This is a genomic window from Bosea sp. F3-2 (assembly GCF_008253865.1).
Classification (GTDB): domain Bacteria; phylum Pseudomonadota; class Alphaproteobacteria; order Rhizobiales; family Beijerinckiaceae; genus Allobosea.
The window spans coordinates 4,760,860-4,816,919 of sequence record NZ_CP042331.1; the positions used below are offsets into that span (position 1 = coordinate 4,760,860).

At 66.3% G+C, this 56,060-nt stretch carries 52 protein-coding genes and 1 pseudogene (2 of these 53 only partly in view); 19 read left to right on the forward strand and 34 right to left on the reverse strand.

The window, feature by feature from the left end; all coding sequences use genetic code 11:
• The 3 genes from FQV39_RS21975 to FQV39_RS21985 form a co-directional block, all read left to right on the forward strand.
• Nucleotides 1–872, forward strand: partial view of an ABC transporter ATP-binding protein gene (locus tag FQV39_RS21975; protein WP_149132233.1) — the 3' portion only. Its footprint begins 166 nt before the window's first position; 872 of the gene's 1,038 nt are visible here — the last part of the coding sequence; the start codon falls outside the window, past its left edge; its stop codon occupies nt 870–872.
• Between the two features lie 27 nt (nt 873–899).
• Entirely contained in the window at nt 900–1,979 is a 1,080-nt protein-coding gene (locus FQV39_RS21980) for an extracellular solute-binding protein (protein WP_149132234.1), read from the forward strand.
• A 67-nt stretch (nt 1,980–2,046) separates the two neighbouring features.
• Nucleotides 2,047–2,877, forward strand: coding sequence for an ABC transporter permease (locus tag FQV39_RS21985; protein ID WP_149132235.1), 831 nt, complete (start codon nt 2,047–2,049; stop codon nt 2,875–2,877).
• Between the two features lie 261 nt (nt 2,878–3,138).
• Here FQV39_RS21985 and ctlX read toward each other — a convergent pair.
• A pseudogene (gene ctlX, locus FQV39_RS21990) lies at nt 3,139–4,103 on the reverse strand (citrulline utilization hydrolase CtlX).
• Between the two features lie 2 nt (nt 4,104–4,105).
• A complete protein-coding gene (locus tag FQV39_RS33270; RefSeq protein ID WP_187640015.1) occupies nt 4,106–4,267 on the reverse strand; it encodes a hypothetical protein in 162 nt (53 codons plus the stop codon).
• Nucleotides 4,268–4,391: 124 nt separating this feature from the next.
• Between FQV39_RS33270 and FQV39_RS21995 the strand changes: the two genes are divergently transcribed.
• A complete protein-coding gene (locus FQV39_RS21995) occupies nt 4,392–4,817 on the forward strand; it encodes an Lrp/AsnC family transcriptional regulator (RefSeq protein ID WP_149132236.1) in 426 nt (141 codons plus the stop codon).
• Nucleotides 4,818–4,955: 138 nt separating this feature from the next.
• Here the strand turns inward: FQV39_RS21995 and FQV39_RS22000 are convergent, their stop codons facing one another.
• The 13 genes from FQV39_RS22000 to FQV39_RS22060 form a co-directional block, all read right to left on the reverse strand.
• A complete protein-coding gene (locus tag FQV39_RS22000) occupies nt 4,956–6,422 on the reverse strand; it encodes an NAD-dependent succinate-semialdehyde dehydrogenase (RefSeq protein WP_149132237.1) in 1,467 nt (488 codons plus the stop codon).
• Between the two features lie 73 nt (nt 6,423–6,495).
• Nucleotides 6,496–7,527: an L-idonate 5-dehydrogenase gene (locus tag FQV39_RS22005; RefSeq protein ID WP_149132238.1), complete on the reverse strand. Its 1,032-nt coding sequence runs from the start codon at nt 7,525–7,527 to the stop codon at nt 6,496–6,498.
• Nucleotides 7,528–7,543: 16 nt separating this feature from the next.
• Nucleotides 7,544–8,734, reverse strand: coding sequence for an ABC transporter ATP-binding protein (locus FQV39_RS22010; RefSeq protein WP_149132239.1), 1,191 nt, complete (start codon nt 8,732–8,734; stop codon nt 7,544–7,546).
• Nucleotides 8,735–8,749: 15 nt separating this feature from the next.
• On the reverse strand, nt 8,750–9,577 hold the full coding sequence (locus tag FQV39_RS22015) for a carbohydrate ABC transporter permease (RefSeq protein WP_149132240.1): 828 nt from the start codon (nt 9,575–9,577) through the stop codon (nt 8,750–8,752).
• Entirely contained in the window at nt 9,577–10,524 is a 948-nt protein-coding gene (locus FQV39_RS22020) for a carbohydrate ABC transporter permease (RefSeq protein ID WP_149132241.1), read from the reverse strand. Before FQV39_RS22020 ends, FQV39_RS22015 begins: the two co-directional genes overlap by 1 nt.
• 18 nt (nt 10,525–10,542) lie before the next feature.
• Nucleotides 10,543–11,775 (reverse strand): ABC transporter substrate-binding protein, encoded by a 1,233-nt coding sequence (locus tag FQV39_RS22025; protein WP_149132242.1) that lies wholly within the window; start codon nt 11,773–11,775, stop codon nt 10,543–10,545.
• Nucleotides 11,776–11,914: 139 nt separating this feature from the next.
• Nucleotides 11,915–12,127 carry a hypothetical protein gene (locus tag FQV39_RS22030; protein ID WP_149132243.1) on the reverse strand — a complete coding sequence of 71 codons (213 nt, stop codon included), beginning with the start codon at nt 12,125–12,127 and terminating at the stop codon, nt 11,915–11,917.
• 217 nt (nt 12,128–12,344) lie between these two features.
• The gene (locus FQV39_RS22035; protein ID WP_149132244.1) at nt 12,345–13,049 is read right to left on the reverse strand and encodes a GntR family transcriptional regulator; all 705 of its coding nucleotides are present in this window, start codon (nt 13,047–13,049) and stop codon (nt 12,345–12,347) included.
• On the reverse strand, nt 13,042–13,536 hold the full coding sequence (locus FQV39_RS22040) for a VOC family protein (protein WP_149132245.1): 495 nt from the start codon (nt 13,534–13,536) through the stop codon (nt 13,042–13,044). Before FQV39_RS22040 ends, FQV39_RS22035 begins: the two co-directional genes overlap by 8 nt.
• The gene (locus FQV39_RS22045) at nt 13,533–14,681 is read right to left on the reverse strand and encodes a mandelate racemase/muconate lactonizing enzyme family protein (RefSeq protein WP_149132246.1); all 1,149 of its coding nucleotides are present in this window, start codon (nt 14,679–14,681) and stop codon (nt 13,533–13,535) included. Before FQV39_RS22045 ends, FQV39_RS22040 begins: the two co-directional genes overlap by 4 nt.
• Nucleotides 14,678–15,502 (reverse strand): SDR family NAD(P)-dependent oxidoreductase, encoded by an 825-nt coding sequence (locus FQV39_RS22050; protein WP_149132247.1) that lies wholly within the window; start codon nt 15,500–15,502, stop codon nt 14,678–14,680. The genes FQV39_RS22045 and FQV39_RS22050 overlap by 4 nt, the downstream gene beginning before the upstream one ends.
• The gene (locus tag FQV39_RS22055; protein ID WP_149132248.1) at nt 15,499–16,593 is read right to left on the reverse strand and encodes a glycerol dehydrogenase; all 1,095 of its coding nucleotides are present in this window, start codon (nt 16,591–16,593) and stop codon (nt 15,499–15,501) included. Before FQV39_RS22055 ends, FQV39_RS22050 begins: the two co-directional genes overlap by 4 nt.
• A 24-nt stretch (nt 16,594–16,617) precedes the next feature.
• A complete protein-coding gene (locus FQV39_RS22060; RefSeq protein WP_149132249.1) occupies nt 16,618–17,445 on the reverse strand; it encodes a shikimate dehydrogenase family protein in 828 nt (275 codons plus the stop codon).
• Between the two features lie 219 nt (nt 17,446–17,664).
• On the opposite strand from FQV39_RS22060, the gene FQV39_RS22065 reads away from it, so the two are divergent.
• The gene (locus FQV39_RS22065) at nt 17,665–18,549 is read left to right on the forward strand and encodes a transketolase (protein WP_210251129.1); all 885 of its coding nucleotides are present in this window, start codon (nt 17,665–17,667) and stop codon (nt 18,547–18,549) included.
• Nucleotides 18,550–18,551: 2 nt separating this feature from the next.
• Complete coding sequence (locus tag FQV39_RS22070; protein WP_149132250.1) at nt 18,552–19,553, forward strand: transketolase family protein; 1,002 nt, start codon at nt 18,552–18,554, stop codon at nt 19,551–19,553.
• A 52-nt stretch (nt 19,554–19,605) separates the two neighbouring features.
• On the opposite strand, the gene FQV39_RS33275 is transcribed toward FQV39_RS22070, so the two are convergent.
• Nucleotides 19,606–19,821: a hypothetical protein gene (locus FQV39_RS33275; protein WP_187640016.1), complete on the reverse strand. Its 216-nt coding sequence runs from the start codon at nt 19,819–19,821 to the stop codon at nt 19,606–19,608.
• Here FQV39_RS33275 and FQV39_RS34425 point away from each other — a divergent pair.
• The 3 genes from FQV39_RS34425 (at nt 19,805) to FQV39_RS22085 (ending at nt 22,440) form a co-directional block, all read left to right on the forward strand.
• On the forward strand, nt 19,805–20,155 hold the full coding sequence (locus FQV39_RS34425; RefSeq protein ID WP_187640017.1) for a hypothetical protein: 351 nt from the start codon (nt 19,805–19,807) through the stop codon (nt 20,153–20,155). The genes FQV39_RS33275 and FQV39_RS34425 overlap by 17 nt on opposite strands.
• Before the next feature lie 112 nt (nt 20,156–20,267).
• Nucleotides 20,268–21,767 carry an SLC13 family permease gene (locus FQV39_RS22080; RefSeq protein WP_210251130.1) on the forward strand — a complete coding sequence of 500 codons (1,500 nt, stop codon included), beginning with the start codon at nt 20,268–20,270 and terminating at the stop codon, nt 21,765–21,767.
• Nucleotides 21,768–21,834: 67 nt separating this feature from the next.
• Nucleotides 21,835–22,440 carry a histidine phosphatase family protein gene (locus FQV39_RS22085; RefSeq protein WP_149132252.1) on the forward strand — a complete coding sequence of 202 codons (606 nt, stop codon included), beginning with the start codon at nt 21,835–21,837 and terminating at the stop codon, nt 22,438–22,440.
• Between the two features lie 36 nt (nt 22,441–22,476).
• Here FQV39_RS22085 and FQV39_RS22090 read toward each other — a convergent pair whose 3' ends face one another.
• Entirely contained in the window at nt 22,477–23,391 is a 915-nt protein-coding gene (locus tag FQV39_RS22090) for a LysR family transcriptional regulator (RefSeq protein WP_149132253.1), read from the reverse strand.
• A gap of 163 nt (nt 23,392–23,554) precedes the next feature.
• Between FQV39_RS22090 and pyk the strand changes: the two genes are divergently transcribed.
• A complete protein-coding gene (pyk, locus tag FQV39_RS22095) occupies nt 23,555–24,994 on the forward strand; it encodes a pyruvate kinase (RefSeq protein WP_149132254.1) in 1,440 nt (479 codons plus the stop codon).
• Nucleotides 24,995–25,065: 71 nt separating this feature from the next.
• On the opposite strand, the gene FQV39_RS22100 is transcribed toward pyk, so the two are convergent.
• On the reverse strand, nt 25,066–25,824 hold the full coding sequence (locus FQV39_RS22100) for an AraC family transcriptional regulator (RefSeq protein ID WP_149132255.1): 759 nt from the start codon (nt 25,822–25,824) through the stop codon (nt 25,066–25,068).
• Between the two features lie 95 nt (nt 25,825–25,919).
• On the opposite strand from FQV39_RS22100, the gene FQV39_RS22105 reads away from it, so the two are divergent.
• The 4 genes from FQV39_RS22105 (at nt 25,920) to minE (ending at nt 29,168) form a co-directional block, all read left to right on the forward strand.
• The gene (locus FQV39_RS22105) at nt 25,920–27,116 is read left to right on the forward strand and encodes an MFS transporter (protein ID WP_149132256.1); all 1,197 of its coding nucleotides are present in this window, start codon (nt 25,920–25,922) and stop codon (nt 27,114–27,116) included.
• Between the two features lie 201 nt (nt 27,117–27,317).
• The gene (minC, locus tag FQV39_RS22110; protein WP_149132257.1) at nt 27,318–28,052 is read left to right on the forward strand and encodes a septum site-determining protein MinC; all 735 of its coding nucleotides are present in this window, start codon (nt 27,318–27,320) and stop codon (nt 28,050–28,052) included.
• A gap of 34 nt (nt 28,053–28,086) precedes the next feature.
• Entirely contained in the window at nt 28,087–28,902 is an 816-nt protein-coding gene (gene minD / locus FQV39_RS22115; protein ID WP_149132258.1) for a septum site-determining protein MinD, read from the forward strand.
• Between the two features lie 2 nt (nt 28,903–28,904).
• Nucleotides 28,905–29,168, forward strand: a complete 264-nt coding sequence (gene minE / locus FQV39_RS22120; protein ID WP_149133976.1) for a cell division topological specificity factor MinE — start codon at nt 28,905–28,907, stop codon at nt 29,166–29,168.
• Between the two features lie 26 nt (nt 29,169–29,194).
• Here minE and fhuB read toward each other — a convergent pair whose 3' ends face one another.
• From fhuB to FQV39_RS22135, 3 genes are all read right to left on the reverse strand, one after another.
• On the reverse strand, nt 29,195–31,192 hold the full coding sequence (gene fhuB / locus FQV39_RS22125; protein WP_248313106.1) for a Fe(3+)-hydroxamate ABC transporter permease FhuB: 1,998 nt from the start codon (nt 31,190–31,192) through the stop codon (nt 29,195–29,197).
• Nucleotides 31,185–32,072, reverse strand: a complete 888-nt coding sequence (locus FQV39_RS22130) for an ABC transporter substrate-binding protein (protein ID WP_149132259.1) — start codon at nt 32,070–32,072, stop codon at nt 31,185–31,187. The genes fhuB and FQV39_RS22130 overlap by 8 nt, the downstream gene beginning before the upstream one ends.
• Nucleotides 32,073–32,332: 260 nt before the next feature.
• A complete protein-coding gene (locus FQV39_RS22135) occupies nt 32,333–32,452 on the reverse strand; it encodes a TonB-dependent receptor (protein ID WP_149132260.1) in 120 nt (39 codons plus the stop codon).
• A gap of 386 nt (nt 32,453–32,838) precedes the next feature.
• Here FQV39_RS22135 and FQV39_RS22140 point away from each other — a divergent pair, with 386 nt between their 5' ends.
• Nucleotides 32,839–33,645, forward strand: a complete 807-nt coding sequence (locus FQV39_RS22140; protein ID WP_149133978.1) for an ATP-binding cassette domain-containing protein — start codon at nt 32,839–32,841, stop codon at nt 33,643–33,645.
• A gap of 23 nt (nt 33,646–33,668) precedes the next feature.
• On the forward strand, nt 33,669–35,423 hold the full coding sequence (locus tag FQV39_RS22145; protein ID WP_149132261.1) for an ABC transporter ATP-binding protein: 1,755 nt from the start codon (nt 33,669–33,671) through the stop codon (nt 35,421–35,423).
• A gap of 26 nt (nt 35,424–35,449) precedes the next feature.
• On the opposite strand, the gene FQV39_RS22150 is transcribed toward FQV39_RS22145, so the two are convergent.
• The 13 genes from FQV39_RS22150 to FQV39_RS22210 form a co-directional block, all read right to left on the reverse strand.
• Nucleotides 35,450–36,310, reverse strand: a complete 861-nt coding sequence (locus FQV39_RS22150) for a glycosyltransferase family 2 protein (RefSeq protein WP_149132262.1) — start codon at nt 36,308–36,310, stop codon at nt 35,450–35,452.
• Nucleotides 36,311–36,326: 16 nt separating this feature from the next.
• Nucleotides 36,327–37,790, reverse strand: coding sequence for a polysaccharide pyruvyl transferase family protein (locus FQV39_RS22155; RefSeq protein ID WP_149132263.1), 1,464 nt, complete (start codon nt 37,788–37,790; stop codon nt 36,327–36,329).
• Nucleotides 37,787–38,971: a hypothetical protein gene (locus FQV39_RS22160; protein WP_149132264.1), complete on the reverse strand. Its 1,185-nt coding sequence runs from the start codon at nt 38,969–38,971 to the stop codon at nt 37,787–37,789. The genes FQV39_RS22155 and FQV39_RS22160 overlap by 4 nt, the downstream gene beginning before the upstream one ends.
• Nucleotides 38,968–40,149: a polysaccharide pyruvyl transferase family protein gene (locus tag FQV39_RS22165; protein ID WP_149132265.1), complete on the reverse strand. Its 1,182-nt coding sequence runs from the start codon at nt 40,147–40,149 to the stop codon at nt 38,968–38,970. The genes FQV39_RS22160 and FQV39_RS22165 overlap by 4 nt, the downstream gene beginning before the upstream one ends.
• Nucleotides 40,150–40,180: 31 nt before the next feature.
• The gene (locus FQV39_RS22170; protein ID WP_149132266.1) at nt 40,181–41,485 is read right to left on the reverse strand and encodes a glycosyltransferase family 4 protein; all 1,305 of its coding nucleotides are present in this window, start codon (nt 41,483–41,485) and stop codon (nt 40,181–40,183) included.
• Nucleotides 41,486–41,487: 2 nt separating this feature from the next.
• On the reverse strand, nt 41,488–43,674 hold the full coding sequence (locus FQV39_RS22175; protein WP_149132267.1) for a glycosyltransferase family 2 protein: 2,187 nt from the start codon (nt 43,672–43,674) through the stop codon (nt 41,488–41,490).
• A 4-nt stretch (nt 43,675–43,678) separates the two neighbouring features.
• Entirely contained in the window at nt 43,679–44,431 is a 753-nt protein-coding gene (locus FQV39_RS22180) for a hypothetical protein (RefSeq protein ID WP_149132268.1), read from the reverse strand.
• Nucleotides 44,428–45,675, reverse strand: a complete 1,248-nt coding sequence (locus FQV39_RS22185; protein WP_149132269.1) for a glycosyltransferase family 4 protein — start codon at nt 45,673–45,675, stop codon at nt 44,428–44,430. The genes FQV39_RS22180 and FQV39_RS22185 overlap by 4 nt, the downstream gene beginning before the upstream one ends.
• Nucleotides 45,672–46,505, reverse strand: coding sequence for a class I SAM-dependent methyltransferase (locus FQV39_RS22190; RefSeq protein ID WP_149132270.1), 834 nt, complete (start codon nt 46,503–46,505; stop codon nt 45,672–45,674). Before FQV39_RS22190 ends, FQV39_RS22185 begins: the two co-directional genes overlap by 4 nt.
• Nucleotides 46,502–48,793 carry a glycosyltransferase gene (locus FQV39_RS22195; RefSeq protein WP_149132271.1) on the reverse strand — a complete coding sequence of 764 codons (2,292 nt, stop codon included), beginning with the start codon at nt 48,791–48,793 and terminating at the stop codon, nt 46,502–46,504. Before FQV39_RS22195 ends, FQV39_RS22190 begins: the two co-directional genes overlap by 4 nt.
• A 116-nt stretch (nt 48,794–48,909) precedes the next feature.
• Nucleotides 48,910–49,704 (reverse strand): calcium-binding protein, encoded by a 795-nt coding sequence (locus FQV39_RS22200; RefSeq protein ID WP_149132272.1) that lies wholly within the window; start codon nt 49,702–49,704, stop codon nt 48,910–48,912.
• 295 nt (nt 49,705–49,999) lie between these two features.
• Nucleotides 50,000–51,355, reverse strand: a complete 1,356-nt coding sequence (locus tag FQV39_RS22205; protein ID WP_149132273.1) for an HlyD family type I secretion periplasmic adaptor subunit — start codon at nt 51,353–51,355, stop codon at nt 50,000–50,002.
• The gene (locus tag FQV39_RS22210) at nt 51,352–53,106 is read right to left on the reverse strand and encodes a type I secretion system permease/ATPase (RefSeq protein WP_149132274.1); all 1,755 of its coding nucleotides are present in this window, start codon (nt 53,104–53,106) and stop codon (nt 51,352–51,354) included. The genes FQV39_RS22205 and FQV39_RS22210 overlap by 4 nt, the downstream gene beginning before the upstream one ends.
• Nucleotides 53,107–53,430: 324 nt before the next feature.
• Here FQV39_RS22210 and FQV39_RS22215 point away from each other — a divergent pair, with 324 nt between their 5' ends.
• The 3 genes from FQV39_RS22215 to FQV39_RS22225 form a co-directional block, all read left to right on the forward strand.
• Nucleotides 53,431–54,045, forward strand: a complete 615-nt coding sequence (locus FQV39_RS22215; RefSeq protein WP_149132275.1) for a MarR family transcriptional regulator — start codon at nt 53,431–53,433, stop codon at nt 54,043–54,045.
• Nucleotides 53,994–55,187 (forward strand): glycosyltransferase, encoded by a 1,194-nt coding sequence (locus FQV39_RS22220; protein ID WP_149132276.1) that lies wholly within the window; start codon nt 53,994–53,996, stop codon nt 55,185–55,187. The genes FQV39_RS22215 and FQV39_RS22220 overlap by 52 nt, the downstream gene beginning before the upstream one ends.
• 91 nt (nt 55,188–55,278) lie before the next feature.
• A protein-coding gene (locus FQV39_RS22225) for a LysR family transcriptional regulator (protein WP_149132277.1) crosses the window boundary here: on the forward strand, nt 55,279–56,060 show its 5' portion. The gene runs 175 nt beyond the window's last position; 782 of the gene's 957 nt are visible here — the first part of the coding sequence; its start codon is at nt 55,279–55,281; its stop codon lies off the right edge, out of view.

The following is a 56,060-nucleotide window of genomic DNA, read 5'->3' on the forward strand; positions in this document are numbered from 1 at the left end:
CGAGCGGACGCATCCTGATCGACGGGCAGGATGTCGGCGCCCTGGCGCCCGAGGCGCGGCAGCTCGGCGTCGTGTTCCAGAACTACGCGCTCTTCCCGCATATGCGCCTGTGGGAGAACGTCGCCTATCCGCTGAAGGTGCGGGGCATTGCGCAGCCGGCCCGGCATGCGCGTGCCGTCGAGATGCTCGATCGGGTCGGGATGCGCCTGCGCGCCGATGATTTTCCGGCGGCGCTCTCCGGCGGCCAGCAGCAGCGCGTGGCGCTGGCGCGCGCGCTCGTCTTCGAGCCCCGTGGCCTCCTGCTCGACGAGCCGCTTTCCGCGCTCGACGCCGGGCTGAGGATGGAGATGCGCGACGAGATCCTGCGCGTGCAGCGTGCCTCCGGCATCGCGACCCTGCTCGTCACGCATGATCAGGAGGAGGCCCTGTCGATCGCGGATAAGGTCGCGGTGATGCGCGAGGGGCGCCTGATCCAGCTCGGGACCCCGCGCGAGCTCTACGAGACGCCGGTCAATGCCAATGTCGCGGCCTTCGTCGGCCAGTCCAATCTCTGGCCTGGAAAGGTCGCTGCGGACGGGATCGTCGAGACGAGCATCGGCCCGCTCGCTTGCGACACCGCCGGCCGCGCTTCAGGCGAGCCGGTGACGGTTTTCGTCCGTCCCGAGCGCGTCGAGCCCACGGAACAACCCACCCCCGCAGGTCGGCCCGGCCATTTTGCCGGGAGCGTTGCCGTCGACCGCTATCTCGGCCCGGTCCGGCGCATCGACCTCGCGGTGGAGGGCGGGCTCATCCGGATCGAAACCCATCTGCGCGAGCCGGTCTCGGCCGTGTCGATCCCGCCCGAGGCGGTGCGCCTTCTCCCTGTGACCTGACACGCTGCAACCCTGGAGAATCACCTGATGAACAAACGTCAGTTCCTGCACGCCGCCGCCGGGGCGGCGCTGATGCTCGGGCTCGGCCAGCCGGCCTTCGCCTTCGAGGGGCCGGAGCTCTATGCCGGCGAGAAGGCGCTCTATGAGGCCGCCCGCAAGGAAGGGCTCATCGTCTCCTTCGACACCGGCCCAACCTGGGCGAACTGGGCCGGCCAGTTCAAGGCCTTCCAGAAGCGCTATCCCGGCGTCGAGATGGTCTATAACGACCTCGGCTCCGCCGCGACCGTCGTCGCGCTCGACAAGGCGCGCAACCGGCCGCAGGCCGACACCGCCTATTATTTCGCCGGCTCCGCTCTCGATGCCGCCAAGGCGGGTGTGGTCGAAGGCTTCAAGCCGGGCAATTTCGAGCGCCTGCCCGAAGCGCTGCGCGAGAAGGACGGCCAGTGGTTCACCGTCCACACGCTGAGCGTCGCCTTCCTCGTGAACACGAAGCTGGTCAAGACCGTTCCGCAGAGCTGGGCGGATCTTCTCAAGCCCGAATACAAGAACGCTATCGTCTATCAGGATCCGCGCTCGACCGGCCAGGGTCAGGTCGTGACCTTCGCGGCCGCCTTCGGCAATGGCGGCAGCATGGACGACATCAAGCCGGGCATCGACTATCTAGGCAAGCTGAGCAAGGCCGGCAATGTGCTGCGCACCGTCGGCACCACGCCCTATGCCCAGTTCCTCAAGGGCGAGATCCCGATCTGGATCGGCTATGAGAATGACGGCCTGAAGGCGAAGCATCTCGACGGCATGGGCGAGGGCATCGCGGTGGTCATCCCGCAGGAGGCTTCGGCGGCCGCGCCCTATGCCATCTCGCTGGTGAAGAACGGCCCGAACCCGAACGCCGGCAAGCTCTGGCTGAATTTCGTCATGAGCGACGAAGGCCAGAAGATCTTCGCCGAGGGCTATGTCCGCCCCGCCGTGCCGGGCGTGGCGCTGCCGGCCAGCGTCGCCGACAAGATGCCGGCGGCGCCCCAGGTCCGTCCGATCGACATCGCCAAGGCGACCGTCAAGAAGCCCGAGATCGACGCTGGCTGGGCCAAGGCCGTCCTCGGCCAGTAATCGCCAGGCCGGGCCGTTCGCGCAGGCGGGCGGCCCGCTTCCCGAACCGACCCAACCGGAGACTGCCATGAGCGTGCGCGCATCCACTCCCACACTCGTCGCCTTCGCGACGCCGGGCGTTGCCGTGCTCGGGCTGTTCTTCCTGGTGCCGGTCTGCGCCGTGCTGATCGGCGCCTTCTCCGATGGCGGCAGCGCCTTCGGCCGGCTGCTCGCCGATCCCGTCTTCTGGAACGGGCTGCGCGGCACGCTGATCCTCGGCACGGCCGCGCCGCTGTTCTCCCTCGCCGTCGGGTTCTGCGTGGCGCTGACGCTCTCGCGGCTGGCACCCAGGGCCCGGGCGACGGCGCTGATCGCGATCTCGCTGCCGCTGACCTTTTCCGGCCTGATCGTCGCCTATGGTTTCATCCTGCTTCTGGGGCGATCGGGCTTCGTCACGCTGCTCCTCGCCGAGCTGGGGCTCGACCCGGCCGTCACGGGCGCCTTCATCTTCTCGCCCTTTGGGCTCGGGCTCGCCTATTCCTACTATCTCGTGCCCCGCGTGGTGCTGATCGTGCTGCCGGCGATCAGCAATTTCGACCGGGCTCAGCTCAGCGCGGCGCGCTCGCTCGGCGCGGGAGGGACGCGCGCCCTCGTCGACGTGATGCTGCCACAGATCATGCCGAGCCTCGTCGCCGCCTTCTGCCTCACCTCGGCCGTCGCCGTCGGCGCCTATGGCACTGCGCTGGCGCTGGTCGGCACGCAGGTGAACATTCTGCCGCTCGTCCTCTACAGCAAGGTCTCCGAAACCGGCACGGATCTGCCGGCCGCCTCGGCCGCCTCGCTCGTCCTGGTCGCCATCTGCGCGCTCGTCGTCTCGGTCGGGGAGGCCGTGGGACGCCGGCGGAAACGGGCGAACTGAGCCGCGGTGCCGCGCCTGCGGGTTGGGCGGCGTGGACAGTTGTCGGGATGGATCCACCGGCACCGCCGCCGTCATTCCGGGGCGGCCCCCCCGGGCCGAGCCCGGAACCCATGAACACGACGCTCCGGATAGAGCCGGGCCGGCTCGCAGCACTGCTCTTCCTGCTGAGACAGTGTTCATGGGTTCCGGGCTCAGGCCTTCGGCCTGCCCCGGAATGACGGCGGTGGAGGGCGAGGCCGGCACGGCAAGTGTCCACACCGCCTAGCCCGCCGCCGCGATGCACGGCCTCGGGGCGAGATGAATGCCCGCCAGCATGCAGCGGACGGAGCCTCCGGCGAGTTCGATCATCGGGACGTCGAGCGGCAGCAGGCGCAGATAGCTCTCGATCGCTTCGCGCTGCCCGGCTGTCAGGGAGCGCAATGCCCGCGACGACAGAGCCAGCACGCGCCCTTCCTTGCCGTCGAGTTCGATGGCGTTGCCGGCGAAGTCTGCGATCTGTTCGTGCGTGAGGTCGATCACGGTGCGGCCCGTCTGCGCGAGGCGCTGGGCGATTTCGGCGCGGCGCGGCGGCTCGCTCACCGTGGCGAGGCCGATCAGCGCGATGTCCGTGCCGATGCACATCAACACATTGGTGTGGTAGATCGGCCGCCCCTGCGCGTCGGCAGCGTCGAAGACCACCGGCTCGAAGTTGAAATGCGTGCAGAAGCGTTCGAGCGCCACCTCGTTGGTGCGGTTGGAGCGGGCGGCGTAGGCGACACGCTCGATGTGGTCGAGCACCATCGCACCTGTGCCTTCGAGGAAGACCCCGTCCGGCTCCAGCCCGGAATAATCGATCACGTCCTGGACGCGGTAGCGTTGCTTGAGCATCTCGATCACGTCGGGCCTGCGCTCCTTGCGTCGGCTCGGCGAAAACATCGGATAGAGCGCGACATGACCGCCGGCATGTGTCGAGAACCAGTTGTTCGGAAAGACCGAATCCGGCGTCTCGCGCCCGGCGTCCTCGAAGAGATGGACGGCGACACCCGCCTTCTCCAGCGCCTCGACGGCGCGGGTGACCTCGTCGCGGGCAGCGGCGGCGATCCCGGCGGCGCTGCGACTGGCGTCGAGCGCCTGGAAGGCGTTGTCGACCGCGGTCGCCCCGTTGGGGTGGAAGTGGTGCGGGCGGATCAAATCACCACGGCGCGCGGTGCCTGAACCGAGAGCTTCTTGATGGGAGATAGGGGCATGGTCAGCAGACCTCGCACAGCTGGGTTTCGGGGGAGGGCGCCTTCAGCAGCCCGAACAGGTCGCGGAGATCCGGCGGGGCCGTGAGGAGGTCGGTCTCGTTGGAGAAGCTGTCTTCCTCGGCGGAAGCGGTTACCGTGCTCCCGACACCGGCATAGCGAACCACGCGACCCTCCCGCTCAAGTCAGAGCAGAACGTTAGATCGCCTCGATTTGCATTGGAGATGGCGAAGGATTTTGCTTTCTTCGCCCAGATTGAGCATATTGAATAGATAATCTGAGCATTTTGCCATGCATCTCTTCGACGATCTCGATCACAGGCTGATCGCCGTGCTCCGCGAGGACGGGCGGGCTCCGGTCTCCAAGCTCGCAACGATCCTGGGCGTGTCGCGCGCGACCGTTCAGACACGGCTCGATCGGCTGCTGGAGACCGGCGCCGTCCTCGGCTTCACGATCCGCGCCCGTCAGGGCTATGACGACCGGGCCATTCGCGCGATCATGATGATCGAGGTTGCCGGCCGGTCGACAACCGCCGTGATCAGGCAGCTGCGCGGCTTGCCCGAATTATTCGCCCTGCACACGACCAATGGCGCCTGGGATCTCATCGCCGAGCTCAGGGCGGAGAGCCTTAGCGATTTCGACCGCGTGCTGCGTGAGGTCCGCAACATCGACGGCATTCTCAACAGCGAGACGAGCTTGCTGTTGAGTTCGGTGTAGCCGCGGCGTTCGAGGACGCCCTCGTTCGCCTGATCCTTGGCTTTCTCAGCGGTCCGGATATTCCGGGATTGAGAACCTCGCCGATAGAGCCATGACCGTCGCGCTTCTGCACCGAGGCGAGCGCCGGGCGGTGCCGAACTACGCCGGGGCTGCGGCGCCGATCCCGCCGATGCAGGTATATTTGACGTCGAGGTAGTCCTGCAGGCCGTATTTGGAGCCCTCGGAGCCGAGCCCGGATTCCTTGAGGCCGCCGAAGGGAGCGACCTCGGTGGTGACCAGCCCCTCGTTGACGCCAACGATGCCGTATTGCAGTGCCTCCGAAACCCGGAAGGTGCGGCCGAGATCGCGCGTGTAGAAATAGCAGGCGAGGCCGTATTCGGTGTCGTTGGCCAGCCGGATCGCTTCTTCCTCCGTCTCGAAGCGGAAGACCGGCGCGACCGGCCCGAAGATCTCCTCGCGCGCGAACTGCATGGTGCTGGTCGCGCCCGCGATCACGGTTGGCTCGTAGAAGCTGAGGCCCAGCTCCGAGCGCTTGCCGCCGGTCGCGACGACGCCGCCCTTGGCCCTGGCGTCCGCCACCATCTCCTCGACCTTGGCGAGCGCCTTGTCGTCGATCAGCGGGCCCTGCGTCACGCCGGTCTCAAGCCCCGAGCCGACCTTGAGCTTCCTCACCGCCGCGGTCAGCTTCTCGACGAAGGCGTCGTAGATCCCGGCCTGCGCATAGAAGCGGTTGGTGCAGACGCAGGTCTGGCCGGAATTGCGGAACTTGGCGGCGGTCGCGCCTTCGACCGCGCGGTCGAGATCGGCATCGTCGAAGACGATGAAGGGCGCGTTGCCGCCGAGCTCCATCGAGACCTTCTTGACCGTATCGGCCGCCTGCTTCAGCAGCACCTTGCCGACCGGCGTCGAGCCGGTGAAGGTGATCTTGCGCACCAGCGGATTGCCGGTCAGCTCGCCGCCGACCGTCCGGGCATCGCCGGTCACCACATTGACGACACCGGCGGGAATGCCGGCTTTCTCGGCCAGCACGCCCCAGGCCAGGGCCGAATAGGGCGTCTGCGAGGCCGGCTTGGCGACGACGGTGCAACCCGCGGCCAGCGCCGGGCCGATCTTCCGCGCCAGCATCGAGGAGGGGAAATTCCAGGGCGTGATCGCGCCGACCACGCCGATCGGCTGCTTGGTCACGATGATGCGCCGGTCGGCCCAGGGCGAGGGAATGACGTCGCCATAGACGCGCCGCGCCTCCTCGGCGAACCACAGCACATAGGCCGCGCTCATGCCGACCTCGCCCCTGGCCTCGGCCAGCGGCTTGCCCTGCTCGCGCGTCAGAAGCTCGGCGAGCGCGTCCTGGTTGGCGAGGATCTCGTCGGCGAGCCGGCGCAGCAGCGTTGCGCGCTCCTGCGCGGTCTTGGCGGCCCAGGCTGGGAAGGCGGCGTGCGCGGCCTCGATCGCGGCGCGCGTCTCTTCCGTGCCGGCCGAGGGCACCGTCCCGATCGACTTGCCCGTGGCCGGATCGGTCACGGCGATCGCCCCGCTGGAAGCTCGGTCCAGCCAGCGCCCGCCGACGAAGATCGCATCCCGCTTGAAGTCGCTCCACTGAGACATGAGTCAGCCTTTCAGAATACGGGCAGGCGCGTCTTTGCGGCCCCGCCAGCGTGCAGTTTCTCGTATAGCGCGCTCAGAAGGCGAGCTGAACCTTCATCGATCGGCTGCGGTCGGCGGCGAGTTCGAAGGCCTCCACGGCCTTCTCGAAGGGAAGCGTCGCGCTCACCAGCGGCTTGAGATCGACCTGGCCGCGATTCATCAGCTCCACGGCGAGCTGGAACTCGGTATCGAAGCGGAACGTGCCGTAGAGCTTGAGCTCCTTGGTCACGATCACGCTCATCGGCAGTGTCATCGACGAACCGATGCCGACCTGTACGACCTTCCCGCCCGGACGCACGGCATCGAGGCCGCCTGCGAGAGCCCGTTCGTTGCCGGATGCCTCGAACAGAACGTCGAAGCTGCCCTTGTCGCTGCAATCGGGCGCGAGACCTTCCGGATTCGCCGCAATATCGATGGCTGTGTCCGCGCCGAGTTTCATGGCTGTTGCGAGCGGTCCGGCAGCCACATCCGTCACCACGATCTCCTTGGCGCCACCGAGGCGCGCGACGACGACGCAGAGGGCGCCGATCGGCCCGCAACCGGTCACGAGCACGCGCTTGCCCAGAAGCGGGCCGGCCTGTCGTGCCGCATGCAGGCAGACGGCAAGCGGCTCGGTCATGGCGGCTTCGGCGAGGCTGACATTATCGCCGACCGGAACGGCTTGCTCTGCCCTGATCGTCAGGCTCTGGCGGAAACCGCCCTGCGCATGGGGAAAGCGCATCGCCGAGCCGATGAACTGCATGTTCAAGCATTGGTGCCGCAGGCCTTCCCGGCAGTAGCGGCATGTGCCGCAGGGCTGGCTCGGATTCACGGCGACGCGCGTGCCGATGGCGAGATGGGATACGCCGGCGCCGATCTCCTCAATCGTTCCGGAGATCTCATGGCCGAGCGCCATCGGTTCGCGGATGCGGACCGTGCCGAAGCCGCCATGGTGGTAGTAGTGCAAGTCGGAACCGCAAATGCCGCCAGCGCCGATGCGAATGCGGACTTCGCCGTGCCCCGGCGGGATTGTCGCGATGTCCTCGATGCGCAGATCATGCGGCGCGTGCAGGATGACGCCCTTCATAGCGTTCTCCCTCCCGTCAGGCCGCGAGCGCCAGATCGGCGGCGAGCCTTTCGCCGCTGCTGCGCGAGAACAGTACCGCCTCCGACAGGTCGAGCCCGACGGTCACCGCGGTTCCCGGTTCGAGATCGCTGTAGCCCTGCGTCGTGACCATGATCTCGCCGGGCACCGCGCCTTCCTCCTCATGCGCGGTGCCGGCATGCGACAGCTTGACGGCGATGACGGATTCGGCGCCGACATGCTCGACCAGGCTGACAGTTCCGGCGAGGCCACCGGTGCCACTCGCCGGCAAGGCCAGGGTCAGCGCATTCGGACGGATGCCAAGGAGGACGCCGTCGCGTCCCGCATGATGGCCTGCCCCCGCCAGTGCGTGCGGGAGCGGCAGCTTCGCCTCGCCGATGCGGATGGCTCCGTTGTCGATCTGGCCTTCGATCAGATTCATCGGCGGGGTGCCGATGAAGCGGGCGACATAGGTGTTGGCCGGCGAGGTGTAGATCTCGCGCGGCGTGCCGAATTGCTGGATGACGCCGTCGCGCATCAGGGCGATGCGCGTGCCCATCGTCATCGCCTCGACCTGGTCGTGCGTGACGTAGACGAAGGTCCCGCCGACGCGCTGATGCAGGCGCGTGATCTCGGCGCGCATCGCGGTGCGTAGCTTGGCGTCGAGATTGGACAAGGGCTCGTCCATCAGGAAGACCTCGGGCTTGCGGACCATGGCGCGCCCGAGCGCGACGCGCTGCCGCTGGCCGCCCGAGAGCGTGCGCGGATGGCGGTCGAGCATCTCGGTCAGCGAGAGCACCTTGGCCGTCTTCTCGACGAGGTCGTTGACCTCCGGCGAGCGCTCGATCCGGCGCTTGGCGAGCCCGCCGATGATCGGCAGATGGAACCACCATTTGAACTGCCGCATGATCAGCGGGAAGGCGATGTTCCGCCTCACCGTCATATGCGGATAGAGCGCATAGGACTGGAAGACGAAGGCCATGTCGCGGGCGCTCGGCGGCAATTGGTCGACGCGGCGATCGGCGAGATGGATCTCGCCGCTGGTCACGCTTTCGAGCCCGGCGAGCATCCGGAGCAGGGTCGACTTTCCGCAGCCGGAGGGGCCGAGCAGGACGAGGAATTCCCCGTCCTCGACCGCGAAGTCGATATCGGCGATCGCGACCTTGCTGCCGAAATGCTTGGCGACGTGGTTGAGGGTGATGGAGGCCATGTCGGTCCCGCTTTCTCAGCCCTTGACGCTGCCGGCGGTCATGCCGGCCACGACATAGCGCTGGACCATGAGGTAGAAGAGCACGGCCGGGAGCGTGTAGATCACGCCGATGGCCATGACGGTGTGGATCGGTGTCGAGAGCTCGCCGATGAAGCTGGCGAGGCCGACCGAGGCGGTGCGCAGTTCCTGGCTCGAGACGAGGGTGCGCGCGAAGACGTATTCGTTCCAGCCGTGGAAGAAGGCGATGACGGAGGCCGCTGCGAGGGTCGGGGCGACGACCGGCACGACGATCGACAAGACGATGTCGAGCCGCGAGCAGCCGTCGACGCGAGCGGCTTCCTCCACCTCCAGTGGCACGCCGTCGATCGCCCCCTTCAGGATCCAGGTGATGACCGGGACGGTGAAGGCGGTGTTGGCGAGGATGAGCCCGCCGAGGCTGTCGAGCAGCGAGAGATTGGCGAAGATCGCATAGAGCGGTACGACCAGCATCGCTTCGGGCAGCATCTGCGTGGCGAAGAGCAGGAAGCCGACCCCGCCCTTGCCGCGGAAGCGGAAGCGCGAGAGCGCATAGGCCGGCAGGATGGCGAGCAGGATCGAGAGAACCATCGTGCCAACCGCGACGATGGCGCTGTTCGTCAGCCAGGTGAGGACGCCGGTGTTGCGGAAGGTGTCGGCGTAGTTGAACGCCTGGCTCGGATCGGGGAGCATCTGCGGCGTATCGGCGAAGAGGTTCGCTGAGGAGGTCAGCGAGGTCACGATCATCCAGTAGATCGGAAAGACCGAAGCGCCGAGGAGCCCGAGGATCAGGACGATCCGCACGGCATGGGAGGTCGAGCGGTTCATCAGCGGCGGCCCTCGGCTTTTTCGGCGCGCTGCGTCGCCCAGAAGTAGACGAGCGTGACGACGAGGGCGATCGAGAGACCGACCATGCCGATTGCCGCGGCCTCGCCGAGCTCGCGAGAGACGAAGGCGCGGGTATAGAGCTCGATGACCAGTGTCTTGGTCGCGCCGATCGGTCCGCCCTGCGTCATCACCCAGATCAGATCGAAGCGGCGCAGCGACCAGATCGTGATGAAGAGGCAGAGCAGCGTCACCGTCGGTCGGATCGTCGGCCAGACCGCGACCTTGAAGATGTTGATCCGGTCGGCGCCGTCGATCTGGGCGGCCTCGCGCACCTCTTCCGAGACGCCCTGCAGTGCGGCGAGCAGCACGACCGAGGAGAAGGGGAAGATCTGCCAGATCGTCGTGAACAGGATGGCCGGCAGGGCGAGCCTCGGATTGTCGAGCCAGCTTTCGTAGCCGATCTCGAGATCCATGAGCTTCAGCGGATAGTTGAAGATGCCGTACTGGGCGTTCAGCATCCAGGCGAAGATGGTCGCCACCGCGATCGGGGGCGCCGCCCAGGGTATCGTCACCAGCGCGCGCGCCAACCCACGTCCGCGAAACGGCCTGTCGAGCAGCAAAGCCGCACCGAGGCCGAGCGAGATCGCCATGACCACGCAGACGAGCGTGTAGATGCCCGTCACGGCGATTACATGCCAGAAATCGGGGCGGGCGATCAGCTCCTCATAGTTGCGCATCCCGATGAAGGTCGATTGCTGCGGGGTGAGCAGCGAGGTCTGCGTGAAGCTGAGCATCAGCTCGCGCAGCAGGGGATATCCCTGCAGCGCCAGCAGGAAGAGAACGACCGGCGCGACGAACCAGTAGGGGGTCCAGGGGCTGCCGTCGAGACGCGCAGCCCTTTCGGGCCGCGCGGCAAGCTTGGGGGAAAGCGACGCCTGGGGCCGCATGATCGCGTCCGCCATGCGTCACCGGCGCAGGATGCGGCTGAGTGCCTGGGCCTGGGCGTCGTCCATCACCTTCTTCGGCGATTCTCCGCCGACCAGGCAGCGCAGCACGTTCTCGCAGACGACCTGCTGGAAATCGAGGGTCTTGCTCTCCAGTGAGCGGACCAGGAAAGGCTGGCCATAGGGCGTGTTCTCGTCGAACGACTTCACCCAGGGATATTTCTTGAGCTCCTCCTCGGCGCGCGGGATCTGCGTCGCGACGTTGGAGGCGCCGAGCAGGAGCTGGAGTTCGGCCTGCGGCTCCGGCTGGAGCATCCAGTCGACAAAGGCTGCGGCGCCGGCCTTCTTCTTCGAATTGGCGTTGAAGGCGAGCATGGTGAGCGTGATGCCCTGCTCGCGATGCGGGAAGGGCGAGCGGGCAGCATCGAACTTGAAATCGGGCGCCTGGGCCGAGAAGATGCCGCCGACACCGCCATTGTCGATGTTCATGCCGATCTTGCCCTCCCAGAACATGCGCCGGTAGGTCGCGGCATCGGCGCCCTTGGGGGTCACGCCGAGATCGTAGACGCGCTTGTACTGGGTGATCGCCTCGACGACCTCCTTGCTGTTCAGCAGAGGCTCGCCGCCACCGCCCCATTGCCCGCCGAAGCCGTAGACGTAGTTCGAGAGGTCGAACCAGAAGCCGGCCCGTTCCGGCATCGTCGCGCGGAAGGCGTAGCCGAACTTGCCGCGGCCGGTCGCCTCCTTCGCGGCGGCCAGGAACGTGTCCCAATCCTTCGGCGGCGCGCCGTCCTTGAGCAGCGCGGGGTTATAGAGCATCGCATAGTTGGCGGTCTCGAAGGCGATGCCGATGCGCTTGCCGTCGACCTTCACGAACTTGTCGGCCGCCTGGAACTTGAACTTCGACAGGTCCAGGAGATCATCGACCGGGAAGAGCCGGTTGGCCGGCACAGCGGCGAAGAAGTCGGTCTGGTCGAAGCGGATCAGGTCCGGCCCGCCACCGCCGCCCATCTGCGTGAAGACGGTGTCAGCCAGCTTCGAAAACGGGATGGCGACAGGCTCGATGACATAGCGATCCTGACTCTTGTTGAACTTCTCGATCCAGGCGCGGGTGCGGTCGCCACGTCCGGCCTCGGCAAAAAGCCCCGCTGCAAAGGTCAGGGTCTCTTTGGACTGAGCGAAGCTGCGCGTGACGTTCATTGCGCCAGCGCCAGCGGCGAACTTCAGGAGCGTGCGTCGAGAGAACTTCGTCATGGCTTCCTCCGGGTGATACCCTGCTATCGGGCGTGGCGCCCGGTATTCCGGGTCACCGTTGGGCTGAGCGCCGAACCGGCGCGCCGTTTGGGAATTCAGGCTAGATCGCCGAGCGTCCTTTCGGACGCAAAATGGCAATCTATCTCTTCGCTGTAGCATCGGATTTTCCCGAAAAGTGGATCCCACTTTTCGGCCCGATGCTCTTGATCGCGTCCGCCTCCGCATAGGCAAGCTGCTCGAGCTCGCTTTCAAGTGCGTCCGGCAGGACGCGGATCTCCGCGGGGTCACCGAGGAGATCGGTAAAGCCGTGGCTGAAGGAGGCTGCGTTCTGTCCGTGGAAGACGATCCGCATGTCGGTGTCCTTCAAAGCGCTCGAAGAAGGTTGCGCCATGACCGCACCCATAACGTGAGAGAAGTCAGGTTGTCAAACAACTGACAGCATGACAATATGAGCCTCATCTGGAGTATCCCATGCAGTAGTCGAAGGCGCTCCGGCGGCCAGCACAATCGGCTGCAAGCCGACCGCTGTTGGCCGCAGGGCAGTTCGTGCACGAAGAACGAATGTCGATTCAGCGCGTTGAGCCGGTCCGACGAACTTCGCCCTCTCGCTCAAAGGCATCGATCAGGACATTCCCCCACCGGATGTCGTCCTGAATGGCTTTGCTCGCGGCGGCGGCGTCGTGCCGCCGCAAGGCTTCCAGGACGACGTGATGAAGATGCTGGTCTGCTGCCAGGTCCCGCTTCGGGATGTGCACGTGGAACAGGCGCAGGAAGGGACCCATCAACACCCAGGCGTTCTCGACGATGCCCTCGAGGATGGGGAGCTGGGCTACCCGGAGCAGGGCGAAGTGAAAGTCCCGGTTTCGAACGCTCGCCTCGGCGGGATCGACGGCCGCCGCAGCGAGAAAGCTCTCGTGAATCCGCGTGAGCTCATCGAGTTGTTGAGGGGTGATGATCTTCGCTGCACGCTCGGCCGCCGCTCCTTCCAGCTCGACGCGTATCAGCTGGATCTCGCGCAGGCGGTCGGGATCGAGCTTGGGAACGTGCACGGCCGTGGCCGCCCGCATTTCCAAGGCCCGCTCGCTGACGAGCCGGAAGATGGTCTCGCGAACCGGCGTGATGCTGGTGCCGAACTGCTCGGCCAGGCTGGAAATGGTCAGTCGCTCGCCCGGCTCGAACTGGCCGTCCATCAGCGCACCGCGCAACTGCGCATAGATGCGCGCGGAGAGATTCTCCTTGCTGACCTGTTTGATCGGGGTGCCGCTCTCAGCCATGGCTTTCCTCCTCGGGAACCTCGACCAGCTCTATCAGGATGCCGTGGGGATCGCGCATGAAGAGACCGCGCAACCCTTTGGCAATGCCCTCGGTGATCTTGCTGACCTCGCCTTGCAAGCTGCCGCCCGCATCGAGAATCTCCCGGCGCAGTTCCGGCAGCCGCGTCACGCGCAGGCAGATATGCGCAGTACCGGGCTGATTGGCGTCAGGCCGGATCGGCTCACCGGCGGGCGAGACGAATTCGATGAACTCGATATGGGCGCCGTGGCCGAAGAGATGGGCAAGGCGCATATGGGCGCCGGGCACGCCGATGAAGCGCTCGAGCCAGGGCGCGCTGCGCTCTCCGATCGGCTCGGGGCGAAAGCCGAGGACCTCGCTCCAGAAGGCCACCGAGCGCTCGATGTCGGGCGTGATGAAGCCGGTGTGTCCGAAAGCGATCGAGCGGGGCGGAGCGGTCCGCACGTCTGTCGCGATGGCATCGCTCATGCGCGTTCTCCCAGAGTCTCGCTGCGCAGGGCGAAGGCGGCCGCCTTGTCCCAGTCGAAGGTGATCGCGGCGCCGGGCGCATCGCTGACCACGAGATCGCCATCCTCGACCCGCGCCGGGTCAGAAAAGAGGCGATCGATCGGATCGGCGCCGACCTCCGGCAGGATCATCTCGACGCAGCGCACGGCGGGGAAGGCCGCCGCGAGCTGGCCATGCAGCGCCGGGAAGACGTGGGGGATGACCTCGCGATCCATGATCGTTGCCAGATGCAGCGCCTCGATCGCGCCGGTGAGCCCGCCACTGACGGAGGCGTCGATGCGCAGGATGCGGGCGGCCTCGGCGAGATCGCGGAAGCCATAGCGGTCGATCACGTCCTCGCCGACGGCGAGAGGCACGCCGATTCGTGCCTCCAGCTCGGCAACGTTGCGCCATTGCTGCGGCAGGAACGGATCCTCGATGAAGACGGCGCCGAGACCTTCTGCAAGCCGGCAGGTCGGCAGCGCGTCACCGATTGTCTTCCACGACCAATGCGCATCGATGCCGAAGGCGACTTCGTCCGGCAGCGCCTTGCGGACGGCTTCGAGCAAGGCGGTGTCGGCGGCGAGATCGCTGCCGTTGATCATCACCTTAATGGTGCGGAAGCCGCGAGCCGCGAGATCGCGGCACTGTTCCGCCACCGCTTGCGCCGAGGCGCCGTAGCCGACGACCGGCATCACCGGGACGTGCTGGCGCGCGCTGCCGATCAGTGCGTGGAGCGGCAGGCCCGTGCCCCGCCCGAGCGCGTCCCACATCGCGATGTCGAGCAGGCTGATGCCACGCATGAGCACGGCGCGGGCCGGCGGCGCGGCCGCCTCCGCCGCCAGCCGCGCGGCAGCGCGTTGGGCCGGCGACCGCCCGACATAGAACGGCGCGACGCGCATCGCGAGATCCAGGAGCGGCAGCCCGCGCTCGAAGCCGACGGCGTGGCCCGTGGTCCCGTCCGCGAGGCGGATGCGCAGCAGCACGTAGTCGCGGTGGGTCATGTGCAGCTTGCCGAGCTGGAGCGGGCTCGGGAAGGGAATGCGGCAATGCATCGCCTCGACCGCTGTGACGGCCGGCAGGGCTGCCGCGTCCGGGGCGTCGCTGAGGGCAGGGCGCTTGGTCATGCGGCAAGCCCCAGATCGCTGATCTCGGGCTGGAACAGCGTCGCCGACATGCCGCCATCGACCATCAGCACATGGCCGGAGACGAAGCCGGCGGCGGCCGAGGCGAGGAAGACGGCCGGGCCGGCGAGTTCATCGGGCGAGGCCCAGCGGCCGAGCGGCGTGCGATCGACGACCTGCTTGTGGAAGCGGCCATCGGCCAGCGTCGCCTTGTTGATCTCGGTCTCGATATAGCCCGGGCCGATCGCGTTGACGGTGATGCCGTAAGCGCCGAGCTCGGCCGCCAGCGCCCGCGTGATGCCGACGACGCCGTGCTTGGCGGCGACATAGGAGATGACGCCGGGCCGCGACGAGATGCCCATCAGTGAGGCGGTGTTGATGATCCGCCCGTAGCGGGCCTTGCGCATGTGCCGCGTCGCCTCGCGGGCCAGCGCGTAAAGCGAGGTCAGGTTGATCGCGATGACCTTGTCCCAATCGGCGATCTCATGGGTCTCGACCGGCTTGCGGATCAGGATGCCGGCATTGTTCATCAGGATGTCGAGCTTGCCGTGGCGGGCGACGATCGCGTCGATCGCCGCGGCGCCGGCCGGATGGTCGGTGACGTCAAAAGCCTGCGGCTCGGCCTTCAGTCCTTCGGCGCGCAAGCTTTCGCAAGCCGCTTCGGCGGCTGCCGGGCTGACGTCGTTGATGATGACGGTGGCGCCAGCCTGCGCGAAGCCATGTGCGATCGAATAGCCGATGCCACGCCCGGCCCCGGTGACGAGCGCGATGCGCCCGTCGAGCGAGAAATCGGCGATCGGGCGGGAGGGTGTGGCCGTGCTCATTCCGCCGCATCCTTCCGGTTCGAGGAGGCCGCTTCCACGGCCTCGATGGCCGCGACGAGGTCCTGCGCCGAAACGGGCCGGGAGAAATGCTTCATATGCGCCGCCTGCGCCGTCAGTTCCGCGATGGTCGCGATCTCCGCGGCCCCGCCCTGGAAGCCGAGATCGGCGAGCGAGAGCGGCAGGCCGGTCTGCGCGAAGAACCCGCGGATATCGGCGACGAAGGCGGCATCCCGCCCTTCAAGCGCGAGCTGGACCAAAAGCCCGTAAGCAACCTGGTGGCCGTGCGGCGCCGAGGCCGAGCCCGGCACGGCGGACAAGCCTCGTGTCATCGCATGGCAGACCGAAAGACCGCCGCTCTCGAACGCAAGCCCGCTCATCAGGACGCTGGCCTCGACCAGCCGCTCCAGCGCCTCGTCCGGCTCGCCGCGCTTCACCGCCGCCAGCGCCGCGACGGAGTCAGCGCGAACCGTCTCGTAGCAGGCCCGCGCCAGGGCGAGCGCCGTCAGCGGCGAGCGGGCGCCGAAGACGTTGTTGCCTTTCACGCCGATGCATTGCTCGACCTCGAAGCGCTTGACGACGGCGTCACCGATGCCAGCGGACAATAGCATGGCCGGTGCCTTGGCGATGATCGCAGTGTCGACGAGAACCAGATCAGGGTTGGCCTTGAGTTTCTCGACACCAACCAGCTTATGGTTCTCGTCGTAGACCACGATGATGTGGCTGGTCGGGGAGTCGTTCGAAGCGACGGTCGGCATCGTGACGAGCTTCGCTCCAATCTGGCCAGACAGGAACTTCGCGGCGTCGATGGTCTTGCCGCCGCCGGCAGCCACGACGATCTCGGGCGGATTGCCTTGGCAGAGCGCCGCCATGCGCTCGACCTCTGCATGGGTGATCTCGCCGCCGAAGGTGATCGGAGACAGCGATACGCCAGCAGCGTCGCAGCTTTCCTTCGCCTGCGCCGAGACCAGGCGCTGAACATGTTCGTCGGCGATCAGCACCGCCGTCTTGCCGAGGCGAGCAAGCTCGTCGCCGAGCTGTGCGATGGCCCCGGCTCCCTGAATGTAGCGTCGAGGCGATCCGAAAATGATCATCGTCAAAAGGTCCTTTGTGGGATGTCAGGCGATGCGCAGCGTCGGCTGCGCTGCGGTTTGGGCATCGCCGAGCAGAAAATCGATGAAGAGGTCGATTTGTGCTGCGAGCATGTGCATGCCCTGATGGATCCGGGCGCCCCGCGCCTCGGCCCCGCGCAAGAGCGGGGTCATGGCGGGCTTCATCACAATGTCCGCAACCATGCTGGCCGGCTCGATCGTTTCAACGTCGACGGGGCTCGCCGGATCGCCATCGAGGCCAACCGAGGTGCCATTGACCACCAGATCGAAGCCGCGGGCATTCGCTGGACCAACCAGGATTCTCTGGCTCGGGTTGAGCACGCGCAGTCTTTCGGCGAGCGCCTCCGCTCGCTCGATGTTGCGGTTGGCGATCACGAGTTCCACGACACCTGCTGCCAGCAGCGCTTGCGCCAGCGCGGTCGCTGCACCTCCGGCTCCGAGAAGCAGCACCCGCTGCCCGCGAGGCTCGTAACCGTCGTTGCGCAGTCCCGCTACAAATCCCTCTCCGTCATAGAGCCGGCCCGTCGTCAGCCCATCCGAGGCCCGACGCACGACATTCACGACCCCGAGGTCCGATGCGACGCCCTCCAGTCGGTCGCAGTGACGCGCTGCCGCTTCCTTGTGAGGGATCGTGACAATCGCCCCGGCAAGATTTCGCCCGGAACGCAAGCCGGCCCAGGCCGATGCAAGATCTGAAGGTGCGACTTCCCAGGGGACCAGCACGGCATTGATCTGCCGCTCCACGCAACGGGCGTTGAACAGCGTCGGCGTCCGAAGATGCGCCGATGGGTATGCCAGATGGACGATGACGCGTGTGCGCCCGTCGATCTCCATGACCGTCTCCCTAATCAGCCGCTGAGATGTTCCGCAAATCACGTCTCTCAGCCTTGTTATCATATATGATGCATGATACGAGATGGGCGTCAACCGGGAATTGTCAGGCCGGCTCCTTCGCTGGGATGCTCCGAGAAGTCGTTGGCCTGGAAAGAGAATCTCTCGTCGCGCTCGCCACCGAGGTCACTCCCGGGGAAATTGGATCGAGGAACGCTCAGCATGTCAGCTCCATCCGCCGCGCCCAGACGCGACGCCAACGACTACACGCCTTCTCCTGCCGAAATCGCGCGCTTGCGCGAGAAGGCCCGCTTCGTTCGGCTCGAGACGATCCGCCTGATCGAGATCGCCAAGGTCGGGCATTATTCGTCCGTCTTCTCGGCCGCCGAAATCTTCGCCGCGCTCTATTATGACGTTCTCAGCCTGAAGCCCGGCGAGCCGGCCTGGCCCGATCGCGATCGCTTCCTGATGGGCAAGGGCCATGCGGCGGTCGGGCTGTTCCCGATCCTGGCCGATCTCGGCTACATCCCGACCGAGGTGCTGAACGGCTATACCCGGCTCGGCAACCCGCTGGGCGACCATCCCGACATGCGCAAGGTCCCCGGCATCGACTTCTCCTCCGGCTCGATCGGGCATGCGCTTTCGGCGGGTGCGGGCATGGCCTGGGGTGGACGAGCCGATGGCCGCGCCTTCGACGTCTTCGTCATGCTCGGCGATGGCGAGATGCAGGAAGGGCAGGTCTGGGAGGCCGCCATCTTCGCCGCTCACCACAAGCTTTCGAAGCTGATCGCCATCGTCGACCGCAACGGCTTCCAGCTCGACGGCGCCGTCGACGACGTGATGGGCGTCGAGCCGCTCGACGAGAAATGGCGCGCTTTCGGCTGGGAGACCCATGTCGTCGACGGCCATGATCTCGGCGCTATCACCGCTCTGCTGCGACGCCTCAAGGCCGACGATACGCGCGAGCGCCCAGCCTGCATCATTGCCAAGACGCTGAAGGGCAAGGGCGTGACCTATATGGAGACCGAGCCTGGCTGGCATCTCGGCTATCTCGCTCCCGAAGACGCGGAACGTGCCATCGCCGAAATCAAGAGCCGGGAGATCTGAGCATGAACGCCCATCAGTTTGCCACGGGCCCGCAGTCCTCGAATTCCTGGCAGTATCGTGCGCTGAACGTCGCCAACCCCGGCCTGGACTTCTTCTCCGACGGCCTGATCCAGCTCGTTGCGGAGGGCTACCCGTTGATCGCCGGCTCGGCCGATCTGCAATATTCGAACGGCCTCAACAAATTCGCCGCGAAGCATCCCGACCGCTACGTGCAGTTCGGCATCTCCGAGCAGAACATGGTCACGGCAGCCGCCGGGCTGGCGACGACGGGACACATGCCCTTCGTGGCGACCTTCGCCTCCTTCCTCGGCCTGCTCTGCTGCGAGCAGATCCGCATGGACGTCGCCTATTGCGCCCAGCCGGTCCGCCTCGTCGGCCATCACACCGGGATTTCACTCGGCTTCTACGGCACTTCGCACCACGCGACCGAGGATATCGCGACGATGCGTGCCATCGCCGACCTCACCGTGATTTCACCGGCAGACGGCCCGCAGCTCGAAGCCGCGATCAAGGCTTCCGCGACATGGCCAGAGCCGATCTATTTCCGCATTGGCCGTGGCCGCGAGCCCAATGTCTATGAACGCGGAACGCCTTTCACCATCGGCAAGGCGATCGAGCATATCGAGGGGCACGAGCTGACGATCATCGCCTGCGGATTGCCGGTTCATCCCTCCCTCGAAGCCGCGCGCAAGCTCAATGCGGAAGGCCGTTCGGTTGGCGTGATCGACATGGCCACCGTCAAGCCGCTCGACCGCGAGGCCGTTCTGCGCGCCGCCGGCCGCTGCAAGATTCTGATGACGGCCGAGGAGCACAATGTGCTCGGGGGCCTGGGCTCGGCGGTCGCGGAAGTTCTGGCCGACGAGGGCTGCGGCGTCAAACTCCTGCGCCACGGCATTCATGACGAGTACAGCCTGATCGCGCCTCCGACGCATCTTTACGCGCACTACAAGCTCGATGCCGCGGGCCTCGAGGAAATCGCTCGGTCCGCGCTCAGCAAAATATGAGACCGGCCATGCACGGTGCGGGCTCTTCCAGCCCGCGCCGTGCAGCATAGGCCTAAGCAGACCAGTCTCTGCTCTCCGGATGGCCGCCGGCATCAGCCTTGAGCCAGAGGAGCGAGCGCGGCGCCAGCTTGAAAACGGCCTGGCTGCCGACCTCGGACAGTTCCCGGCCGGACTGGAGCGGCGTGTCGACGGCCACTGCGGTCGTCCCGATGCGCGCGCCGTAGCGGATGCTGGCGTCGAGGAACTCGCGATTGGCGATGGTTGCCATCGGAGGTCGCGGCGGCGACGAGGCTGGCGTGCTGAGGGCGGAAGAGCAGGGTGGAGTCGTTGGGGGTGTCCTGTGCCTCGGCGATCGGGATATTCGCGCTGCCGTCGATCTCGAAGCAACGGGCTGGTCCGCTACCAGTGAGCTTTCCCGCCAAGATATTGGCGGTGCTGAGGAAGCCGGCGACATCCTGGTCGTGGGTGACGAGGATCGTCGTCAGCCCGAGGCGCTGTTGCATGTCGCGCAGCTCGCGCCGGACCTGCACACGCATCTTGGCGTCGAGGTTCGACAGCGGCTCGTCGAGATAGCGCTCGCCCTCCATAGAAGTCGGCGTTAGACGGCTGCTCGGTATAATATAGAAATTTCTTATTATAACTATAAATACAATAATGTTGTGTTATTTTTTTCTCCCACCTAAGCTTCGGCAAAATTCAAAAAGGGAGGCTGAGGTGAGCGATATCGCCTTGAGGGATGAAGCACCGTCCCAAACGACGAGCCAGGTGTCCCCGGACAGCAAAAAGCCGGAACCGATCCTCAAGAAGATCGGCATTCCACTCGCCCTTATCGTCTTTGCCGCGCTGATGGCGATGCCGACTCCGGCTGGCCTCAGCTATCCCGGCCAGAAGGCGCTCGCGATTTTCTGCACGGCGCTCACGCTTTGGGTCGCCGGATCGATCCCGATCTATCTGACCTCGATGCTGGCGATCATCGCCCTTGTGCTGACCGGAACGGTCAAGGAGCGCGTTGCCTTCGAGACGCTCGGTTTCGACGTCATCTGGCTGATGGTCTCCGCATTCGTCCTGACCTCGGCGATGGTCAAATCCAATCTGGCCCGCCGATTTGCCCTGTGGATGATCACCTCCTTCGGCGGCACGCCGAGGCGGACGCTGCTGGTGCTGATCTTCATCAACTTCGCGCTCGCCTTCTTTGTGCCTTCGACCACGGCACGCGCGAGCCTGATGGTGCCGATCTGCGTCATCCTGCTGGAGATCTATCGCGCGGTTCCCGGCCAGAGCCATTTCGGGCGGCTGATGATGCTGCTCGGCGTCCAAGCCGATGCCGTCGCCACCTCCGGCGTGATGACCGGCACCGCAGCGAACATGATCGCCGTGAAGTTCATCAAGGAACAGACGGGGACGGACATCGGCTACATGGACTGGCTTGCCGCCGCCATGCCCTCGGCGTTGCTGACCATGCTCCTGACCTTCTTCGTCGGCCTGAAGCTCTTCGATTTCCGCGGCGAGAGCGGCTTCTCGGAAGGCACGGCCAAGCTCAAAGAGCAATTGTCCAGCCTTGGAAAGCTGACTCTCGCCGAAAAGAAGGCGATGGCGATCTTCGTCCTGACGCTCGTCCTGTGGGCGACCGAGGACTATCAGGAAGCCTGGTTCCACGGCTTCGGCATCTCGGTCTACATGACCGCCGTCATCGCCGCCACACTCTGCCTCATGCCCGGCATCGGCCTGATCACCTGGAAGGAAGCCAATATCAAATGGGATCTGATGATCTTCGCGGCTGGCGCCTACGCCGCCGGTAACGCGCTCGAATCGACCAAGGGTGCGCAGTGGATCATCGGCAAACTCGTCTATGGGCTCGGACTTGAAACCATGTCACCAGCCACGGTCTACGTCGTGGTGATCTTCATGAGCATGTATAGCCACATGATCTTCACGTCGAAGACCGTGCGGACGACGATCATGATCCCGGCCTTCATCGCCCTGGCGAAAACGCTCGGCATGAACCCGGTGACGCTGGCGCTCGCGGCGTCGTTCACCCTGACCTATACGATCACCCTGCCGCCGCACTCCAAGGTCAACACGATCTATTTCGCGACCGGGTACTTCTCCGTCCTCGACCAGCTCAAATACGGCCTGATCACCTGTTTCATCGGGGCCGTCCTGATCTCGCTGTCGGTGTTCACCTGGTTCAGATTGCTCGGCTACGGCCTCTGATCCGTCGAGGCGGGCAGACCAGAACCTGCCCGCCTCCATCCATTTCCTTTTCGGCAGAGTAGAGACGATGCGACTGATCTTGCTGAGACATGGCGAGACGATCTGGAACACTCAGAAGCGCCTGCAAGGGCATGACGATTCGCCGCTTTCCGAGCGCGGGGTCGCGCAGGCCAAGGCGATCGCCGCAACGCTGCGCCGGCTGGCGCCGCCGCGTGCCGTGGCGTCCGATCTCGGGCGGACACGGCAGACGGCCCGGCTCGTCGGATTTGACGGCGCCGTGAGCGAGCCACGGCTTCGCGAGCTCGACATGGGCGAATGGACGGGCTGCGCGAAGGATGAGCTGATGGCCGACAGGCCCGGCGACTATGCCGCCTGGCGCGCGGGGCGCCTGACGCCCGCCGGCGGCGAAAGCTGGGGAGCCTTCACGGCGCGCATTCGCGACGGCCTGCTGGACTGGGTCGGGCGCGGCGAGGGAGATCTGCTGGCGATCGTGCATAGCGGCGTCGTGCGGGCCGCCTGCAACGTGTTCCTCGGGCTGACACCCGGCCAGATCCTGCCCGTCACCCCGGGGACCCTGACGATCTTCGACTTTGCCGGCGGCGACCCGGCAACGCCGCGCCTCGAAGCCTATAATGTCGGCCCGTCGACGCCCGACATCGACGTGGCGGATTGAGAAGGGATGCGGGCTGCCGGCGCCCGATGGCGGGAGCTACGGCCCGGCCGCGGCTTGGCCCGGCATGTCCTGGGACAGCAGCAGGTCGAGGAAGCGCGTTACGGCCGGCGATAGCAGTTTTTCGCGATGGTGAACAATGCGAATGCCGCGCTCGAAACATGCGTTCTCGATCGAAACTTCCACGAGGTCGCCAGCCGCTATCTCGCGCGCCACGGCAAATCTGGAGACGATCGAGATGCCGAGATTGTGCATCACGGCCTGCTTGATGGCTTCCAGGCTCGAAATATTCATCTCGTCGGCCAAGGAGACGCCGGACAGGCGCATGCGTTCCGACAGGAAATCCCGGGTTGCCGATGGTCCCGGCTTGATCAGGAAGGTCTCAGTGGCGACCTGTGCGAGCGAAACCTTTTCACGGTGGGTAAAATGATGCCCCGGAGCCGCGATCAGAACCAGCCGGTCCCGGCACAGCTCCCGAAAGACGAACCGGGCCCGGTCGAGCTGGAGCTGATCGGACACCATCAGGAAGTCGACGCTGCCCGCTTCGAGGCGGCGAACCAGTTCCGAGGAGGAGGCGATGTCGAGCTCGAAGGCGAGCTTCGGCGCCAGCCGCTTGTGGTGCGCAATGATGGCGGGGATCAAATAGGCGCCGATGAAATTGCTGGCCCCGAAATGGATGGTGCCCGACAGGGGGTCCTCCATCTGCCGGAGGTGCTCGCGCGCGGTCGCGAGCGTGTTCACGACCTCGAGCGCGTATTCCCTGAAGGCCTTGCCCTGGCGCGTCAGGTGCAGCCGCTTGGCAACGCGGTCGAACAGCGGCGTGCCGAGCTCCTGTTCGAGCATCTGGATACGCATGGTCACCGCCGGCTGGGTGCAATGAACCCGGCGTGCGGTCTCTGTCACGCTGAGACAATCGGCCAGGACGAGGAATGCGTCGAGTTGATTGATATTCATCCGGTCGTCCGCTGCGAGCAGATTCACAAAGTTATTTTATCAAGAACTCCCAAATATCAATCCATCTTATGATCCGGCGGTACGGCACCGCCGCTTATCCCATCGATCGCACTCGACCCAGGTCGTGTGCGCCCCTCTCTGGAACGTTCTGGAACACGGATTCATGAAGCGCGAACGCCGGATCAAGATCATTGCGACGCTAGGGCCCGCTTCCTCGACGGAGGAGATGTGCGCCAAGCTGTTTGAGGCGGGCGTCGACGTGTTCCGCATCAATATGAGCCACACCCAGCGCGAGACGCTGGCCGAGAAGGTGGCGATGCTGCGCGGGCTGGAGACCAAGTTCCGGCGTCCGGTCGGCATCCTCGCCGATCTCCAGGGCCCCAAGCTGCGCGTCGGTGCGTTCGGCGGCGATGGCGGTGCGATGCTGGAGAAGGGGGCGATCTTCACCCTCGATTCCGATCCGGCGCCCGGTGACGCCGAGCGCGTCCACCTGCCCCATCCCGAGATTCTGAGCGCGCTCGAGCCCGGCCACAGCCTGATCCTCGATGACGGCAAGCTGCGCCTCGTCGTGGAGAGGGCCTCGGACAAGGAAGCGGTGACGCGCGTCACGGTCGGCGGGCGGCTGTCCTCGCGCAAGGGGGTGAGCCTGCCCGACACCACCATCGCCGTCTCGGCGATGACCGAGAAGGACCGGGCCGATGCCGAGGTCGCGGCCGAGGTCGGGGTCGACTGGATCGCGCTCTCCTTCGTGCAGCGGCCCGAGGACATGGCCGAGCTGCGCAAGATCGTGCGCGGCCGGGCGCTGGCGCTGGCCAAGATCGAGAAGCCGCAGGCGGTGCTGCGGCTGGAGGAGATCATCGAGGCCTCGGACGCGATCATGGTGGCGCGTGGCGATCTCGGCGTCGAGATGCCGCTGGAGAAGGTGCCGGGCACGCAGAAGCGCATGATCCGCATGGCGCGGCGCAAGGGCAAGCCGGTCGTGGTCGCGACGCAGATGCTGGAGAGCATGATCACCAGCCCGGTGCCGACCCGGGCCGAGGTCTCGGACGTGGCGACCGCGGTGTTCGAGGGCGCCGACGCGGTGATGCTCTCGGCCGAGAGCGCCGCCGGCCAGTACCCGGTCGAGGCGGTGACGATGATGAACCGCATCGCCGAGGAGGTCGAAGGCGAGACGGTCTACCGCTCGATCCTGGAGGCGCAACGCGCCGAGCCCGAGGCCACCGGCGCCGACGCCATCGCCAAGGCCGCCCATGAGATCGCCGAGACGCTGCATCTCAAGGCGATCTGCGCCTGGACCTCGTCCGGCTCGACCGCCTTCCGGATCGCCCGCGAGCGCCCGAACTCGACCGTGATCGCGCTGACGCCGAACCGCGCCACGGCGCGCCGTCTCACCCTGGTCTGGGGCGTGCACGCCATCGTCACCAAGGACGCCAGCGACGCCGACGACATGGCCTTCCGCGCCTGCAAGTTCGCGGTGCGCGAGCACTATGCCAGGCTCGGCGACCGGATCATCGTCGTCGCCGGCGTGCCCTTCGGCACACCGGGCGCGACCAACATGGTCCGCATCGCCTTCATCGCCCAGGAGCACGTCGCAAAGGCCTGAGCGAAGAGGGGGCAGAGCGGGGGGCAGGTTGAAGCCGCTGACTTGGGGACGGTGAGGCACGTCCCCGTCCATCATCGCCATGACAGAACTGCGCTGCCGAGGATGCGTTCGGCCGCAGCCCGGAGCGTCCGCAGATCGGCGTAGCCGACGGCACGGACGATCAGGTGCGGAGGGCAGCCGTCTGTCGCCAGGGCTAGTGCGCGCACCACCCGCAAACGCACTCTCCACTCGCCGAAACTCATGCCGGTTTCGGTGCGGAAGCCGCGCGTCAGCGTGCGCCGGCTAGCTCCGGCGTGCTGTGCCCAGCCGTCGAGGTCGAGGGGCGAGGCAGGGTCCTTCAGCAGCGCATCGCAGACGCGCCGCAATCGCGGGTCGCGCGGCAAGGGCAGGGTCAAAGGCGTTTCGGGTGCGCGCGCGATCTCATCCAGGATCAGCGCGGCGAGATGCCCGCCGCGCCCGTTCTCATCATAGAGGAGGGGCTCGGCCGCCAGCGCCGCCAGCGACGAGGCCAGCAATGGCGTCACCTGCAGAACGCGGCAGCCCTGCGGCAGGACACCCACGGCTTCAGGGGCGACATAGGCCGAGCACATCGAGACTCTTCCATGCATTCTGACCTCATGGAAAAGCTGCGGTGGGATCCAGAGCGCATGCTGTGCCGGCAGAATCCAGGTTCCGTCTTCCGCTGTCACCAATGTCAGCCCGGCAGTAGCATACAGAAGCTGGGCCCGCGGATGGCTGTGCCAGCCGGTAGTTGCGCCCGCCTCATAGGTCTTCGGCATGACGCCGATGGCGCGCGGGACCGTCTGATAGGCGTTGCTGTCGCCGCGCATCGCAATCTCCGTTTGGCCCGATTATGCAGATTATCGGCCCAACAGGCCACATCGGGTCAAGGTAGAAGAATCCCATCCTTGTCGCGAGCATCCCCATGAGCCCTGAGACACTGTCCAAACGCACGCTTCTCTTCGTCAACGCAGCCCATGCGCTCGATCACTTCGTGCTGCTGATCTATCCGACGGCCGTGATCGCCATCGCGGCGCAGACCGGGCTGAGCTATGCCGAGCTCATCGGCCTCGCGACGGGTGCCTTCGTCGCCTTCGGCCTGTGCTCCCTGCCGATGGGGTGGCTCTCGGACCGCTTCGGCCGGCGCAACATGCTCGCCGTCTTTTTCCTGGGCTACGGGCTGTCCTGTCTTGGCGTCGCCAGCGCGAGCCAGCCGGCTGCCTTCGCAGCCTGGCTCCTCGTTCTCGGCGTGGCATCGGCGATCTATCACCCGGTCGGTTCGACCATGCTGGTCAATCATGCCCGACAGCTCGGCCGCGACCTCGGGGTCAATGCGGTCTGGGGCAATCTCGGTGCGGCGTCGGCGGCCGGCGTCACCGCATTGTTGGCCGCAAGCCTCGGCTGGCGCGCAGCTTTCGTGCTGCCGGGCCTCGTCTGCCTCGTGCTCGGAGCGGCGTTCCTCGCGCTCGTGCCCGGTGACGGGGCGCCGCATGCGAGCCGCTCGGGCAAGGCGGAGCTCATTCCGGTCAGCCGTCCCATGGCGCTTCTCGCCGTCTTCGCCATCGCGATCATCGCCGGTGGCATCACCTTCAACATCACGACCATCTCCTTGCCGAAGATCCTCGATGAGCGGCTCGGGCCGGACCTGCCGCTGGCGCTGACCGGCTCGCTGGCGACGCTGGTCTTCGTGTTCGGGGCCGGGGCGCAGTGGCTTATGGGCCGGCTCGTCGATCGCTACACGCTGCCTGCCCTGTTCGTCGGGCTTGCTCTCCTGCAGCCACTCGGCCTCGCGCTCTCTGCAACGACGCAGGGCATCCCCCTGCTGCTCGGCCTCGTCCTGACGATGACCGCGATCTACGGGCAGGTCGTCGTCAACGACGCGATGGTTGCCCGCTATGTGCCGGCCCAGCACCGCGCCAAGGCGTTCAGCGTGCGCTATTTCCTCGGCTTCACCGTGAGCGGCTTCGTGGTGCCCATGCTGGCGGTTCTATACGCTCAAGGCGGGTTCGGGCTGGTGCTGGGCGGAGCGGCCGTGTTCGGCCTGATCGTCTGGCTCGCTTCGCTGGCGTTCTATTTCCTCGCTCAAGGCTCGGCATCGGAAAAGGCTGCTCCGGCCGAATAGCCGGAGTTCTCCTGTGCACCTGCCGTAGCCGATTTGGCCGGGTTTTCGCATGCCGCGAAGCCCGGCACAGGCGCTCCACACACCCTGAATGCTCGGTCCGGCCGGCGAACGACGCCGGCTTCTTCGCGTGGATAAGCGGCGCCGGTTTACCGCTTGTTAACCATACGCTCGATACACCGAAGCAACCGAAAATTTACCAAGATGACCGGCGTGTTAACCCAATCCCGACCCATTCGTCTCAAGGGCCGCAGCTTCCTTGCGCTGGCCCTGACACCCGAGCTTCCCTTCGAGGATTGGCTGGTCCGGCTCGATGACCTGGCCTCGCGCTCGACCGGCTTCTTCATGCGCCGGCCCGTGGTTCTCGACATCACCGGCCTCGACATCGACCGGCCGCAGCTGCGCGATCTGATCGACCGGCTCGGCGCGCGCAATGTGCGGATCATGGGTATCGAGGGGGCGCGCCCCTCGCTGCTCGGAACGGATCTGCCGCCGGCCATGGCCGATGGCCGCCCGACCTCGGATATCGAAGCGCCGGCCGCGGAAGCGGACGGCAAGCCACAGGCTCCCGAAAGCGTCGCACCGCCGGCCATGGCGGTACCGAAGGCGTCGCCTTCGCTGGTCGTGACCCAGCCCGTTCGTTCGGGGCAGTCGGTGATCTTCGCCGAGGGCGATGTAACGATCGTCGGCTCGGTCGCATCGGGTGCGGAGGTCATCGCGGGTGGCTCGATCCATGTCTACGGCACGCTGCGCGGCCGGGCCATGGCCGGGACGATCGGCAATGCGGAGGCGCGCATCTTCTGCCGGAAGCTCGAGGCCGAGCTCGTCGCCATCGACGGCTACTACAAGACGGCCGAGGATTTGGAGCCGGGCCTGCGCGGCAAGGCCGTCCAGTTCTGGCTGGAAGGCGACACTTTCAAGGTCGGATCACTCGCCTGAACCGAGGGCGCGTCCACAGCAACAGGAGAGGTCAATGGGCAAGGTCATCGTGGTCACATCGGGGAAGGGCGGCGTCGGCAAGACGACCTCCTCGGCGGCATTGGGGGCGGCTCTCGCCCGCGGTGGCGAGAAGGTCGTGGTGGTCGACTTCGACGTCGGCCTGCGCAATCTCGACCTCGTCATGGGGGCGGAACGGCGCGTGGTCTACGACCTCGTCAACGTGATCCAGGGCGAGGCGAAGCTGACGCAGGCGCTGATCCGCGACAAGCGGCTGGAGACGCTCTACCTGCTGCCGGCCTCGCAGACGCGCGACAAGGACAACCTGACGGCCGAGGGCGTTGCGGCGGTCATCGGCGCTCTCAAGACCTCGTTCGACTGGGTGATCTGCGACAGCCCGGCCGGCATCGAGCGCGGCGCGACGCTGGCGATGCGCCATGCCGACATCGCGATCGTCGTGACCAATCCGGAAGTCTCCTCGGTGCGCGATTCCGATCGCATCATCGGCCTGCTCGATTCCAAGACGCTGAAGGCCGAGAGCGGCGAGCGAATCGAGAAGCACCTCCTCCTCACCCGCTACGACCCCGCCCGCGCCGAGCGCGGCGACATGCTGAAGGTGGACGACGTCCTCGAAATCCTGTCGATCCCGCTGCTGGGGATCGTGCCGGAAAGCATGGACGTGCTGCGGGCCTCCAATGTCGGCTCGCCGGTCACGCTGGCGGATGAGCGCAGCGCGCCGGCGATCGCCTATTTCGACGCCGTGCGCCGGCTCAAGGGCGAGGCCCTGCCGGTCACCGTCCCCGGCGAGAAGCGCGGCTTCTTCGGCAAGATCTTCGGAAGGAAGGCGGCATGAGCATGAACCTGCTTCGTCTTTTCTCCCGCCCTCGTTCGGCCCCCGCGGCGCGCGAGCGGCTGCAGGTGTTGCTCGCGCATGAGCGCGCCGCGGTCGGCGATTCGGACCTCGTCACCAAGCTCCGGGACGAAATCCTGCGCGCAATCTCGAAGCACATGCAGGTCGATGACGAGAAGGTCAGCGTCCGCATGGAACGCGGCGCCCAGGTCTCGACACTGGCCGTCGATATCGAAATCCCGTTCGACGCGGGCAAGAAGGCGGCCTGACGGCCGCCCCTTACCTCCGTCTCGCATCAGCCGTTTCGGCTTCCGCCGCGGTTCAGCAGCCAGATCAGGTAGGGGCCGCCGATCAGCGCGGCGAACAGCCCGACCGGCACCTGATACGGAAAAGCGACGATGCGCGAGAGCCAATCCGCGACGATCATCACGGCGCAGCCGATCAGGACGGAGGCCAGGAGCTGGTCGCGACTGCGGGCAAATCCGGCGAGCCGGGCAAGATGCGGGGCGATGAGCCCGATCAGGCTCAAGGGGCCGACCAGCAGCGAGGCTACCGCCGTCATCAGCGCGGCAAGGGCGGCAAGGCAGAGCCGGGTGCGCTCGACGGCGAGGCCGAGGCTGCGGCTGGTGGCATCCCCGAACGGCAGCAGATCGAGCCAGCGCACCGCGAGCAGGAGAGGGGCGATCAGCAGGACGCAGGCGATAAGGCCGGTCCAGGCCTCGATCTCGCCAGCGCGGTTGGTCGAGCCTGAGAGCCAGACCAGCAGCATATAGGCGCGCAGATCGCCCTGGGCGAGTGCGGTCGAGACCACCGCCATGCAGAGCGCGCCCATGGCGATGCCGGCAAGCAGCAGGCGCTGCGGCCCGACGCCCGGGCTGGCGGCGAACAGCAGCATGACGAAGAGCACTGCGAGCGAGCCGCCGGCGATGCCAGCCAGCATCGCAAAGGGGCTCGCCGGCAGGAACGTGAGTGCCAGCAGCAACCCGACGCCGCCAGCGGCGCTGACACCGAGCACTTCGGGGCCGGCGAGAGGGTTGGCGGTGAGGCGCTGCATCAGGCAACCGGCGGCGCCGAGCAGGACGCCGGCCGATCCCGCCGCAACGAGGCGCGGACCGCGGAATGGCAACAGATCCCAGAAGAGAGGACCCGTCGCCAACTCCCATCCCTGCGGTCCGCGTCCGAGCACGAGACCGAGCGCAGCGACGAGTGCCATGATGGCGGCGAGCGGAATGAGCGCCCGCAGCGAGCGTGCCGCCCGGTTGTTGAGCCAGACAGGATCGGTCGCCTGCGGCGGCAAGGCCGGCGGAACCCGTCGCATCAGCCACAGCAGCAACGGGCCGCCGAACAGGGCGGTCGCGGCGCCTGTCGGCGCGAGATCGTTGAAGCCGGAGCCGAGCAACTGCACCGTGCTGTCGGTGATCGAGAGCAGCAAGGCCCCGAACGCTGGTGCCGCCAGCAGCATCTGCCGCGGCGTGCGGGCGCCGAGTTCGCGCGCCAGAGCTGGCGCGGCGAGGCCGACGAAGCCGATCACGCCAACCTCGGCGGTGACGCTCGCCGCCAGCCAGACGGCGATGCCGAGAACGGCAAGGCGTGTCGCATGAAGGGCGAGGCCGAGGCTGCGTGCCATATCCTCGTCGAGGCCGAGTAGGGTGAGAGGCCGCAACAGCAATGCGGCGGCAAATGCGCTCAGCATGAGGCGTGGGCCGAGCGCCAGAGCGGCATCCCAGCTCTGCTGGTTGAGCGAGCCCGCGCCCCAGATGAACAGCGACAGCACATACTCGCCCTTGGCGAGAATGACGGTCGCGCTGGCTGCCGCCGCGACGAGCGAGACGACCATGCCCGACAGGACCACCGTCATCGGATCGAGCCCGCGCCGCCAGCTCAGGCCGAGGACGAGAGCGACCGCGGCGATGGCGCCGACAAGCGCGACGCCTTCGCGCGAGAATGCAATCAGGGCCGGGGCATAGGCCGTCGCTGCAGTGAGTGCGAGTTGCGCGCCGGAGGCGATGCCGAGCGTCGAAGCGTCGGCGATCGGGTTGCGCAGCACACGCTGCAGCAGCATGCCGGCGAGCCCGAGCGCCGCACCGCAGATCAGCGCGGTTGCGGCGCGCGGCATCAGGCTCTGCCGGAGCAGGATGCTTTCGAGCGTCCGGGCGAGTTCGGACGAGGCCTGCAGGGACGGGCGCGTTACGACGACCGCCAAGAAAAGGGCTGCCGCCGTCAGCGTCGCGAGAAGCCAGGCGCCCGGGTGCCTGCCCGGTGGTAGCCGTATCGCGCGGACCGCCTCAGCCACGGGCCGTCTCCGCCGCGAGCAGGGCGTCGGTCAGCAATCGCGCGAAACGGCGCGCCGCGGGCAGACCGCCATAGGGGTTGATCGAGCCGAGCTGCAGGAGCCGGCCTTTGCGCAGATTGGGCAGGGCATTCCAGAAGGCGCTGCCCGCGAGGGTCGGCATGGCGTCGGGAGGCACCGGCGGGATCAGCGCGATGAAGGCGTCCGGGACACGAACGAGCGCTTCAAGCCCGATCGGGGCCATGGCGGAATAGTCCGTACGCTCCGTCCAGGCATTGGCGAGGCCGAGCCGCCGCAGCACCTCGCCGAACATGCTGTCATCGCCGAAAACACGGAAATGCCGGGCATCGCCGAGGTTGACCGGGATCACCGGACGCGCGCCCAGCGGCTTCAACCTTTCGCGCAGGCTCGCAAATTCCGTCTCGGTGTCGGCGATGTAGCGCTCGGCCGTCACGGCGATGCCGAGGCGCTCGCCGATACTTCGGGTCATCGCGACCACCGGCTCATAGGGCAAGCGGCCGGGCGCATAGATCGAGAAGCTTTCGACCGGCGCGATCCGGCGCAGCCGCGGCTCGGAGCCGACATAGAAGCTCGACGAGAAGATCAGCTCCGGCCGTGACAGCAGCAGCAATTCGAAATTGATCGTGCCGCGCAGGCCGAGATCGGTGACGCTTGTGGGAACGGCGGGCTCGATCGCGACCTCGCGGAATTGGCGCAGCTCCGGTGCGGCGATCGGCGGGACTCCGAGCGCAAGCAAAGTCTCCAGCACCGACCAGTCGACGGTTGCGACGCGCAAGCCCGCAGCCTCGGCCGGCAGCGGGAGGCTGGCGGCGAGAAGCGCCAATGCGCCGCGTCGTGTCGGGAAAGGCGGGGTGCCGATCATGTATCCGGGTCTAGCGCTTGTCGCGCTTCTATTGAAACGAATGTCATCCCGGACGCAGCCCTCGGGTCCGATCTTCGATCGGCCCAAGGATAAACTCCGCGGAGATCCGGGATCCATGCCTGACGATTTCTCGGAAGCGCTCTGGCATGGATCCCGGGTCAAGCCCGGGATGACGGCGTGGTTCCGTGCAAAATCAGCATCTAGCACAGCCGAAGGCCGGGGCGTGTGGCTGCGGCCTTCTGTCATGACGGAAAGCGCCCTTACCAGCGGTAGTTCGCCGAGACGGTGACGGTGCGGGCATCGCCATAGCCGCAGCCGGAATAGCCGTTACAGCTCTTCACATAGGTCTTGTCGAAGAGGTTGGTGACGTTGACCGCCATGCCCCAGCCCTTTGAAGACGCCTTCGGGTACCGTGTAGTCGAGCCAGGCGGAGGCCATGACTTCCGGGACGACGATCGGCGTCTTGCCGATCAGCTGCGGGCGGGTGTCTTTGGTCGTCTTCAGGTCGTAGGCCGTGAAGGAGGCGAGCAGCTTCAGGTCCGTGTCGATGGGTTGAGGCGGTCAATCTGTCGGAGGCCTCTGAGCCGGGCGCGAGCCCGATGGCTTTCCGAGACGGAACAACTCTACTTTCGCCATGAGCCGGGGCGATGTAGGGCGAGGCGACCGTGGCTGAAAACCGATGATCCCGAAGGCGAGTTCGATCATGGAGAGCAAAGCTTCCGCATTTCCGCCCGGTGATGACGTTCTGGCGGCGAAGGCTCTTTCGATGGCTGGGGCTGGCCCGTTTGCAGACGGTCAGGGCGATCTCTTCGAACTCGACGGCGTGACCTTCGGGGTGCCGGGCCGCGTGCTGCTCGAACCGCTCACCTTCTCGCTGCCGACGCGGCGCGTGATCGGGCTGATCGGCCATAACGGTTCGGGCAAGTCGACCTTGCTCAAGCTGCTCGCCCGCCAGCAAGCCCCCTCGGCCGGGACGATTCACTTCGAAGGCAAGGCACTCGACGCTTGGAACGGCCGGGCCTTCGCGCGCAAGGTCGCGTATCTGCCGCAGCAGACGCCGCCCTCGTCCGGCCTTCTCGTCAAGGAGCTCGTCGCACTCGGCCGCTATCCCTGGCATGGCGCGCTCGGCCGTTTCGGCGCGAGGGACCGCGAGAAAGTGGCCGAGGCCATGGCGCTGACCGATGTCGAGTGTTTTGCCGACCGGCTGGTCGATACGCTGTCCGGTGGCGAGCGCCAGCGCGTCTGGCTGGCGATGCTCGTCGCACAGGACGCCGAGTGCCTGCTGCTCGATGAGCCGACCTCCGCGCTCGATATCGCTCACCAGATCGAGGTGCTCTCGCTGGTGCACCGGCTGTCCGCGGATAAGGGGCTCGGTGTCATCGTCGTGCTGCACGACGTCAATATGGCGGCACGGTTCTGCGACGAGATCATCGCGCTGCACTCCGGCAAGATGATCGTCAGGGGAACGCCGGAGGACATCATGACCTCGCAGCAGCTCGCCCGCATCTATGGCATCGAGATGAGCGTCATCGCCCATCCACAGACGCAGCGCCCGATCGCTCTTCCAGCCTGAGAGCGGTCGCCGCGGAGACCGATATGGATCTGATCAAGCGGTTCGCCGCCTATTACCGGCCGCATCGCGGCCTGTTCTTGCTGGACTTCTGCAGCGCGGTCGCGGCCGGCCTGCTGGAGCTCGCCTTTCCAGTCGCTGTGACGCTGTTCATTGACCGGCTGCTGCCGACCGGCGAGATCGGCATGATCGCCCTCGCGGCTGCCGGTCTCTTCGTCGCCTATCTGGTCAGCGCGGGGCTGCAGGTCATCGTGACCTATTGGGGCCATATGCTTGGCATCGGCATCGAGACCGAGATGCGGGCCAAGGCCTTCGACCATCTGCAGAAACTCTCCTTCGGCTTCTTCGACAACCAGAAGACCGGCCATCTCGTCGCCCGGCTGACCAAGGATCTCGAGGAGATCGGCGAGGTCGCCCATCACGGCCCGGAAGATCTGTTCATCGCGATCATGACCCTGATCGGCGCCTTCGCGTTGATGCTGTGGGTCCATGTTCCGCTTGCAGTCGTCACGGCGCTGGTGGTTCCGCTGACGGCCTTCGTCACCATCCGCTACGGCAGCCGGATGACCACGAACTGGCATGCGCTCTACGGCCGCGTCGGGGATTTCAACGCTCGCATCGAGGAGAATGTCGGCGGCATCCGCGTCGTGCAGGCTTTCGCCAACGAGGACCATGAGCGCCGGCTCTTCGCCGAGAGCAACCGCCACTACCGCGATACCAAGCTCCAGGCCTACAAGCTGATGGCCGCCTCGACCTCGCTGTCCTATCTCTCGATGCGCTTCGTGCAGGTCGTGGTGATGCTGGCGGGCGGCTGGTTCGTGGTGCGCGGCGAATTGTCGGCGGGGGGCTTCATCGGGTTCCTGCTGCTGGTCAATGTCTTCTTCCGCCCGGTCGACAAGATCAACGCGGTCATCGAGAGCTATCCGAAGGGCATCGCCGGCTTCCAGCGCTATCTCGCTTTCCTGGCGACGCGCCCCGACGTCGCCGACAGGCCCAATGCCCGCGCGGTCGAGCGGCTGGGGGGCGACATCGCCTATCGCGGTGTCCGCTTCGGCTACAGCGCGGGAAGGTCGATCTTCGACGGCCTCAACCTCGATATCAAAGCCGGCGAAACGATCGCCTTCGTCGGGCCGTCCGGCGCCGGCAAGACCACGATCTGCTCGCTGCTGCCGCGCTTCTACGAGGTCACGGGCGGCGCGATCCTGATCGACGGCATCGACATCCGCGACATGACGTTGAAGTCGCTGCGCTCGAATATCGGCATCGTCCAGCAGGACGTCTTCCTCTTCGCCGGCACCATCCGCGACAACATCGCCTATGGCCGCCTCGATGCGACCGAGGAGGAGATCGTCGAGGCAGCGCGGCGCGCCCGGCTCGACGGCGTCATCGCGGCGCTGCCGCAAGGGCTCGACACGGTGATCGGCGAGCGCGGCGTCAAGCTCTCGGGTGGGCAGAAGCAGCGCCTCGCCATCGCCCGCATCTTCCTGAAGAATCCGCCGATCCTAATCCTTGACGAGGCGACCTCGGCGCTCGACACCGAGACCGAGAAGGCGATCCAGCAATCGCTGGCGGAACTCTCGCAGGGCCGCACGACGCTGGTCATCGCCCATCGACTCGCGACGATCGCCAATGCCGACCGGATCGTGGTGGTCGAGAACGGCGATGTCGTCGAGCAGGGCAGCCACGCCCAGCTCCTCACCCGCAAGGATGGGCGCTATCGCAGCCTCCATGCCGCACAGGCCGGCCATGGACCTCCGGCTTCAGGCCATGCCGTTGCCTGAGTTTGACCCAGGCGGTGGCGAACTGCTCAGAACAGTCCGCGGAAACTGTCGGGCAGGCGCCATGCTTCCGTGCCGGCGATATTGAGCGGCGCCACATACATCGTGCCGACCTCACCGCCACGCTCCGAGGGCTTGATGCCTTCGACGAAGCTTTGGCAATAGCGCGCGATCGCATCGTCGTCCCAGTCGCGGCGTTCGAGCCGGTCGAAGCTGCAATAGAGGTTGAGCAGGTCGAGGTCGCTGCTGCGCTGGTGGTGGCCCTGGTCGACCTGGGTAAAGTCGAGCCCGCGCGTCAGCGATTGCCGGTACACACGCTCGCCCAGATCGGCGTATTTGAGGTGGAACAGATAGGCGCCGGGAAAGTGCGGTGGGCGGTTGGCGTGGTGGAAGCCGCCGCCCCAGCGGACGGGCTTGCGCACGATCAGCGTTTTGCACATCGGCGAGACGAAGCGGACATGGCCGCGCTGGCGCAGGATCGGCCCGTCGAGCAGCGCCGCGTTCTCCTCCTGCAGCATCGGCGTCACGTTGAAGCCGATGCAGGTCGCGTGCTCGAAATCGGTGGCGTCAAGCCAATCGCCGAAGCTCTCGAAACGGCGCGGGTCGTGGCTGATGAACTCGTCGCAATCCGAATAGATCACCGTCTCATAGAGCTCGAGCAGGGCGCCGACGAATTTCGAGACGAAGCGCGCGCGCTCCTGATCGTCGAGCGCCGAGCGGGGATAGCGCACGACGCTGACGCCCTGCAGCGTCTCGCGAATCTCCGCGTCGCTGTCGTGATCGATGACATAGAGGTTCTCGCGGCCGACGAGCCCGGAGTAGTAATCGATCCAGCGCGAGACGTAGAACGCCTCGTTATACTGCATCGTCACCACGGCGACCTTTTTCATCCCGCGGCTCCTGCGGTCACATCCGGTGCGGGACGCCGTTGCGGTCGAGGAAAGCGCGCATCCGGTCGTAGGAGGCGGCGTAGGATTTGGCGAGCCCGTTGAGCGCCGCCTCGCGATAGACCGCGCGCCAGCCACCCTCAGCCAGCGCCTCCTCCGGTACGACCGGGATCTTCAGCGTCTCGGCCAGTTCCTGGCTGCGCGTGTCGTAGGCGACGAGCACGCCCGGCACGCCGTGAGCGACGGCCGGCAGCACGCCGTGAACGCGGTAGCCCACCGCGAGGTCGACGCTTTGCGAAAAGCGATCGTAGTCCTCGACGTCGAAGAAGCTGAACATCCGGCGCTCGTAGATATCGCGCATCCGCGTATCGTTCGGCCCGTCCCACCATCCGGTCTTCACGAATTCGGCGATGGCCTTTTCCTTGGCCGCCTCGTCGCGCAGGAAGAACGCCTTCTCCTCCTGCTCGCCATGCGAGGACATCACCATCTCGCTCTGGCCGTCGACTTTGAGCAGGGCGGCGCGCTGGTTGCGCAGATAGGCCTCGGGGTCGACCGTGTAGCTCTTGTCGGCCTCGCGGCGCAGGCTGAAGGCGACCTTCCGGATCGCGCGCTGGTCCGGCACCCGGATCTGGAGATCGCGGTTGCAGGTGCGGAAGATCGAGGGACAGCCGACGACCTCGACATTGCCGACGCCGTTGCGGCGTAGAGTCTCGGCGCTGAAGGTGCCGCGCACGCCGATGGCGGCGCAGCGATCGGCGACGATCTGCCAGAAGCGCTTCGAACTCTCGGGCAATTCGATCGCGCGGTTCTGGCTGGCCTGCGCGCCGACGCCGATGGCGTAGACCGGCAGCTTGACCTTCTCCAGCACCTCGACGGCGCGGAACCACTCCATCTTCTCATGGATGAAGTTCGAGCCGCGCACGAAGACGAAGTCGAACTCGCTGGCATAGCGCTCGATGTCGACCTCGGTCGGATTCATGATCTTCATCGGCTCGAGATGCGCGTAGCGCAGCAGCTTCAGCGTCGAGTCGAAGACGATCATGTCGCCGATGTTGAAATAGTCGGAGAGCAGCTTCTCCAGCGGCGCGCGATACCAGCGCACCTTGTCGTGGTCGTAGACCTCTCCCGCCGGATAGATCACCAGCGCGCGCAACGCTTTCGCCGTGGCAACGGGGCGCAACTGCGAGCCGGGAGCGAGAGCGCCGGTCCTGGCATCGGCGACCGCGATCGCGCGCAGCCGCGTCTCGGGAAGAGCGGGCAGGGGAATGGCGATTTCCGCCACCGTCGCATCGCCGGCGATGAGGGCGCCGGGGTGGATCGTTGCATAGTCCTCCCCGTCGAGCAGGAGGCGCAGGGAGGGCCAGGCTCCGCCCGGCTCCCGGGCGACAAGGACGACGACCTCCCGCGTGCTGGCGCGCAGGATCTTCATGGTCTGCACAGCCCGGCTCGCGGCGAATTGGTGTGAGGGGGCATTCGCATTCATGGCGTTTCCTTCACGATGCGGACCTTGATGCGGACAAGGTCGCGTTGCGGCCCCATCTTGCAGTTGGCGACGTGCATCTTGGTCATGAACAGATAGGCTTCATCGCCCGTCGTCTCGAAGTTGCGCGAGGGCGAGGCGGGGTCGGCGACGGCGCCATAGGCGTAGCGCTCACGGTCGCCGCAATCCTTGCTCCACATCGTCGGATGGGTGAGGAGCGTCTGCAGCGGCGCCCACTTGATCAGATCCTTCGACCAGCTATAGGCGACACGCCCGCCCGCGATGCCCTGCTTGGGGTCGGGGCCGAGATGGAAGATGGCGAGCCATAGCCCGCTCGCCTCATGGCGCGTGATCGAGCCGACGACCGTCGGCAGCACCTTGAGCGGCTGGCAGGGCTTCGCCTGCGCGGCATCCTCGCGATAGGGATCGACGGCGCGCACGGTGAAATCCTGCCCGTCGAAGGCGCGCCAGGCTTTCGGATCGCTGATGTCGGTGGTGCGATAGAGGCAGGTGCCGCCCCTCTGCCCCTCGCCGCCGGTCGTCGCGATCAGCGCATACCAGGCGCCATCCTTCTCGATGATGTTCGACGGGTTGAAGAAGCCGCGGTGCCGGCCCTGTCCGACCTCCTGCTTGAAGGCAGGCGCCGCGACCACCGCCGGCGGATCGTCAACCTTGAAGCTCTGGCCGCCGTCGCGCGAGCGCGCGGCTGTCACGACATTGTACCAGCAGGCCATGCCGTCCTTGAACTGGCAGGCGCCCGGATGACGGTCGGCGTGATACTCGTCGTGCATCAGGGCGTAGATGTCGCGGCCGTTCTTCGTCCAGGTCGCGGCGATCCAGCTCATGTCGCTGAACTGGCTGGGGTCCGCGCTGTTCTTGGCCTCGAAGGAGATCGAGCAGGTGGTCTTGATCCGGTCCAGGCCTGAGCCGATCAGGGGCCGGTTGCGGTAATGACTGGCGAAGGCGACGACCTCGCCCTTGTCGTCGCGGAAGGCGCGCAACGGCGCGTCCGGGATATGCCACTCCTGGCAGTGCTCCTTCGACCAGTCGAAGACCGTTTCCTCCTGAGCTCCGGGCGCGAGTTCCAGGCGGTAGCGTGAGCCTTCCGCGGCACCGGCGAGCGAGGCGGGCAGCAGCGCCGCAAGCAGCGGCGCGATGCGCAGGAGGATTCGGCCGTTCCTCATGCCACCTTCCGCTGCGGCTCCGCGGCCGCCCGGCCCACCATCTTGTTGTCGACGCGGTTCTCGACCAGGAAGTCGCGCATCTGCCCGTAGACCTGCGCATAGGCCGTGTTGAAGCGATCGAAGCGCGCCTGATCCCAGTATTCCTCCAGCCGGAAGTCCTTGCCGGAGAAGACGTCGACGCTCGGGATCTTGAACGTGTCCGCGAACTCGACGGTGCGGCTGTCATAGGTGAAGTAGATCGAGGGCGTGCCGTTGGCGAGCGCCATCAGATTGCCGTGCAGCCGGTAGCCGAGGACGAGATCGAGCCCGCGCACCAGCCGCTCATATTCCGCGACGATGTCGGAATAGAACATGCGGCTCTGATAAAGACCCGAGACCTGCTCATCGATGTACCAGTCGCGCGCCCAGGCATTGTCGCGCAGCGACGCCATGGCCGCCTCCTTCTGCTCGGGCGTGCCGAGGGCGAGCTTCTTCTCCTCGACCTCGCCCTGCGACATCAGCGTGACCTCGAAACGATCCGCCATCGCCTTCACCAGATCGCGGTGGAAGGTGAGGTAGCGCTTGATGTCCTGCGCATAGGTCTTGGAGACCTCGCGCCGCAGCGTGACGCCGACGTTCTTGACCTGGTCGAGCGCGGGCAGGCGGATGGCGAGATCGGGGCTGTTGTTCCGGAACGCTGTCGGGCAGCCGATGATCCGGACATTGTGGATGCCGAGATCGTTCAGCACCTCGGCGGAGTAAGCGCCGCGCACGCCGAGCGAGGCGGTGGAGTCCGAAATGAGCTTCAGGACGGTCTTGGTGTCCTCGCTCAGTTCCAGCTTGCCGCTGACCGGCGCCTGCGCGCCGATGCCGAAGGCGATGACCGGCAGCTTGAGCCGGCGCAGCACCTCCGCCGCCTTCGACCAGTTCATCTGCGCATGGATGTAGTTCGAGCCGCGCAGGAAGACGTAGTCGTACTCGGCATTGAGTCGATCGATCCTCGCCGGATCGACATGCGCGATCGGCAACTCGTCGAGCTTCTCGAAGTTGAGCAGCTTCAGCGAGGAATCGAAGACGAAGGCGTCGCCGATGTTGTGGTAGTGATCGATGTGGCTCTGCAGGTCGGCATAGCGATACCAGCGCACATTGTCGTGGTCGTAGACCTCTCCCGACGGGCTGATGACGAGGATGCGGGCCATGTCAGGTCTCCCCTGTTATCTTGTTATGGCTTCAGGCGATCATCGCGGCGGGGTCTTGCCGCGTGGGCGCAGGCTGGCTGCGTTCGGCCAGGAGGCGGCGATAGAGGTCGAGATGCGTCTGTGCACATTCGCGATGGCTCATCGGCCGCTTGATGCCCCCGCGCAGGCGGTCCCAGAGCTTGGGTTCGGTCAGGGCGCGCACCATGCAGTCGACAAGGTCTTCCGGGCTGCCGGAGCGGAAATGCAGGCCGTCGACCTCGTCGGTGATCTTCTCGGCCATGCCGCCGAGATTGCTCGCCAGGATCGGGCGGCCGTGGAAGAACGCCTCCTGGATCACGATGGGTGAGTTCTCCCACCAGACCGAGGGCATTACCACCCAGTCGACCGAGCGCATCAGGTTCGGCATCTCGTGGTTCTGGAAGGCACCGCAGAAGCGCACGCGCCGGCCGGCGCTCTCGACCAGCTTGGCGAACTTGTCCTGATAGGCTTTCGGCTGGCGTTCAAGATTGCCGCCATAGACCAGCAGGATCGCATCCTCGTCCCAGACGGAGTCCGGGATGCGCGTTACTGCGTCGATCAGCACATCGGCACCCTTATAGGGCGTAAGCTGGCCGAAATAGGCGAAGCGGGAGCGCCGCGCCTTGCCCTCGGGCAGGGGACGCGGCGGCGCGGTGCTGGCCACGTCGATGCCGTTCTCGATCACCGAGAAGCGCTCCTCGCTGAGCCCCCAGTCGACATAGCGGTCGGCGAGGAAGCGGCTCGGCGAGACGAAATGGTCGGCGAGGCCGAGCATGCCCTTGATGAAGGTCTCGCGCGCCAGGAAGCGCGCCGGCGAGATCTCGGGGAAGCAGGCGTTGCAGTCGGTCGGCGAGGCCCGGTAGCAGAGCTTGAAGGCGCCGGTCTTCACCATCTGGCCGTGGTGATGGCAGATGCTGAGATATTCGTGGAAAGTCACGACGATCAGCGTATCCGGCAGCGCGTCGCGCACCGCGAACAGGCATTCGAGCCCGAGCCCGATGAAATGGTGGAAATGCACCACATCCGGCTTCAGATCGTGCAGAACGCGCACGAAGTCGCGCTCGATCTCCTCCGTCGCGCGGTTGGAGATCAGGAAGTGGTCGTAATCCTCGGCGTAGTAGAGCAGTTCCCCGCCGCGCTGGCGCAGGCTCATCAGCGCGGTGCCGGCATGGCGCGGGGTCGGTGCACCGACGCGGGCGAGGTAATGGGAATCGACACCCTCGCCCGTCTGCAGCCCCTTGTGCAGGTTGTAGGACGCCATCTCCGCCCCGCCGAGCGAAAGCGACGGATGGCCGTGCGATATGACGAGAACCCGCATCCTCAGCCTTTCATGTTGGAGATGGCGAGCGCCCAGCGCCGGTCGAAGCTGGTCCGGTCCGCGAGCTGGGCGAGCGCGCCGAGATGGGGCGAGGCTATCTCGGCGTCATCGACCGCGTAGACCTCGACATCCGGCACCCAGAGCGAGGGGGAGCCCGCCATCCTGAGCTTGAGGCAGAGATCGAGACCTTTCTCCGCCGTGGTGAAGTAGTTGCGCGCAAAGCCGCCGACCTCGACGAAGGCGGCACGCGAGAGCACGCAGCATTCGCTTGCGCCGGCAGCGACCTCCATCGGGCCGAGATTGCCGACCGCCTCCAGCGGGTAGCCGACGAAACGGTTGGCGATGCGCCGGCTCGTACCCTCGCCCTCCAGCCAGGCGCCGGCCCAGCGGATCGAATCGTCCTCGAACAACAGGGTCGGGCTCGCGACGCATTGGCCGCCGCGGGCGCGATAGGCGCGTTCGAGCCGGCCGAGCCAGCCGGGCATGCGGATCTGCGCCGCGCCCGAGAGCAGCGCGACCGTCTGGAAGCGACAGGCGCGGACACCGGCCTCCAGCGCATCGCAGGCATCCTCGACGCCTTCGACGGCGACGAGGCGCACCGAGAGCCCGTAGAAGCGGGCCAGCCGGCGGGCTTCGGCGCCGACGCGGTCGAAGCTTTCGGACGGTGCCGCCAGCACGATCGGCAGCGGCCTGACCTCCGGGTCCATCGCCATCAGTGCAAACAACGCCGAAATTTCGCGGTGGCGGTGATCGAAGCCGATGACGAGGCCGAGCGGGGCTTCCGGATCGAAGGGGCCGACATCGAGGTTTTCGACGGCGCGCGGCGGCGCGATCTCGGCCGCCTGCAGGGCCGGCGCGATCTGGCGCTCGACGACGGCGTTCGCTGTCGAGGAACGCGGGTCGAGCAGGCCGAGGATGCGCTCCAGCGCCCGGCGGGCCTGGCCGCGATTGGGTTCGAGCGGCAGAAAGGCAGGGCCGGTGCCCTGGACCTCGAAAGCGAGGTGGAGTGGCTGTCCGGGCTCCGGCACGAGCTTGGGCGCGAAGACGATGAAGCCATGGCTGTTGCGGCGCGAGGCGAGGGCCGGGCCGAAGCGCGGGTCCTCCATGAAGGCCGCCGTGACGTCCGGCCGCTGCACACGCGTCCAGAGCCGGTCGACGGCACAGGACTGGCTGCCGCTGCGCAGCGTCACCCCGTCGACCCGGCGTTCCGGATCGAAGAGCCAGCCGATGATAAGGACCCCGGTGTTCTCGATGATGGTGACGGAATCGATGCCGGCGCGCACGGGCTCTTCCAGCAGGCAGACCGTGTCGCGGCCGTCGAAACGCTGGGAGGCGCGCCGCAGCTTGTCGGAGGTGGCCTGGGGAGCGGTTCCGCGCTGGAGCCCGTCGCGCAGATGACCCGGGACGGTGATGGGATCGAGCAGGACGTAGCGCTCGTAGACCTCGAGCGCCCGCCAGCCGTCGTTCCCGCGGAAATAGAGCCGCTCGATCTCACCCGGTTGCTGGGCCTGGCAATCCTCGAGCAGGCCGAAGAAGCCGCGGGCACCTTCGCCGAGATCATCCCGCTCGAAGGTTCCGGCCTCGAGATTGGCAGGGGAAAGGCCGCCATGGGCGATCAGAAGCTTGATCCGCCCAGCTGCGAAATGCGAGGTCCAGCCCTGCAGGAAGATGCCATCGCCATCGAGCGAACCCATCACCTCGACGAAGCCCCCGGGGCGGGCGACGGTCTGCAGCAGCATCGCGACCGCGCGCAGGCGGCGCGGATTGGGCGCGCCGGTCAGCAGCACTTCGAGCAGGCCGTCGACGACGCTTGGAAAGGCCTGTCCGGCATCGTCGGCGAGCTCGGAGAGGAAGACCTGCAGCGGCTGCGGCTTCGGCGCCAGGATCAGCCGCAGCGGCCGACCGGGCCGGCCGATCAGGAGCGCTCCGGTCCCGCTGCTGTCGACGGCCGGCGCCGGTGCCAGGCAGAGGAAGCCGGTGCCTGCCGAAGCCTCGGCTCCGGGCCGGCGCCAGCTCAGCACCATGGTTTGGGCTCGGTTGCGCGGATTGCCATCGACCGCGACCGGAACCTTGGCCGGAATGGCGTCGCAGCTGCTGCGGACGAGGATGGCGTTCTCGCCGAGCGGCGTCCAGGCGACGGTCGGGGCCGGGCTGACCGCAGTCCTCTCGGGAACGATGACCTCGCTCATCGCCTCAGCCTCCCCAGAGCGTCACGGCGAGGGTGACGAACGACATCACCGCGGCAAGCGCCGACAGGAAGCCGAGGATGAGCGTGACCTGCCGGAGCGGCGCGCGCGCCTCCTTGCGGATCGCTACCAGACGGTCGTCGAAGGCGCGCAGCGTGCCGTCGAAGCGCAGCTGGAAGACGTCGAGCTCGCCGAGCCGGCGCACGATCTCGCTCTGGCTCTCGGCCTCGGCCTTGGTGGCCTCCGCCAGGGCATGGTTCTCTTCGAGCCGTGCTGCGATGCGGTCGAGCTTTTCGTTCAGCTCCTTCTGGGCAAGCTGGCTGCGCCGGTTGAGCGCGATCAGCATTTCGACCTTGTCGAAGAATCGCGCGAGCGGCACGGCAATTGCGGCTTCCGCTGCCAGCTCGTCCGCTGCCGGCAGGCGCAGCTCCAGTTCGGCACCGGTTGCCGGCGAAACACCGACGACGGTGAGCCGCGCGCGCGCGGCGACCAGCGTCTCGTCGAGATCCATCGAGAAGGCGTGCTTGCCGTCACCGATGCCGTTGCGGCGCAGGTCGATGCGGCTCTGATCGGCTTTGATCTCGCTGGCGAGCTTGCCGTCGCAATAGAGCTTCACCGTGATGGCTTCGTCAGGACGGGCCTCGTCCCAGATCCAGCCATGCAGACGGCTGCCGTCGAGGGCGTCGATCCGTCCGTTCAACTTCGCCGGGTTGACGTTCGGCAGGCGGACTTCGTTGTCCTGTTGCTGAGCTGTCGTCATGCGGCCTCCGCAAGCTTGAGGCTATCGAAGAGGGTTAGGTGACGGCCGGCGCATTCGGCGAGCGAGGGCTGATCGGCAATGCCGTCGACGAGGCGCTGCCAGAGGCCGTACTCGTCCATCGCCCGGCGCATCGTGCGGGCGAGTGCGGCCGGGTCGCCTGGCCGGACATGGAGTCCGTCGACATCGTCGCGGACCATCTCGGCCATGCCGCCGATATTGCTGACGATCAGCGGCCGGCGATGCTGGAACGCCTCCTGGATGACGAGGGGCGCGTTCTCCCACCAGATTGAGGGCATCACGACCCAGTCGACCTCGGCCATCAGTGCCGGTACTTCCTCGCGGCGATACGGACCGCAATGGGTGACGACGCCTTCGGTGCCGGCAAGCGCCGCATCGAGAGCGGTGGTGAAGGCCTCGCTCTGGAACGGCGCGCCGCCATGAATGCGCAGCGAGAACTCCCGTTCCCCGGCGGCGCGCAGCAGCTGCGCCGCCTGGAGTAGCGGGAGAACGCCTTTCCAGGGATTGAGATTGCCGAAATAGCCGAAGCTCGTGCGGCGCCCGTCGCCGGGCCGGTGTGCGGCCGGCTCCTGGCTCGGGCGGGCATTGGCGATGACGTCGATCTTCTCCGCCGGCAGACCCCAATCGGCATAGCGCTGGCGCAGGAAGCGGCTCGGGGCGACGAAGCGGTCGACGGCAGCGAGATGCGTCTTGATGAAGCGCTCGCGCAGCAGGAACCGATCGGAGCCGATCTCGGGGAAGCAGCCGTGGCAGCTGGCAGGGGAGGCGCCCGAGCAGCGCTGGCGATCGCTGGGCCGCACCATCAGCCCGTCATGGTGGCAGATCGGGTAGTAATCATGCAGCGTCATCACGATCGTGGCTTCCGGCCGGAGCCGGCGTGCCAGCGTCAGGAACTCGGCGCCGATCAGCACGAGATGATGGACATGGATCACGTCCGGCCGGAACTCGCCGAGCAGCGTCGCAAGATCCTGCAGCGTGCCGTAATGATCGATCTGACTCATGTGGAAGCGGTCGAAATGGCCGCTCCAGAGCACCACGTCGTCGCCGACGGATTGCAGCGCCGTGCCGGGATGCGGCTGGCGATGGATCGCGTTGGTCGCGCCGAGGAACAGCACCTCGCAACCCTGCTCGCGATAGGCGCCGGCGAGATCATGCGCGAAGATCTCGGTGCCGCCCGGATGCAGCGCGGGATGGTTGTGCGCGACGACGAGGATGCGGCGGGTCATCGGCGGTTACCCGGCTTCGTCGCGATCAGCACGTCCTGATAATGTGCTGCGCTGATGCCGCGCCAATGGCCCGGGCGCAGCGGCTCGACGGCGAGACCGGCCTGTGCCGCCTGCTCCAGGAGGAAGCTCGTATCAATGCCGGCGGCGGCGAGCGGCGCCTCGTCGATGGCATACCAGCCCGGGCCATCCTGCCAGCGCTTGAACGACAGGCGCTCCTGGCCCGTGGCGGCGCCATCGATCGCGAAGGCGGTGAGGAAGAGCCGGCCACCGGGCGCCAGAAGCCGGGAGGCTTCCTGCAGATAGACGACGAGCTCGTCAGGCGGCAGATGCGTGGCGACGGAGATCATCGTCACGAAATCGAAGCTGCCATTGGCGAAGCCGAAGCGGACCTCGATGCCGGGCAGCGAGCCTTGCGGATTGTAGAGCGGATGGGCGATGTCGAGGCGCTGGAAGCGGAAACGCGGATAGGCCGGGGTGATCGTCTGGGCGCACCAGAGGATGCCCTCCATCACCGGGTCGACGCCGTCATAGCTGCCGTGCTCGGAGTCGAGATATTGCGTCAGCGGAATGGCCATGCGGCCGATGCCGCAGCCGATGTCGAAGACGCGCTCATGCGGCTTCAAGCCGCCGATCCGGATGAAGTGGCCGAGGAACTCGGCGCCGATCGCGCGGTAGTCGCCATCGCCGACAAAGATCGAGTCCAGTGGCGGGTGCGGCATGAACCGGTTGGTCTGCAGCGCAGCCAGCAGCCAGTCGAGCTTCGGCCCGACAGGGGTGTTCTCGGGCGCCGGTTCCGGCGCGATCTGTCTCAGGGCTGTGATAGCCGTCATGCCGCGGTCGCTCTCCTGAAGCTGAAGCGGGGAACAAGGTTGGGCTCGCTCGGAGCGGGCTCTTGCAGCGCGGGCTCCGCCGCCGAGGTCTCGAAGGCCTGCATCAGCGCATCGATCTGCGCGTCCCAACGCCGGGTCTGGAGCCAGGCATTGTGCTGGGAGGCGGCGCCGCGCGTGTAGTCGGAGCTCTTGGAGATCGACTGGCGCTCGAGGTGATAGAGCGCCGTATCCGGCGCATAGAGGATGCCGAAGCCGGCGCGCCGGACCTTGAGGCAGAGGTCGCTGTCCTCGTAGTCGCCGATGACATAGCTCTCGTCGAAGCCGCCGAGTTCGTCGAAGAGCTCGCGCGCGATGACGATGCAGGCGCCGGTCACGCCCGGCACCGGGCGCTCGATATTGGCCGGTGCATAGCTGCTCGGCATGCCCTTGAAGTAATGATGGTTGAGCCAGACGCCTTTGCTGTCGCGCTTGAAGTAAAGCCCGGCATGCTGGAGCGAGCCGTCATCGTAGAGCAGCTTCGGTCCGACCGCCCCGACCTTGCGGCGGCGGTCGAGCTTGGCGATCAGCGCCGCCAGCCAGCCATTCCTACTGGGGATCACGTCGGAATTGACGAGTGCCAGAGCCTCGCCGCGCGCCTGGCGTGTGCCGGCATTGCAGGCGGCCGAAAAGCCGCCATTGCGCCGCATCGCGACGAGCCGCATCGGCAGGCCGTAGGCGAGATGGAGCCCACCGAGCAGATGCGCGACTTCCGCCTCGTGCTCGGGCGAATCGAGCACATAGATCAGCTCGGCATTCTCGACGAACCAGGGATCACCGGCGAAGGCGGCGACCTGCACGCGCAGGAAATCGTAGACGCGATAGAGCGGGATCACCACGGAGGCTTTCGGCCGGCCCCAAGTCTGCCCAAACTCCTTGACGGTGGGTTCCGGACGGCTTTCGCTCAATTCGTCCTGACAGGCGGCGAGGATCGGCGCGAGCGTCTCCTCCAGCATTGTGGCCGTCAGATATTGCGGCGGGATCGCTGCGAGGGTCCGGGCGCGGATCGTCGCAGCGTCGGCCGGCTGGACCGCCGGGCGCAGCGTCAGCGTCGTCCCGGACTTCAGCTTGATCTCGCAGCGGGGCTGCAGCACCGGCGCGCCGCCAGCGTAGTCTGAGGCGAAGGCGGCGAAGCCCGTAGCGGCGCGCGTTTCGCCTTCCGCACCGGTCGGCAGCCGCACGGGGAAGCGCTGGAGGCGGGAGAGCATGGCGATCGGTTCACCGGCGCCGCGATGCAACAGCACCTCCTCCAGGAGATCGTCGGGATCGCGCAGCCAGCCGCCGATCAGCAAGCCGGCGCGATTGCAGACTGCAAGGTCGAGCTCGGCAGCGGGGAGGTCGTCGTTCCGGCGAACGTGCTGGATGGCCAGCGGAACCCGCCGCTGCATCTCGACCGCCAGCAGCCGCCCCTGCTCGGACAGGCCGGCAAGCTGCTCGACGACCCAATTGCGCAGGCCGTCGCGGCTCGCTGCCTTCCCGGCCCACCAGCGACCGAGCGAGGGCGCTACCTGACGACCGGGCAGCGCGCGAACGACCAGGGAGCGATCGCTTTGAAGGATCAGCAATCCGCCGCCGCGAACGGGCGGCTCCTCCATGACGAGGTGCAGCTCGCGCTTGCCGGTGCGATCGGCGGCGCCGATGCGCGACTTCAGAGCCAGGCGGGTGAGGCCGGCGCCATCGAGGCGAGACGCCGTGCGCAACGCGCCGAAATCGGCGGGCACGAAGGTCTCGAATAGCCATTGGCCTTCGACCAGCGCCGCAGTGGGCTGCATCGCGGCCGGCTTCGCGAACATGGTCAGCAGAAGCTGGCGCAGAAAGGACAGGTAGTTGGGAATCGAGGAGAGGCCGAACAGCGGCGGCCAGGCCCGCACGAGCGCATTGGCCAGCGTCAGCCGGGCTTGCGGCGTGAGATCCTTCAGGATCTCTGTGGGATCAGCGAGGCCATGGACGAGCGCGGGGTCGAACGAGGCGGTCACGTCACCCTGCGGGCCCTGATCCGAAAGGGTCGCGACGATGCTGTCGTGGCCGGAGGAGCGGAAGGCGATTGCAAGCCGCTCGCGACCGTCACGCAGGCCGAGCGAAACCGATGCGGCCGCGAGGCGCCGGCCTCCTCCCGTCAGCGCGATCGACGGCTTGCCGAAGGGCGAAGCCTCGAGCGTCCAGCAGAGCAGGAAGACCGAGCCGCCGAGGCGATGGAGTTCGAGCTGGGCCGGGGGTGTCACCGCAACAGGGGCGGGCGCAAGTGAAAGCATGAAGGCGTTCCTGCGGCACTGGGGAGTCTGGAGCGCCCCGCGAAGGGCGCTCCAGGAGGACGTTGGGGTGTGCCGTCCCGCCCGAACACGGCCGGGCGGGACGCGCGTCAGGTCGATCAGGCGACCGAGAAGTAGGAGTGCGGATCGGCCTGCACGTCCTCGGCGTTCACGCCGACGAGGGTCAGGGTGTCGCCATTGCCGAGATCGATGACGGTGTTGCCGCCGACCGTGGTCGCGCGCGCCGCCACGTCCTCGGCCGAAGCCACGCCCGTGCCGTTGATGTCCTGCGCGATCTGCAGCATGTCCGAGCCGGCATGGAAATCGAGGACGACGTCGTTGCCGCCACCGCCGGCGAAGACGAAGACGTCGCTGCCGGCGCCGCCGTGCAGAGTGTCGTTGCCGGCGCCGCCGAACAGCATGTCGTCACCAGCGCCGCCCTGCAGGACGTCGTCACCGGCGCCGCCATAGAGGATATCGGCGCCCTGGCCGCCCTGCAGGACGTCGTTGCCGGCGCCACCCTGAAGGATGTCGTCGCCAGGTCCGCCTTGCAGGATGTCGTTGCCTTCGCCGCCGATCAGCACATCGTTGCCGGCATTGCCGCGCAGGATGTCGTCGCCGGCCCCGCCGATGAGCGTATCGTCGCCTTCGCCGCCGAACAGGGAGTCATTCCCTTCGTCGCCGGAGAGGACGTCGTCACCGAGCCCGCCGAAGAGGGTGTCGTCGCCCTCGCCGCCGAACAGGGCATCATTGCCACCATCACCGAAGAGTAGGTCATTGCCTTCCTCGCCGAAGAGCGAGTCGACCTGATCGCCGCCATGGACGATGTCATGGCCAGCACCGGCCAGAATTACGTCGCTGAAGCGACTCCCAATCAAAAAGTCGTCGAATGCACTTCCTTCGATCGTCGCCATACGGCACCTCCATAGCGATCTGATGATCCTGGTCGTTCGGCGGCGGCGCCGCGGAATTGAAAGTCCAGGAACGGTTCCGACAGCTCCGCATAGGTCATGCTGTCGCTCGACGACCTAAGAATTACTCAAGTAGTGCGTTGCAGCAAGGCTTTTGTTGTGACGATTTTGCGATGCAGCACAGTTTAGCCTTTATTTTATAAAGGTAATTCCTTCGAGTGTACTGTGAATATATTTCCAAAATTGAAATACCCGCATGAGCAGCGCAGCGACCGATGTCGCCGGGCTGCGCTGCGGGTCAGTCTTCGCGGAAGGCGCGGTTGAAGCTGTCGGTGAACGGCGAAACCAGATAGTCGATCGCCCGGCGCGCACCATTGACGATCATGACCTCCGCGTTCATGCCGGCATGCAGCGAAACCTTGTAGTCGCGCAGGCTTTCCTGATCGATTTCGGCGCGCACGATGAAGTAGGCCGCGCCGGTCTTCTCATCGATGAGCTGGTCCGGCGCGACATAGGTCACCTTCGCCTGTATCGGCGGCAGCAGACGGGAGTTGAAGGCGGTCAGGCGCACGCGTGTGTTGGCGCCGACGCGGACCGCATCGATGTCGCGCGGATCGACCTTCGCTTCCACGATCAGCGGCTCGCGTTCCGGCACGATGTCGAGGATCGCCTCGCCGGCGGCGATCACGCTGCCAGCGGTGCGCATCCGGATGTTGGCGACGATGCCCTCCTGCGGGGAGATCACGACCAGGCGGCGCAGCACATCCTCGGCCTGCACGATGCGTTCGGTGACCTCGGAGAGCATGAGCTGGGATTCCTGGATCTCCCTCGCGATGTCGTTCTGCCGTTCGAGACTGATCGAAAGGATTTCCAGATTGGCCCCGGCCACCGCCTGCTCGGCCTTGGCCTTGCGGGCGGCGAACTCGCCCGCCCGGCCGACGAGTTCGCTCTGCTTGGTCTGCAGTTCGACGAGCTGGCCGCGCTTGGCGTAGCGCTTTTCGTAGAGGTCGGCCATGATCCGAACCTCTTCGTCGATGAGCGAGCGCTGCTGAAGGGTGGCGTCGATCTGGGCCTTCAGTGCATCGGCTTCGGCCTGATGCTGCTCGATGACGCGCTGCTGGATATGGATCTTGCCGTCCTGGACCTGGCTGCGTGACTTGAAGAACGTCTGCTCGGCCCGCAGCACCTCACGTGCGATCGGCGTTTCCATGCGTGCAATGTCGGCGGGGAAGGCGATATCGGTCGCGCTCGTCTGTTCGGCGCGCAGGCGGGCGAGCTTTGCTTCCAGCCCGATGCGCTTGGCCTGCAATTGCTGCAATTCAGCGCGGGCGCGCGCGTCCTCGAGCCGCAGCAGCGGTTCGTCCTTGGTGACGCGCTCACCTTCTGCCTTCAGCAGGGTCTTCAGGATGCCGCCTTCGAGGTGGCTGACCGTCTTGCGCTTGCTGTCGACGGCGACGACGCCATTCGCGACGGCGGCATTGTCGAGCCGCGCAGTGACGGCCCAGGCGCCGAAACCGCCGAAGCCGACGCCGATCGCAGCAGCGCCGGCGAGGACCAGGCTGCGCAGGCTCGGGACGCGCTCATCCTGCAGCTCTGCATCGATCTGCACGACCAGGGGCTGTTCAGGGCGTTTGATCAGGGAACGTCCGGTCATGCCTTCACCTCACGGATCGGGGTCGGTGTGGCTGGTGTGTTGGCGGGAGGCTCCATTTCGATCCGGCCACTTGGCGTGATCATGCCGGCGATGGCAGCGCGCGGGCCGAATTGCTGCACGCGGCCCTCACGCAGCACGAGGAGCTTGTCGACGACCTGCATCACCGAGGGGCGATGCGCGATCAGCACGACGATGGCGCCGCTTTCGCGCGCCGCGGCAATGGCGCGAATCAGGCTCTGCTCGCCTTCGGCGTCGAGGTTGGCGTTGGGCTCGTCGAGCACGATCAGGCGCGGCGAGCCGTAGAGCGCCCGTGCCAGACCGATGCGCTGCCGCTGGCCGCCCGAGAGAGTGAAGCCGGTATCGGCGACATTGGTGTCGTAGCCGAGCGGCAGGCGGCCGATCAGCTCGTGAACCCCGGCGATGCGCGCGGCTTCCAGGATGGCGTGAGGGTCCGGCTCGCGCATGCGGGCGATGTTTTCGGCGATCGTGCCGTTCAGCAACGAGACCGATTGCGGGAGATAGCCGACCATCGCGCCGAAGGAGCCGCGTTCCCACAGGAAGGTGCTGTGGCCATCGAGATAGACGCCGCCGACATTGGGCTTGAGCACGCCGACGAGCAGCCGTGCCAGCGTCGACTTGCCGGCGCCGGAAGGGCCGACCACGCCGAGCACCTCGCCCGGTTCAAGCGCGAAGGAGACGCTCTTGATCACGGTCTGCTCCGAGCCCGGCGGTGCGAAGACGACGCGATCGACCACGAGGTCGCCCTGGCAGGGCGGAGTCGGCACCGTCTGCCGCTGCGAGCTGCGCGTCAGCACGAGGTCGCGCACGCGCTTCCAGGCGGCAGCGGCCAGAACCCATTGCCGCGAGTCGGTGATCATCGAATCAAACGGCGCCAACAGTCGGCCGGACAAGATGCTCGCGGCCATCAGCGTTCCGGCGGTGACCTCGTTGCGGATGATGAGGATTGCGCCGGTTGCATAGACGGCAAGCTGCATGGTCATGCGTATGGAGCGTGTCAGGGCGGCGATGAACTTGGCGCGCCGGGTGCCCATGTCGAGCTGCTCGATCATCGCGAGCTGCTGGCCGCGCCAGCGCCGGGAGAGCGCCGGCAGCATGCCCATGGCCTCGATCGTCTCGGCATGGCGCAGGCTCGCGCCGACCTCGTTGATGCTGGCGACGCCCGCCTCGTTCGCCTCCTTGAGGATCCGGCGGGTGAGCATGTCGGACAATACGCCGAGCAGCAGCAGGATGATCAGCGAGGCCAGGCTGACCAGCCCGTAGACCGGATGCAATGCGAAGAGGACCGCGAGGAAAATCGGCGACCAGGCCGCTTCCAGCGGGGTCGCGATCGCCGAACTCGCAATGAAGAAGCGGATATCGTTGAGGTCGCGAATCGCCTGCGTCGCCTGTCCCGAGCCCTGCTCCAGCGACGAGCTCACGGCGGCCTGCAGCGCCGGCAGATTGAGCCGGCGTGCAAAAATGCTGGCCATGGTCTGGAACGTCAGGGAGCGGATGAACTCGACCGTGCCGTACAGCGTCAGGGCCCCGACGGCGATGACGAGGAGCATCGTGAGTGTGTCGTAGCTGTGGCTGACGATGACGCGGTCCTGCACCTGCATCATGAACAGCGGAACGGTCAGCAGCAGCAGGTTCACGCAGAGGCTGAGGAACGCCGCATAGCCGAGGCCGCCAACGAAGGAGCGCTGGAGATTCCGGATAAGGACGTCAGGTGCCGGCATCACAGCCTTCATGCATGACTCCAGGATTGTGATTGGGGTGCGGAACGTGGCGGCGAGGCCGCCAGACACGTGCTCGCTATCAACAAGGCAAACGTGATACGGAAGGAGTGTCAAGATTATGACAGATTAGAACGGTAGTCCATCGAGTCGGAAGAAAGCAAATGAGGCAAAACTATGCAAAACTTTGAATTTCGAACTAGTTTCCGACCAACTCTGGATTGATGCAATCTTAATTATTAGCCACTGAATATGGCATGTGCTTTGCCTATAGGCTTTTAGTGGAGAAAGGGGACAAAAAGGGTGGATTGTTCATTTTTCGACCAGGCGGAGTAAGGGATGCACTTTAAATTGCGTAGCGGCGAGCAATTCCTAGGCAGATCCTTGAATGGCCATCCTCGGGCGAACGGGTCCGATGATCTTGAAGACGGACCCGATCGCGGAATTTCCCCGTTCGATCTGGCCCGCGTTATCGAACGTGTCAGCCGGCGCTTTCTGGATTACCTGCGCCTCGAGCTGAACAAGCTGGGCATCGACGACATCTCGCCATCGCAGGTGATGGTCCTGATGACGATCGGGCACGGCGAGATCGCGGTCCGCGATCTCCTGGACCGTGGACATTACGGAGGGTCCAACGCGTCCTACAATCTCAAGCAACTGGTGGAGAGTGGCTATCTCGATCGTGGGGCTTCGCCGCGCGATCGGCGGCAAGCGCGTATCTCTCTCTCGTTGAAGGGCCAGATGCTGTGCGAGCGTCTGCGGCTTCTCGACGAGGCCAGCCAGGTCGGTCAGCGGCTCGAAAGCAACCGCGGCACCGATCTGCGCACCACTCACGAAACCCTGCGCCAACTCGAACAATGGTGGAATGACGCGCTCCGCTACGGCGGCGTGCTGCTCGCATCATGCATGTCCTATTCGTTCATCGCGCAGGATCTGGTCAATTCGCTGCTCTGATCGCGAGCCTCGTCGCCCAGGGCGTCGAGGTCTCGCTGATCACGGAGCGTCCTGAGCAGGAGCAACCCGGCGTCAGTCAGCTGGTGTATTCGGTGGAGGAGACGTCGACGCGGCATCCCGCGCTCGCCGCCACCGAATATCACCTGCGGACGGGCGAGGCGGTTGCCCAGCTGATGGAGCGGCTGAAGAGCACCGACCCGCCCGATGTCGTCCTCGGACACATCGGGTGGGGAGGGCTGCTGTTCGCCCGCGACGCGCTCCCCGATGCCGCGCTGATCGGATACTGCGAGTATTACTACCGCAGCACGGGATCCGACCTGGATTTCGGCATGAGCGATCCGGTCCCCGCGGCCGATCGCTATCGCGTCCGCATGCGCAATGCCGCACAGCTACTCGCTCTCGACACGCTGGATGCCGCCTATGCGCCGACGCAGTGGCAGCGCCAGCAATATCCGGCGGCTTACCGCAAGCGGATCGCCGTCTGCCATGACGGCATCGACACAACCTTCTGTCGACCTGATGCAGAAGCGTCCTTCGTTCTGCCCGATGGCCGTGTGCTGACCCCGGGCTCACCGGTGGTCACCTTCGTCGCCCGCGACCTCGACCCCTATCGCGGCTACCCCCAGTTCATGCGCGCGGCGGCTATTCTGGCAGCCCGTCATCCGGATCTCATTTTCGTCGTGATCGGCGGCGATGGCGCCGGCTATGGGCGCCCGCGTTCCGATGACAACAGCTGGCGCGAGGCGATGTGCGCGGAGACCCGGCTCGGTGACCGCATCGTCCACATCCCCTGGTTGCCTTACGAGAATCTGATCCGGCTGTTCCAGGTCTCGGCGGCGCATATCTATCTCACTGTTCCCTTCGTTCTGTCCTGGTCGCTGCTTGAGGCGATGGCCTGCGGTTGCCTCGTCATCGGTTCGGATACGGAGCCGGTGAAGGAGGTCATCCGTGACGGAAGCAACGGTTTGCTTACGCCGTTCCACGACGAGCAGTTGCTGGCTGAGCGCATCGAGCAGGCGCTGGCGCAGCCCGTATTGGCTCGTTCGCTCAGGCGGGCCGCGCGCGAGACGGTGATCGCCGGTTACGAGCGGGAGCGCTGCGTCGACCGGCAGATTGGCTGGATTCGCCAGTTCGGCGAATAGGCAGCGGGATATTTGTCAGCCGCGCGGTTGCTGATACCGGTGACGGATCGCTTTCCGTCGGCGGCTGCCATCGCGAGGACCAGGCAATCCCATGCGCGTGGATGTTCTAGGGCTTCAGGCGTTCATCAGCATCGCGGAGCGCGGCAGCTTCCGCGCCGCTGCCTCCCATCTCAACCTATCGCAGACGGCGCTCAGCCACCGCATCCGCAAGCTCGAGGAATCGCTGGGCACGCCGCTGTTCCTGCGCACCACGCGGCAGGTCTCGCTGACGGCGGCCGGCACGGCGCTGCTGCCGCGGGCGCGGCGCATCTTCGAGGATCTCGGCTCGGCGCTCGACGAGGTTCGGGTCGATGTTCGGGAGGGAGACGAGCAGGTTTCGGTCGGCTGCCTGCCGACGGTTGCCGCCCATTGCATGCCCTCGGTGATCGCCGCCTTCGCCAAGCGCCATCCCGGCATCGGGGTGAGGGTTCACGACAATTCGGCCTCGGAAATCGCCGACAAGGTGCAATCCGGCGAGGCCGAGTTCGGCGTCACCATCGTTGCGGCGAATCGCTGGGACCTGGAATTGAAGCCGGTGGTGAAGGAGCCCTTCGTGCTGGTGAGTCATCGCAGCATGCCGCTGGCCCAGGCTCCGTCATTGACCTGGGCGCAGTTGCAGGGCGAGCCGCTCGTGCGCATCAGCGCCGAAACCGGCAATCGCATCCTGATCGACGATGCGCTGGGCGCGCGGCGCGAGAGCCTGACCTGGCGCTACGAGGTCCAGCGGGTCGTCACCGCGGTCAGCCTCGTGCGTTCCTGTATCGGCTATGCGGTGGTGCCGCAGCTCGCGCTCGACGTCGTCGATGCTGGAGAGCTGGTCGCCGTGCCCCTGCG

Bases quoted from the DNA above. Each gene is read 5' to 3' on its own strand.
- FQV39_RS22070 (WP_149132250.1), top strand. From the start codon at position 18,552: ATGAACGCCCATCAGTTTGCCACGGGCCCGCAGTCCTCGAATTCCTGG.
- FQV39_RS22065 (WP_210251129.1), top strand. From the start codon at position 17,665: ATGTCAGCTCCATCCGCCGCGCCCAGACGCGACGCCAACGACTACACG.
- FQV39_RS22210 (WP_149132274.1), bottom strand. From the start codon at position 53,106: ATGAAGGCTGTGATGCCGGCACCTGACGTCCTTATCCGGAATCTCCAG.
- FQV39_RS22215 (WP_149132275.1), top strand. From the start codon at position 53,431: ATGCACTTTAAATTGCGTAGCGGCGAGCAATTCCTAGGCAGATCCTTG.
- FQV39_RS22045 (WP_149132246.1), bottom strand. From the start codon at position 14,681: ATGACCAAGCGCCCTGCCCTCAGCGACGCCCCGGACGCGGCAGCCCTG.
- FQV39_RS22010 (WP_149132239.1), bottom strand. From the start codon at position 8,734: ATGGCCTCCATCACCCTCAACCACGTCGCCAAGCATTTCGGCAGCAAG.
- FQV39_RS22060 (WP_149132249.1), bottom strand. From the start codon at position 17,445: ATGGAGATCGACGGGCGCACACGCGTCATCGTCCATCTGGCATACCCA.
- FQV39_RS22090 (WP_149132253.1), bottom strand. From the start codon at position 23,391: ATGAATATCAATCAACTCGACGCATTCCTCGTCCTGGCCGATTGTCTC.
- FQV39_RS22205 (WP_149132273.1), bottom strand. From the start codon at position 51,355: ATGACCGGACGTTCCCTGATCAAACGCCCTGAACAGCCCCTGGTCGTG.
- FQV39_RS33275 (WP_187640016.1), bottom strand. From the start codon at position 19,821: ATGGCAACCATCGCCAATCGCGAGTTCCTCGACGCCAGCATCCGCTAC.
- FQV39_RS21980 (WP_149132234.1), top strand. From the start codon at position 900: ATGAACAAACGTCAGTTCCTGCACGCCGCCGCCGGGGCGGCGCTGATG.
- pyk (WP_149132254.1), top strand. From the start codon at position 23,555: ATGAAGCGCGAACGCCGGATCAAGATCATTGCGACGCTAGGGCCCGCT.
- FQV39_RS21985 (WP_149132235.1), top strand. From the start codon at position 2,047: ATGAGCGTGCGCGCATCCACTCCCACACTCGTCGCCTTCGCGACGCCG.
- FQV39_RS22105 (WP_149132256.1), top strand. From the start codon at position 25,920: ATGAGCCCTGAGACACTGTCCAAACGCACGCTTCTCTTCGTCAACGCA.
- FQV39_RS22015 (WP_149132240.1), bottom strand. From the start codon at position 9,577: ATGAACCGCTCGACCTCCCATGCCGTGCGGATCGTCCTGATCCTCGGG.
- FQV39_RS22055 (WP_149132248.1), bottom strand. From the start codon at position 16,593: ATGATCATTTTCGGATCGCCTCGACGCTACATTCAGGGAGCCGGGGCC.
- FQV39_RS22160 (WP_149132264.1), bottom strand. From the start codon at position 38,971: ATGAGGAACGGCCGAATCCTCCTGCGCATCGCGCCGCTGCTTGCGGCG.
- minC (WP_149132257.1), top strand. From the start codon at position 27,318: ATGACCGGCGTGTTAACCCAATCCCGACCCATTCGTCTCAAGGGCCGC.
- FQV39_RS22175 (WP_149132267.1), bottom strand. From the start codon at position 43,674: ATGAGCGAGGTCATCGTTCCCGAGAGGACTGCGGTCAGCCCGGCCCCG.
- FQV39_RS22150 (WP_149132262.1), bottom strand. From the start codon at position 36,310: ATGAAAAAGGTCGCCGTGGTGACGATGCAGTATAACGAGGCGTTCTAC.
- FQV39_RS22025 (WP_149132242.1), bottom strand. From the start codon at position 11,775: ATGACGAAGTTCTCTCGACGCACGCTCCTGAAGTTCGCCGCTGGCGCT.
- FQV39_RS22200 (WP_149132272.1), bottom strand. From the start codon at position 49,704: ATGGCGACGATCGAAGGAAGTGCATTCGACGACTTTTTGATTGGGAGT.
- FQV39_RS22155 (WP_149132263.1), bottom strand. From the start codon at position 37,790: ATGAATGCGAATGCCCCCTCACACCAATTCGCCGCGAGCCGGGCTGTG.
- FQV39_RS22135 (WP_149132260.1), bottom strand. From the start codon at position 32,452: ATGGCGGTCAACGTCACCAACCTCTTCGACAAGACCTATGTGAAGAGC.
- FQV39_RS22165 (WP_149132265.1), bottom strand. From the start codon at position 40,149: ATGGCCCGCATCCTCGTCATCAGCCCGTCGGGAGAGGTCTACGACCAC.
- FQV39_RS22000 (WP_149132237.1), bottom strand. From the start codon at position 6,422: ATGTCTCAGTGGAGCGACTTCAAGCGGGATGCGATCTTCGTCGGCGGG.
- FQV39_RS22040 (WP_149132245.1), bottom strand. From the start codon at position 13,536: ATGAGCGATGCCATCGCGACAGACGTGCGGACCGCTCCGCCCCGCTCG.
- FQV39_RS22030 (WP_149132243.1), bottom strand. From the start codon at position 12,127: ATGCGGATCGTCTTCCACGGACAGAACGCAGCCTCCTTCAGCCACGGC.
- FQV39_RS22195 (WP_149132271.1), bottom strand. From the start codon at position 48,793: ATGCTTTCACTTGCGCCCGCCCCTGTTGCGGTGACACCCCCGGCCCAG.
- FQV39_RS22140 (WP_149133978.1), top strand. From the start codon at position 32,839: ATGGCTGGGGCTGGCCCGTTTGCAGACGGTCAGGGCGATCTCTTCGAA.
- FQV39_RS22145 (WP_149132261.1), top strand. From the start codon at position 33,669: ATGGATCTGATCAAGCGGTTCGCCGCCTATTACCGGCCGCATCGCGGC.
- FQV39_RS22130 (WP_149132259.1), bottom strand. From the start codon at position 32,072: ATGATCGGCACCCCGCCTTTCCCGACACGACGCGGCGCATTGGCGCTT.
- FQV39_RS22185 (WP_149132269.1), bottom strand. From the start codon at position 45,675: ATGACCCGCCGCATCCTCGTCGTCGCGCACAACCATCCCGCGCTGCAT.
- minE (WP_149133976.1), top strand. From the start codon at position 28,905: ATGAACCTGCTTCGTCTTTTCTCCCGCCCTCGTTCGGCCCCCGCGGCG.
- FQV39_RS22035 (WP_149132244.1), bottom strand. From the start codon at position 13,049: ATGGCTGAGAGCGGCACCCCGATCAAACAGGTCAGCAAGGAGAATCTC.
- FQV39_RS22050 (WP_149132247.1), bottom strand. From the start codon at position 15,502: ATGAGCACGGCCACACCCTCCCGCCCGATCGCCGATTTCTCGCTCGAC.
- FQV39_RS22190 (WP_149132270.1), bottom strand. From the start codon at position 46,505: ATGACGGCTATCACAGCCCTGAGACAGATCGCGCCGGAACCGGCGCCC.
- FQV39_RS22170 (WP_149132266.1), bottom strand. From the start codon at position 41,485: ATGCGGGTTCTCGTCATATCGCACGGCCATCCGTCGCTTTCGCTCGGC.
- FQV39_RS22220 (WP_149132276.1), top strand. From the start codon at position 53,994: ATGCATGTCCTATTCGTTCATCGCGCAGGATCTGGTCAATTCGCTGCT.
- FQV39_RS22100 (WP_149132255.1), bottom strand. From the start codon at position 25,824: ATGCGCGGCGACAGCAACGCCTATCAGACGGTCCCGCGCGCCATCGGC.
- minD (WP_149132258.1), top strand. From the start codon at position 28,087: ATGGGCAAGGTCATCGTGGTCACATCGGGGAAGGGCGGCGTCGGCAAG.
- FQV39_RS22020 (WP_149132241.1), bottom strand. From the start codon at position 10,524: ATGCGGCCCCAGGCGTCGCTTTCCCCCAAGCTTGCCGCGCGGCCCGAA.
- FQV39_RS21995 (WP_149132236.1), top strand. From the start codon at position 4,392: ATGCATCTCTTCGACGATCTCGATCACAGGCTGATCGCCGTGCTCCGC.
- FQV39_RS22005 (WP_149132238.1), bottom strand. From the start codon at position 7,527: ATGAAGGGCGTCATCCTGCACGCGCCGCATGATCTGCGCATCGAGGAC.
- FQV39_RS22085 (WP_149132252.1), top strand. From the start codon at position 21,835: ATGCGACTGATCTTGCTGAGACATGGCGAGACGATCTGGAACACTCAG.
- FQV39_RS22180 (WP_149132268.1), bottom strand. From the start codon at position 44,431: ATGACGACAGCTCAGCAACAGGACAACGAAGTCCGCCTGCCGAACGTC.